General features: G+C 38.6%; 54 protein-coding genes (2 of these 54 only partly in view). 41 read left to right on the forward strand and 13 right to left on the reverse strand.

Features of this window, described 5'->3' with window-relative positions; genetic code table 11:
- From BKM32_RS07490 to dnaG, 8 genes are all read left to right on the forward strand, one after another.
- Positions 1–1,058 carry the 3' portion of a 3-phosphoshikimate 1-carboxyvinyltransferase gene (locus BKM32_RS07490; RefSeq protein WP_076663269.1) on the forward strand. Its footprint begins 166 nt before the window's first position, so the window shows 1,058 of its 1,224 coding nt (coding positions 167–1,224); its start codon lies beyond the left edge, outside the window; its stop codon occupies positions 1,056–1,058.
- Between the two features lie 70 nt (positions 1,059–1,128).
- Positions 1,129–2,178 carry a tRNA preQ1(34) S-adenosylmethionine ribosyltransferase-isomerase QueA gene (gene queA / locus BKM32_RS07495; RefSeq protein ID WP_053978452.1) on the forward strand — a complete coding sequence of 350 codons (1,050 nt, stop codon included), beginning with the start codon at positions 1,129–1,131 and terminating at the stop codon, positions 2,176–2,178.
- A 143-nt stretch (positions 2,179–2,321) separates the two neighbouring features.
- A complete protein-coding gene (gene rlmN / locus BKM32_RS07500; RefSeq protein ID WP_076663270.1) occupies positions 2,322–3,362 on the forward strand; it encodes a 23S rRNA (adenine(2503)-C(2))-methyltransferase RlmN in 1,041 nt (346 codons plus the stop codon).
- 87 nt (positions 3,363–3,449) lie between these two features.
- Positions 3,450–4,427 (forward strand): polyprenyl synthetase family protein, encoded by a 978-nt coding sequence (locus tag BKM32_RS07505; protein WP_076663271.1) that lies wholly within the window; start codon positions 3,450–3,452, stop codon positions 4,425–4,427.
- Between the two features lie 74 nt (positions 4,428–4,501).
- The gene (locus BKM32_RS07510; RefSeq protein ID WP_076663272.1) at positions 4,502–5,065 is read left to right on the forward strand and encodes an RNA polymerase sigma factor; all 564 of its coding nucleotides are present in this window, start codon (positions 4,502–4,504) and stop codon (positions 5,063–5,065) included.
- Positions 5,052–5,852, forward strand: coding sequence for a hypothetical protein (locus BKM32_RS07515; RefSeq protein WP_076663273.1), 801 nt, complete (start codon positions 5,052–5,054; stop codon positions 5,850–5,852). The genes BKM32_RS07510 and BKM32_RS07515 overlap by 14 nt, the downstream gene beginning before the upstream one ends.
- 91 nt (positions 5,853–5,943) lie before the next feature.
- Positions 5,944–7,038 carry a hypothetical protein gene (locus BKM32_RS07520; protein ID WP_076663274.1) on the forward strand — a complete coding sequence of 365 codons (1,095 nt, stop codon included), beginning with the start codon at positions 5,944–5,946 and terminating at the stop codon, positions 7,036–7,038.
- Between the two features lie 98 nt (positions 7,039–7,136).
- Positions 7,137–9,098: a DNA primase gene (gene dnaG / locus BKM32_RS07525; protein ID WP_076663324.1), complete on the forward strand. Its 1,962-nt coding sequence runs from the start codon at positions 7,137–7,139 to the stop codon at positions 9,096–9,098.
- On the opposite strand, the gene BKM32_RS07530 is transcribed toward dnaG, so the two are convergent.
- Positions 9,095–9,730 carry a response regulator transcription factor gene (locus tag BKM32_RS07530; protein WP_053978445.1) on the reverse strand — a complete coding sequence of 212 codons (636 nt, stop codon included), beginning with the start codon at positions 9,728–9,730 and terminating at the stop codon, positions 9,095–9,097. The two genes, dnaG and BKM32_RS07530, sit on opposite strands and share 4 nt — an antisense overlap.
- A 149-nt stretch (positions 9,731–9,879) precedes the next feature.
- A complete protein-coding gene (gene nadE, locus BKM32_RS07535) occupies positions 9,880–10,668 on the reverse strand; it encodes an NAD(+) synthase (RefSeq protein WP_076663275.1) in 789 nt (262 codons plus the stop codon).
- 91 nt (positions 10,669–10,759) lie between these two features.
- On the opposite strand from nadE, the gene gldB reads away from it, so the two are divergent.
- From gldB to BKM32_RS07635, 20 genes are all read left to right on the forward strand, one after another.
- Positions 10,760–11,719 (forward strand): gliding motility lipoprotein GldB, encoded by a 960-nt coding sequence (gene gldB / locus BKM32_RS07540; protein WP_076663276.1) that lies wholly within the window; start codon positions 10,760–10,762, stop codon positions 11,717–11,719.
- Complete coding sequence (gene gldC / locus BKM32_RS07545; RefSeq protein ID WP_053978442.1) at positions 11,719–12,057, forward strand: gliding motility protein GldC; 339 nt, start codon at positions 11,719–11,721, stop codon at positions 12,055–12,057. The genes gldB and gldC overlap by 1 nt, the downstream gene beginning before the upstream one ends.
- Before the next feature lie 158 nt (positions 12,058–12,215).
- Complete coding sequence (locus BKM32_RS07550; protein ID WP_076663277.1) at positions 12,216–12,836, forward strand: DUF4230 domain-containing protein; 621 nt, start codon at positions 12,216–12,218, stop codon at positions 12,834–12,836.
- A 33-nt stretch (positions 12,837–12,869) separates the two neighbouring features.
- The gene (locus tag BKM32_RS07555; RefSeq protein WP_076663278.1) at positions 12,870–13,442 is read left to right on the forward strand and encodes a TetR/AcrR family transcriptional regulator; all 573 of its coding nucleotides are present in this window, start codon (positions 12,870–12,872) and stop codon (positions 13,440–13,442) included.
- Positions 13,443–13,602: 160 nt separating this feature from the next.
- Complete coding sequence (gene paaE / locus BKM32_RS07560; RefSeq protein WP_076663279.1) at positions 13,603–14,676, forward strand: 1,2-phenylacetyl-CoA epoxidase subunit PaaE; 1,074 nt, start codon at positions 13,603–13,605, stop codon at positions 14,674–14,676.
- A gap of 74 nt (positions 14,677–14,750) precedes the next feature.
- The gene (paaA, locus tag BKM32_RS07565; protein ID WP_053978438.1) at positions 14,751–15,707 is read left to right on the forward strand and encodes a 1,2-phenylacetyl-CoA epoxidase subunit PaaA; all 957 of its coding nucleotides are present in this window, start codon (positions 14,751–14,753) and stop codon (positions 15,705–15,707) included.
- Between the two features lie 10 nt (positions 15,708–15,717).
- Positions 15,718–16,005 carry a 1,2-phenylacetyl-CoA epoxidase subunit PaaB gene (gene paaB / locus BKM32_RS07570; protein ID WP_053978437.1) on the forward strand — a complete coding sequence of 96 codons (288 nt, stop codon included), beginning with the start codon at positions 15,718–15,720 and terminating at the stop codon, positions 16,003–16,005.
- Between the two features lie 121 nt (positions 16,006–16,126).
- Positions 16,127–16,879, forward strand: a complete 753-nt coding sequence (gene paaC / locus BKM32_RS07575; RefSeq protein WP_076663280.1) for a 1,2-phenylacetyl-CoA epoxidase subunit PaaC — start codon at positions 16,127–16,129, stop codon at positions 16,877–16,879.
- A 63-nt stretch (positions 16,880–16,942) separates the two neighbouring features.
- On the forward strand, positions 16,943–17,443 hold the full coding sequence (gene paaD / locus BKM32_RS07580; protein ID WP_076663281.1) for a 1,2-phenylacetyl-CoA epoxidase subunit PaaD: 501 nt from the start codon (positions 16,943–16,945) through the stop codon (positions 17,441–17,443).
- 9 nt (positions 17,444–17,452) lie between these two features.
- Positions 17,453–17,839, forward strand: coding sequence for a VOC family protein (locus BKM32_RS07585; RefSeq protein WP_076663282.1), 387 nt, complete (start codon positions 17,453–17,455; stop codon positions 17,837–17,839).
- A gap of 2 nt (positions 17,840–17,841) precedes the next feature.
- Positions 17,842–18,621, forward strand: a complete 780-nt coding sequence (locus BKM32_RS07590; protein WP_171971850.1) for an enoyl-CoA hydratase-related protein — start codon at positions 17,842–17,844, stop codon at positions 18,619–18,621.
- The gene (locus BKM32_RS07595) at positions 18,622–19,776 is read left to right on the forward strand and encodes a 3-hydroxyacyl-CoA dehydrogenase NAD-binding domain-containing protein (protein WP_076663284.1); all 1,155 of its coding nucleotides are present in this window, start codon (positions 18,622–18,624) and stop codon (positions 19,774–19,776) included.
- The gene (locus tag BKM32_RS07600; RefSeq protein WP_053978431.1) at positions 19,776–20,180 is read left to right on the forward strand and encodes a PaaI family thioesterase; all 405 of its coding nucleotides are present in this window, start codon (positions 19,776–19,778) and stop codon (positions 20,178–20,180) included. Before BKM32_RS07595 ends, BKM32_RS07600 begins: the two co-directional genes overlap by 1 nt.
- A 155-nt stretch (positions 20,181–20,335) precedes the next feature.
- Positions 20,336–21,541 carry a 3-oxoadipyl-CoA thiolase gene (gene pcaF / locus BKM32_RS07605; protein WP_076663285.1) on the forward strand — a complete coding sequence of 402 codons (1,206 nt, stop codon included), beginning with the start codon at positions 20,336–20,338 and terminating at the stop codon, positions 21,539–21,541.
- A gap of 1 nt (position 21,542) precedes the next feature.
- Positions 21,543–24,044 carry a phenylacetic acid degradation bifunctional protein PaaZ gene (paaZ, locus tag BKM32_RS07610; protein ID WP_076663286.1) on the forward strand — a complete coding sequence of 834 codons (2,502 nt, stop codon included), beginning with the start codon at positions 21,543–21,545 and terminating at the stop codon, positions 24,042–24,044.
- Between the two features lie 18 nt (positions 24,045–24,062).
- Positions 24,063–24,818, forward strand: a complete 756-nt coding sequence (locus BKM32_RS07615; RefSeq protein ID WP_076663287.1) for an enoyl-CoA hydratase/isomerase family protein — start codon at positions 24,063–24,065, stop codon at positions 24,816–24,818.
- Positions 24,819–24,821: 3 nt separating this feature from the next.
- Positions 24,822–25,418: a transferase hexapeptide repeat family protein gene (locus BKM32_RS07620; protein WP_076663288.1), complete on the forward strand. Its 597-nt coding sequence runs from the start codon at positions 24,822–24,824 to the stop codon at positions 25,416–25,418.
- 63 nt (positions 25,419–25,481) lie between these two features.
- A complete protein-coding gene (locus tag BKM32_RS07625; protein WP_253187433.1) occupies positions 25,482–26,765 on the forward strand; it encodes a 2-oxo acid dehydrogenase subunit E2 in 1,284 nt (427 codons plus the stop codon).
- A 3-nt stretch (positions 26,766–26,768) separates the two neighbouring features.
- Positions 26,769–27,836, forward strand: coding sequence for a branched-chain amino acid aminotransferase (locus tag BKM32_RS07630; protein WP_076663290.1), 1,068 nt, complete (start codon positions 26,769–26,771; stop codon positions 27,834–27,836).
- Positions 27,836–29,905, forward strand: a complete 2,070-nt coding sequence (locus tag BKM32_RS07635) for a thiamine pyrophosphate-dependent enzyme (protein ID WP_076663291.1) — start codon at positions 27,836–27,838, stop codon at positions 29,903–29,905. Before BKM32_RS07630 ends, BKM32_RS07635 begins: the two co-directional genes overlap by 1 nt.
- 35 nt (positions 29,906–29,940) lie before the next feature.
- On the opposite strand, the gene BKM32_RS07640 is transcribed toward BKM32_RS07635, so the two are convergent.
- The 3 genes from BKM32_RS07640 to BKM32_RS16465 all read right to left on the reverse strand — a co-directional run bounded on the left by BKM32_RS07640 (position 29,941) and on the right by BKM32_RS16465 (position 32,622).
- The gene (locus BKM32_RS07640; protein WP_076663292.1) at positions 29,941–31,593 is read right to left on the reverse strand and encodes a SulP family inorganic anion transporter; all 1,653 of its coding nucleotides are present in this window, start codon (positions 31,591–31,593) and stop codon (positions 29,941–29,943) included.
- Between the two features lie 159 nt (positions 31,594–31,752).
- On the reverse strand, positions 31,753–32,292 hold the full coding sequence (locus tag BKM32_RS07645; RefSeq protein ID WP_076663293.1) for a DUF4136 domain-containing protein: 540 nt from the start codon (positions 32,290–32,292) through the stop codon (positions 31,753–31,755).
- A gap of 165 nt (positions 32,293–32,457) precedes the next feature.
- Positions 32,458–32,622, reverse strand: coding sequence for a DUF5522 domain-containing protein (locus tag BKM32_RS16465; protein ID WP_168155238.1), 165 nt, complete (start codon positions 32,620–32,622; stop codon positions 32,458–32,460).
- Between the two features lie 48 nt (positions 32,623–32,670).
- On the opposite strand from BKM32_RS16465, the gene BKM32_RS07650 reads away from it, so the two are divergent.
- Genes BKM32_RS07650 through hemL form a run of 4 tightly spaced genes read left to right on the forward strand, consistent with a single transcriptional unit; the run spans position 32,671 to position 36,043 of the window.
- A complete protein-coding gene (locus tag BKM32_RS07650) occupies positions 32,671–33,009 on the forward strand; it encodes a hypothetical protein (protein WP_076663294.1) in 339 nt (112 codons plus the stop codon).
- Complete coding sequence (locus BKM32_RS07655; protein ID WP_083702128.1) at positions 32,999–33,913, forward strand: 1-aminocyclopropane-1-carboxylate deaminase/D-cysteine desulfhydrase; 915 nt, start codon at positions 32,999–33,001, stop codon at positions 33,911–33,913. Before BKM32_RS07650 ends, BKM32_RS07655 begins: the two co-directional genes overlap by 11 nt.
- Before the next feature lie 7 nt (positions 33,914–33,920).
- Complete coding sequence (locus BKM32_RS07660; protein ID WP_076663295.1) at positions 33,921–34,751, forward strand: glucosaminidase domain-containing protein; 831 nt, start codon at positions 33,921–33,923, stop codon at positions 34,749–34,751.
- A 2-nt stretch (positions 34,752–34,753) separates the two neighbouring features.
- Positions 34,754–36,043: a glutamate-1-semialdehyde 2,1-aminomutase gene (gene hemL, locus BKM32_RS07665; RefSeq protein ID WP_076663296.1), complete on the forward strand. Its 1,290-nt coding sequence runs from the start codon at positions 34,754–34,756 to the stop codon at positions 36,041–36,043.
- A gap of 62 nt (positions 36,044–36,105) precedes the next feature.
- Here the strand turns inward: hemL and BKM32_RS07670 are convergent, their stop codons facing one another.
- Both BKM32_RS07670 and BKM32_RS07675 read right to left on the reverse strand, forming a co-directional pair.
- Positions 36,106–36,432 carry a hypothetical protein gene (locus tag BKM32_RS07670; RefSeq protein WP_076663297.1) on the reverse strand — a complete coding sequence of 109 codons (327 nt, stop codon included), beginning with the start codon at positions 36,430–36,432 and terminating at the stop codon, positions 36,106–36,108.
- A gap of 127 nt (positions 36,433–36,559) precedes the next feature.
- The gene (locus BKM32_RS07675) at positions 36,560–37,012 is read right to left on the reverse strand and encodes a hypothetical protein (protein WP_076663298.1); all 453 of its coding nucleotides are present in this window, start codon (positions 37,010–37,012) and stop codon (positions 36,560–36,562) included.
- A 265-nt stretch (positions 37,013–37,277) separates the two neighbouring features.
- On the opposite strand from BKM32_RS07675, the gene BKM32_RS07680 reads away from it, so the two are divergent.
- Entirely contained in the window at positions 37,278–38,930 is a 1,653-nt protein-coding gene (locus BKM32_RS07680) for a Zn-dependent hydrolase (RefSeq protein ID WP_076663299.1), read from the forward strand.
- A 75-nt stretch (positions 38,931–39,005) separates the two neighbouring features.
- Here BKM32_RS07680 and BKM32_RS07685 read toward each other — a convergent pair whose 3' ends face one another.
- Positions 39,006–41,360 carry a zinc-dependent metalloprotease gene (locus BKM32_RS07685; protein WP_253187434.1) on the reverse strand — a complete coding sequence of 785 codons (2,355 nt, stop codon included), beginning with the start codon at positions 41,358–41,360 and terminating at the stop codon, positions 39,006–39,008.
- Here BKM32_RS07685 and BKM32_RS16630 point away from each other — a divergent pair.
- The gene (locus BKM32_RS16630; protein WP_256385856.1) at positions 41,359–41,490 is read left to right on the forward strand and encodes a hypothetical protein; all 132 of its coding nucleotides are present in this window, start codon (positions 41,359–41,361) and stop codon (positions 41,488–41,490) included. The two genes, BKM32_RS07685 and BKM32_RS16630, sit on opposite strands and share 2 nt — an antisense overlap.
- A gap of 307 nt (positions 41,491–41,797) precedes the next feature.
- On the opposite strand, the gene lysS is transcribed toward BKM32_RS16630, so the two are convergent.
- On the reverse strand, positions 41,798–43,489 hold the full coding sequence (lysS, locus tag BKM32_RS07690) for a lysine--tRNA ligase (RefSeq protein ID WP_076663301.1): 1,692 nt from the start codon (positions 43,487–43,489) through the stop codon (positions 41,798–41,800).
- Between the two features lie 176 nt (positions 43,490–43,665).
- On the opposite strand from lysS, the gene BKM32_RS07695 reads away from it, so the two are divergent.
- The 3 genes from BKM32_RS07695 to lipB all read left to right on the forward strand — a co-directional run bounded on the left by BKM32_RS07695 (position 43,666) and on the right by lipB (position 45,365).
- Positions 43,666–43,824, forward strand: a complete 159-nt coding sequence (locus BKM32_RS07695; protein ID WP_076663302.1) for a YqaE/Pmp3 family membrane protein — start codon at positions 43,666–43,668, stop codon at positions 43,822–43,824.
- Positions 43,825–43,902: 78 nt separating this feature from the next.
- Positions 43,903–44,646, forward strand: coding sequence for a hypothetical protein (locus BKM32_RS07700; RefSeq protein WP_076663303.1), 744 nt, complete (start codon positions 43,903–43,905; stop codon positions 44,644–44,646).
- A 2-nt stretch (positions 44,647–44,648) separates the two neighbouring features.
- Positions 44,649–45,365, forward strand: a complete 717-nt coding sequence (gene lipB / locus BKM32_RS07705; RefSeq protein ID WP_076663326.1) for a lipoyl(octanoyl) transferase LipB — start codon at positions 44,649–44,651, stop codon at positions 45,363–45,365.
- Between the two features lie 90 nt (positions 45,366–45,455).
- Here the strand turns inward: lipB and BKM32_RS07710 are convergent, their stop codons facing one another.
- The 4 genes from BKM32_RS07710 to BKM32_RS07725 form a co-directional block, all read right to left on the reverse strand.
- The gene (locus tag BKM32_RS07710; RefSeq protein ID WP_053978411.1) at positions 45,456–45,824 is read right to left on the reverse strand and encodes a hypothetical protein; all 369 of its coding nucleotides are present in this window, start codon (positions 45,822–45,824) and stop codon (positions 45,456–45,458) included.
- Positions 45,825–45,876: 52 nt separating this feature from the next.
- The gene (locus BKM32_RS07715) at positions 45,877–46,926 is read right to left on the reverse strand and encodes a nucleoid-associated protein (RefSeq protein ID WP_076663327.1); all 1,050 of its coding nucleotides are present in this window, start codon (positions 46,924–46,926) and stop codon (positions 45,877–45,879) included.
- A gap of 240 nt (positions 46,927–47,166) precedes the next feature.
- A complete protein-coding gene (locus tag BKM32_RS07720; protein WP_076663304.1) occupies positions 47,167–49,593 on the reverse strand; it encodes a DUF3352 domain-containing protein in 2,427 nt (808 codons plus the stop codon).
- A gap of 119 nt (positions 49,594–49,712) precedes the next feature.
- Positions 49,713–50,315, reverse strand: coding sequence for a ribonuclease HII (locus tag BKM32_RS07725; RefSeq protein ID WP_076663305.1), 603 nt, complete (start codon positions 50,313–50,315; stop codon positions 49,713–49,715).
- Between the two features lie 202 nt (positions 50,316–50,517).
- Here BKM32_RS07725 and BKM32_RS07730 point away from each other — a divergent pair, with 202 nt between their 5' ends.
- The 4 genes from BKM32_RS07730 to BKM32_RS07745 all read left to right on the forward strand — a co-directional run.
- A complete protein-coding gene (locus BKM32_RS07730; RefSeq protein WP_083702129.1) occupies positions 50,518–53,472 on the forward strand; it encodes a TonB-dependent receptor in 2,955 nt (984 codons plus the stop codon).
- Positions 53,473–53,483: 11 nt separating this feature from the next.
- On the forward strand, positions 53,484–54,887 hold the full coding sequence (locus tag BKM32_RS07735) for a RagB/SusD family nutrient uptake outer membrane protein (protein ID WP_076663307.1): 1,404 nt from the start codon (positions 53,484–53,486) through the stop codon (positions 54,885–54,887).
- A gap of 59 nt (positions 54,888–54,946) precedes the next feature.
- Positions 54,947–55,708: a hypothetical protein gene (locus tag BKM32_RS07740; RefSeq protein ID WP_123812083.1), complete on the forward strand. Its 762-nt coding sequence runs from the start codon at positions 54,947–54,949 to the stop codon at positions 55,706–55,708.
- 225 nt (positions 55,709–55,933) lie between these two features.
- Positions 55,934–57,671 carry the 5' portion of a S8 family serine peptidase gene (locus BKM32_RS07745; RefSeq protein WP_076663309.1) on the forward strand. It continues 158 nt past the right edge of the window, so 1,738 of the gene's 1,896 nt are visible here — the first part of the coding sequence; it begins with the start codon at positions 55,934–55,936; the stop codon falls past the right edge of the window.

Genomic DNA, 57,671 nt, shown 5'->3' on the forward strand with positions numbered 1-57,671 from the left:
TGGAATCTCATTCCAATCTCATCGATATCCATCATGCTGGTACAGCTATGCGCTTTCTTTCGGCCTATTTTGCCACTAAAGAAGGAAGTGACGTTGTGTTAACGGGGTCGGCAAGAATGAAGGAGCGGCCCATTCAGGTGTTGGTAGATGCTTTGAATATCTTAGGTGCTGATATTACTTATTTGGAAACAGAAGGTTGCCCTCCTTTAAAAATCAAAGGACAAAAGTTAACCAAATCCAAAGTGAATTTAAAGGCCAATGTGAGCAGTCAATATATTTCAGCCTTGTTACTTATAGCACCAAAATTGAAAAATGGTTTGGAGTTGACATTAGAAGGTACGATTACTTCGGTGCCTTACATCAAAATGACTTTGGATTTACTAAATCAAATTGGAGTTGATACCAAATTTGAAGGAAACCTTATTTCTGTCGCTCCTAAAAAAATACCATTAAAAACAACAAAGTTGACAGTAGAATCCGATTGGTCTTCGGCGTCATATTTTTATAGTATTGTTGCTTTGAGTGCCATTGGTACAGAAATCAAGTTGTCTTCCTATAAAGAACATTCGCTACAAGGGGATTCCGTACTCGCTGAGATTTATTCGCAATTTGGAGTGACTACTACTTATGACGAAAACCAGATTATTCTAAGAAAAGAATCTCAAAATCTTGAACCAAAGCAATTCAATCTAGTCAATGCGCCCGATATAGCACAAACTATTGCCGTAACCTGTTTAGGTTTGGGAATTGGGTGTGAGCTAACGGGACTTCACACCTTAAAAATTAAGGAAACCGATCGGTTGGTGGCACTTAAAAAAGAAATGGAGAAATTTGGGGCAGAGGTGCACATCACTAATGATTCCTTAAAATTGTTTCCAGTGTCAAATTTAAAATCAAATCCTACAGTGGCTACTTATAATGATCATAGAATGGCTATGGCTTTTGCGCCTTTAGCTCTTAAAACGGAGCTGCAGGTTGAAGATGCTATGGTGGTTTCAAAATCCTTTCCAACGTTTTGGGAGGACTTGGCGGCTATTGGATTTCAAATAAACCAATAATAATCTGCCATTTACTTGACAACCCCTATCTTGAGATTGTATATTTGCCACTTCCCATAAAATATAACAAATGAAATTATCAAATTTTAACTTTAAACTTCCAGACGAATTATTGGCAGACCGTCCTTCGGACATTAGAGACGAAGCGCGATTGATGGTTTTGAACAGAAAAGAGCAAACCATCGAGCACAAATTGTTTAAGGATGTTATTGATTACTTCGATGAAGGAGATGTAATGATCCTTAACAATACCAAAGTGTTCCCTGCAAGATTGTATGGAAATAAAGAAAAAACAGGAGCAAGAATTGAAGTATTCCTTTTAAGGGAATTGAATGAAGAGCAACGTCTTTGGGATGTTTTGGTAGATCCTGCAAGAAAAATAAGAATTGGTAACAAGCTGTATTTTGGTGATGACGAAACGTTAGTAGCAGAAGTTATTGATAACACCACTTCAAGAGGAAGAACTTTGCGTTTTCTTTATGATGGATCATATGCCGAATTTAGAAACAAGCTAACCGAATTGGGAGAAACACCACTTCCTAAATACATTAAAAGAGACGTGGAGCCTGAAGATGAAGAGCGTTACCAAACCATTTTTGCGAAAAATGAAGGTGCCGTGGCAGCTCCAACTGCCGGATTGCACTTCTCTAAGCACTTATTAAAGCGTTTGGAAATTAAAGGTATAGAATTGCCGGAAATTACACTTCACGTTGGTTTGGGAACTTTTAATCCAGTTGAGGTTGAAGATTTGTCTAAACACAAAATGGACAGTGAAGAGGTCATTATCGATAAGGCGGCCGTTGATGTAATCAACAAAGGTATTATGAACAAGAGACGCGTTTGTGCAGTTGGAACAACCTCTATGAGAGCTATTGAAAGTTCCGTGTCTTCCAATGGTACCTTGAATGAGTTCGCTGGATGGACCAATAAATTTATTTTCCCTCCATACGATTTCAGCATTGCCAACTGTATGATTACGAACTTCCACACGCCAAAATCTACCTTATTGATGATGGTGTCTGCCTTTGCTGGTCACGATTTCATCAAAAGAGCTTATGAAGAAGCGGTAAAAGAAGAATACAAGTTCTATACTTATGGAGATGCTATGTTGATTTTGTAATCAAAAAAGTAAATCCAAATAATATAATACGAATAAAGCCTTGTAATTTACAAGGCTTTATTTTTTGGGAAATCCTAAGAATTCTATAAAACTAAATCGAAAAATCGTAAATCGATATTCCTTTCACTATTTTTGCAGCATCTATGGAAGTAAAGAAGAAAGACATACGAGCACTCACCAAAGAACAATTGCGTGATTTTTTTGTGGAGCAGGGGGATAAGGCATTTAGAGGAAACCAGGTGTATGAATGGCTCTGGAATAAAGGCGCCCATACGTTTGAGGACATGACCAATATTGCCAAGGATACCCAAGCCATGCTTCATGAAAATTTTGTGATTAATCATGTGAAGGTCGACCAAATGCAACGTAGTTCGGATGGAACCATCAAAAATGCGGTAAGGTTGCATGACGGATTGGTTGTAGAATCGGTGTTAATTCCTACGGCAACCAGAACCACGGCCTGTGTGTCTTCGCAAGTAGGTTGTAGTTTGGATTGCAGGTTTTGTGCTACGGCAAGATTAAAGCGCATGCGTAACTTGAATCCTGATGAAATTTTCGATCAGGTGGTGGCCATTGATAATGAAAGCAAACTTTACTTTGATAGGCCTTTAAGCAATATTGTGTTTATGGGCATGGGAGAACCACTCATGAATTACAATAACGTGCTTAAGGCAATTGATAAAATCACTTCTCCTGAAGGATTAGGCATGTCTCCAAGGCGAATTACAGTTTCTACGTCAGGGGTACCCAAAATGATTAAAAAAATGGCCGATGATGAGGTAAAATTCAAATTGGCTGTATCGCTGCATTCTGCTATTGATGAAGTGCGCACTTCTATAATGCCCTTTAACGCTACATTTCCTTTAAAGGATTTACGCGAAGCCCTTGAGTATTGGTATGCCAAAACCAAAAATAGAATTACTTATGAGTATGTGGTTTGGGAAGGGATCAATGATGCCAAAAAAGATGCTGAGGCTTTGGTTCAGTTCTGTAAGTTTGCTCCAAGTAAGGTGAATCTAATTGAGTATAACCCTATCGACGATGGAGAGTTCCAACAGGCCAATCCAAAAGCAATTGATATGTATGTATCCCTATTGGAAGCCAATCATATTACTGTGACCGTGAGACGCTCCAGAGGTAAGGATATTGACGCGGCCTGTGGTCAATTGGCAAATAAGAGTTAAAGATTTTTCTTTCCAAAGAAACTTGAAATAGTATTTTACAAGCTTTTTTAGTAGGTTTGTCATTACCTAAATGACTAAATTTTTCTGTTGAAAATAGTAGAGCAAATAAAGCAGCCCATCGCTTACGAAATGGACCTTTTTGAACAAAAGTTTCAACTGTCCATGTCTTCTAAAGTGGCATTGCTCAATAGAATTACTACTTATATTGTTAACAGAAAAGGGAAGCAAATGCGCCCAATGTTCGTCTTCTTAGTGGCGAAAATGGTCAACAATGGCGAAATCAGTGAACGGACCTATCGGGGTGCTTCGGTTATTGAGTTGATCCATACGGCTACATTGGTTCATGATGATGTTGTGGACGATAGTAATAGACGTCGCGGTTTTTTCTCCGTCAATGCCCTTTGGAAAAACAAGATCGCTGTTTTGATTGGGGATTTTCTGTTATCTAAAGGTTTGTTGCTTTCCATTGATAATAATGATTTCGATTTGTTGAAAATCATTTCCGTAGCCGTTCGGGAGATGAGTGAAGGAGAGTTGTTGCAAATAGAAAAGGCCCGCCGATTGGACATTACGGAAGCCGTATATTATGAAATCATTCGTCAGAAAACGGCAACCTTAATCGCTGCCTGTTGTAGTTTGGGAGCTGCTTCGGTAAAACCAAATTCATCAGAGGTGGAAACCATGCGTAAATTTGGAGAGTTGATTGGGATGGCTTTTCAAATTAAGGACGATTTGTTTGATTATGGAGAAGATGCCATTGGTAAACCTACAGGTATCGATATCAAGGAACAAAAAATGACACTTCCGTTGATTCATGTACTTAATAAATGTGATAAGAAGGACAAAAAGTGGTTGATCAATTCCATAAAAAATCACAATAAGGACAAAAAACGTGTTAAGGAAGTCATTAATTTTGTTAAAGATAATGGCGGCCTGGATTATGCCATCGCTAAAATGAAAGAGTTTCAAAAAGTAGCACTTACTTTGTTGGAAACTTACCCCGAATCTGAATTCAAAAGTTCACTAAAACTTATGGTGAACTACGTAATTGACAGAAAAAAATAATTTTTTTCAACCTACAGGCAACCATTGGTTCAATAATTGCGTCTTTGTATATAAAGACCAACACCTTGTAGATTTTGAAAGTCATTCAACTGCATAAAAATACCAAAGAGCTTATCACAAAAGCGGCGAAGGACAATCGCGAGGCACAGCATGTGCTTTATGAAATTCATGCGCCAAAGATGTTGAGCGTATGCAGGTATTACATCAAGGATGTACAGGATGCGGAAGAAGTGATGTTGAATGGTTTTTTTAAAGCCTTCACCAACATTAAATCCTTTAAAAATGAAGGGAGTTTTGAAGGCTGGCTTCGGAGGATCATGGTGAGGGAAGCCATTTCTTTTCTTAGAAAACGAAAATCCTTGGAATTTCCTACAGAAGAGGAAAGCATGCCGCAAGAGCATGTATATAGTACAACTTCAGGACTTGAAGTAAATGACATTCAGCAGCTCATTGATGAACTTCCGGAAGGGTATAGAATGGTCTTTGTAATGTACGCTATTGAAGGGTATAAGCACCACGAAATAGCTGAGGAATTGGAGATTTCTGAAGGGACGTCAAAATCGCAGTTGTTTAAGGCGAGACAGATGCTTCAGGAAAAATTGAACAGATTAAATAACACAAGTTATGGCGCCAATTAAGTTTGAAAATGACATAAAGGAGACCTTGGAGAAACGTGCCATCCAGACGTCTCCAGCGTCTTGGGACAAGTTGTCCAGCCGTTTGGATGTAGAAACCACTAAACACAAACACAGAAACAAAAGATTTTGGTGGATGGGCATTGCCGCCAGTTTAGTTGGGATCTTTTTGGTAAGCAGTCTTTTCTTTAAAAAGGATAGTATAAATATAGATACCTCTGTGATTGTTGATGTTGAGGGAGATATCACACCCAAGTATAAGGGAGAAACAAAGGTTGTAGTAACAGAATCTGAAGTTAAGGAAGGTGTATCTGTTAATAATGAAGAAGAAGTTAATAGAGATTTAATCAAATCTGAAATATCAAAATCAGAAACTGTAGCAAAGGTTACTAACAGTGAGCTTCCTTCCGAAAAGAATAAATTGGAAAATTCTTTGCCTTTAAACGAATCGGCTATAGAACAAAATGTGGCAGTGCAAGACCATAAAGAAGTTTCTGAAAATTTGGAACCACTGGATTTAAAGGTTCAGGATGTCGTGACTCTAATTACCGAATTGGCAGCCCAAAATACAGAAGTAACCGATAGAGAAATAGACTCTTTGTTACAGATGGCGGAATTGGAAATACAACAAAGCATATTATATAATGAATCCACAAGAACCGTGGATGCCAATGCGCTCTTGGAGAGTGTGGAAATGGATTTAGAAGACTCCTTTAGAGATAAAGTTTTTAAAGCCCTAAAAGAAAGTTACGTTACCGTGAAAACTGCAGTCACCCAGCGTAATCAGTAAATAGTTCCGTGAGGAAATTCAAATTGAAATATGCTCAGGCCACGTATATGGAGATTACATAAATTAAACATCAATTAAAAAACAAACAGTTATGAATACCATTACAAAACATGTAGTGCTGCTAATCCTATGTCTAAGTTTAAGCAACGTTTATGCCCAGGATACCATTCCAAAAGCTAATAATAGCGTTAAGATAGAAGCTCTAAAAAAAGAAAAAATAGAAATTGAAAATCAGGAAAAGGAACTTTTGAAAGCCGAAGTCGAACGAATTAATCAACGTTTCGATAATGGTGAAATTACTCAGGAGGAAGCGGATCAACTCAAAAAGGAAGCAGCTCAAAAACACGCTTTAAATATAGAAAATCGTTTAGCAATCATTGACAATAAAATTGCTCTTTTGGAACGAAATGAAGAATTGTGGTCTTCAGAAGACAAGAGTACAACCTTTGTTTTTGAATTAGGTAAGGGGGAAGATGCGGATGAGTATGACAGAGGTGTGATTTATATTGGGGAAAGGGCAGATTATAAATTAAAGCCTACTGTTTATGATAAACGCACTACTGGTGATTTAGTTTTTGCCATAGGTTTTAACAACGCTATTATTGAAGGCGAGTCTTTTGGAGACTCACCCTATAAATTTGGTGGCTCTGGTTTTGTAGAATTGGGGTATGCATGGAAAACAAGAGTCTTTGAAAATTCTAATGCACTAAGGCTTAAATACGGGTTTTCATTTCAATGGAATAAATTAGATATCAAAGACAATATGTATTTTACGGAAACTAACGATATTGTAATGTTGTCGGAATTTCCTGAGGATGTAAGGAAATCGAAATTTAGAACAACCAATTTGGTGTTTCCAGTTCATTTTGAATTTGGGCCATCCAAAAAGATAGAAAGGGATACTTATTTCAGATATTCTACCTATAAAAAGTTTAAAATTGGGATTGGAGGCTACGCAGGTTTTAATTTGGAGTCCAAGCAAAAAGTGAAATATAGAGTAGACGGAGACCGTGAAAAGGATAAATATAAAGGGTATAACGTTAATGAGTTGGTCTATGGGGTGAGTGGTTACCTGTCTTTTGGTAGTATTGGGTTGTATGCTAAGTATGATTTATCGCCAATTTTTAAAGATCAACCAGTAGATCAAAACAATATTTCCTTGGGTATTAGGTTTGATATGGATTAAAAGAAATCGACATAATTGAAAGCTTCGGTCATGCTTTGACTGGAGCTTTTTTTGTATCCAATAATGTCCTAAATTTACCTTTTCAAAAATGTATTGATTTGATTTCAAAAGCCTCTATAGAACAAGTCTTTGAAACCGCTCGTGTAGAGGAGGTTATTGGAGATTTTGTGCAATTAAAAAAGTCTGGAACCAATTATAAAGGGTTGAGTCCGTTCAGTGATGAGCGCTCACCTAGTTTTATGGTCTCTCCCGTAAAGCAAATTTGGAAGGATTTTTCTAGTGGAAAAGGAGGGAATGCCGTCACTTTTTTAATGGAGCACGAGCATTTTACCTATCCTGAAGCCATTAAATATTTGGCGAAAAAATACAATATTGAAATTGAAGAAACCGAGCAAACCAATGAACAGAAACAGGAAGCCAACGAGCGTGAAAGTTTGTATTTGGTCAACGAGTTTGCCAAGGATTATTTCCAGAAAATTCTTTTTAAAAGCGATAAAGGTCAGGCCATTGGTTTAAGCTATTTTAAAGAGCGTGGTTTTACCAATGATACCATCAAGACCTTTCAATTGGGATACTCCCTAGATGAGTGGCAGGCCTTTACCGATGAGGCTTTGAAAAAAGGCTATCAGATCGATTATTTAGAGAAAACAGGGTTGACCATTGTTAAGGAAGACAAGCGTTTTGATCGTTTTAAAGGTAGAGTGATGTTTCCAATACAAAGTATGAGTGGTCGTGTTTTGGGTTTTGGAGGAAGGATTTTGGTGACCGATAAAAAGGCCGCCAAATACTTAAATTCCCCAGAGAGTGAGGTCTACCATAAAAGTAAAGTGCTCTATGGTATTTACCACGCCAAGCAAAGCATTGCAAAGGAAGATAATTGCTATTTGGTAGAAGGGTATACCGATGTGATTCAATTTCACCAAAGAGGAATTAAAAACGTGGTGGCTTCATCTGGAACCGCTTTAACTTCAGAGCAGATTAGACTGATCAACCGTCTCTCTAAAAACATTACGGTGCTCTTTGATGGTGATGCGGCAGGTATGAGAGCTTCTTTGAGAGGGATTGACTTAATCCTGGAGCAGGGCATGAACGTTAGGGTGTGTACTTTCCCGGAAGGAGAAGATCCGGATAGTTTTGCAAGGCAAAATACATTAGAGGAACTTAAGGAGTATTTGGATGCTAATGCTAAGGACTTTATCCAGTTTAAGGCTTCAGTTTTGGTGGAAGATGCCAATAATGATCCTATCAAAAAGGCAGAAACCATTAGAGATATTGTCAATAGTATTGCAAAGATTCCTGACAATATCAAAAGGGAGGTGTATATTCAAGAGTGTTCCCGAATAATGGACATTAGCGAAGATGTGCTATTTACTACCTTGGCCCAAATGGGTAAAAAGGAGGTTCAGGAGGCAAGTAAAAATGACCGTCCAGAGCAGCAAGCTTTTCAGGTAGTAAAAAGGGAAGAGCCCAAGCAGAAAATCGATTTGCAGTACGAATTGGAGCGAAAAATCATTGAAATTTTACTCCTATATGGTAGCGAAACTGAAGATTTTGATGATTTGGTGCTGAAAGAAGACGAAAAAACAGGCGACTTAAAACTGGAACCAGTTATTAATACTACTAAGGTATTTGATAAAATTTTCCTCGATTTACAGGAAGACGAAATGCAGTTTGCTAATCCTAATTTTCATAATATCTATAATTCTTTGATGGAAGAACTACATAGCGACAAGCCATTTTCCACAAGGGAATTTGTGAATAGGCTGGATCAGGATATGGCCAGTGAAGTTACCAGTATTCTTATGGAAGACGAGCGCTATACGCTTCACGATTGGGAGCGCAATTTGATTGTGCCTAAACAAAAGAGCGAATCGATAGCACAGTTGGTAAACCAAACTATTTTAAGCCTGCGTTGCTTTTTGATTGATAAAAAAGTAGCAGAATACAAAAACGACACCTTACGGGAAGATGTCGATAGAATGGCCATTATAGAGGACGTCAAAGACTACCTGGGTCTAAAAATGTTGTTATCTAGAAAACTTGGTAAAGTGGTGGGTTAACCGTTGGTTAATTCCAAATGTTTCGCTTGATGGATTAAATCTACAAGATTGGTAACGTGTAATTTTTTGAATAACCTTGCTTTATAGGTGCTCACAGTTTTTTCGTTGATATCCAATTCTTGAGCAATTTCCTTATTCTTCTTACCAGACGACAATAGTTTTAACACTTCAACTTCACGAGTGGATAGACGCTTGTACATCTTGCTCGGAGACTTTTTGGTGTCGTTATAGTTAAGGTGTTTGGCCATGTTACTACTTAAGTAAATACCGCCATTATAAACCTTTAAAATAGCTTCTTTGATAGTGTCCGTGTCTTCTGTTTTGGAAAGGTACCCAGAAGCTCCTGCTTTCAATACGCTAATGGCATAGATTTCTTCTGGGTGATGGCTAAAAAAGAGCACCTTTAAGTTTTGGTGTTCCTTCTTTATGGCTCTTAAGGCGGTAATCCCGTTCAATTCTGGTAGATCAATCTCTGAAACCACAACATCTACAGAATGTCGCCGGATGAATTCAAAAATTTCGATACCGCTACCTACACTGCCAATAACCTGTATTTCGGGGCTAGATTCAAATAGCAACTGTAACCCTGTTCTAACAATCGGATGGTTGTCAACGACTAATACTTTAATCATAATAGGAAAAAATTAAGTAATTAAGTTAATATGCTATTAATCAGAGATGAAACTCAGACAAGATTAAGAGGTATATGGGGTAGTTCTTTTTGTAAATGTAATGAAAAAAATAACAGGTTTAAAGATTTGTGTTCGAAAATTAATAAGAATTATCTTAAACTATCCGGAATAGTGCATACAGGTATAGGGTTCATCTTGTGTTGGTTAGCTTTGTTGAAGCGCATGAAGATTTCAAAAACCTCCTTTTCGCGGCCTTCAAAATCATTGGCTGTTTGTCCTTCGTCTTTCATCTTCATAGCCCATTCCAATTCAGGGTATGAAGCGCCTATTTGGTCTTCGTCTGTTCTGTCATCTCCCCATAGACCATCGGTTGGTGCAGCTTCAATAATTTCTTGGTTAACCCCTAAATATTTAGCGATTTCGTAGACTTCGGTTTTCAATAAATCGGCAATCGGGCTTAAATCAACGCCGCCATCTCCATATTTGGTGTAAAAGCCTACGCCAAAGTCTTCTACTTTGTTTCCTGTTCCCGCTACGAGCAATTTATCAAGGGCAGCAAAGTAGTACAGTGAAGTCATTCTTAACCTTGCTCTGGTATTGGCCAACGACATAAAACGATCTGCTTCATTGTCTACCTGAGGTAAAACAGCTACCAAACTATCAAAAACAGGAGTTAGATTCACTTGTGTCATGCTCACTTTATCAAATTTGGATTGCATCCATTTGATATGATTTAAGGCACGGCTTACTTGTGAAGGGGCTTGATGTATGGGCATTTCCAAGCATAGTAGTTCCAAGCCTGTCATGGCGCATAAGGTAGAGGTTACGGCTGAGTCAATTCCTCCGGAAACTCCTATTACAAAACCATTTACTTTAGCATTGGTTGCGTAGTCTTTTAGCCAATTTACGATGTGGTCAACAATTTTTTCTGTTTGCATTTTAGTTACGATTTAAATCTAAGAATAGTACCTTTGCAAACAAAAATAAACTAAACGGGTTAGGAATAAAAATAAACACAGTTTAAGTTTTATGAAGAAAATAATTTTACTTTTTACTGTTCTTGTCACTGCGTTATCATGTGATAAAACCTCAAAAACAGAACAGGAAATTTCAAAAATAGACATTCCTTTTAAGGTAGAGCGCTTTGATGAAGCCTTTGCTAAAGCTACCCCGGAAGATTTACCAAAACTAAAAGCTAGCTATCCGTTTTTGTTTTCAAAAAGAATTAGTGATTCTGTGTGGATCAACCGCATGCAGGACACTTTACAGGAACAGTTGTTTGAAGAAGTAGATAAAGTATACCACGATTTTGATGATGTGGAATTGGAAATCGAAAAACTATTTCAACACTTAAAATATTACGATAAAACTTTTGCTGCTCCAAGGGTGATTACCTTGACTTCGGATGTAGATTACCGAAACAAAACTATTGTAACCGATACCATTGCATTGATAGCTCTAGATACTTATTTGGGGGCAGACCATGAATTTTATTCTGGAATCCAAAAGTATATTGTTCAGAATATGACCAAATCACAAATTGTACCGGATTTGGCAACTAATTATGCTGAAAAATACAGCTTCCAATCGCAGCGTAAAACCTTGTTGGATGAAATGGTTTACTATGGGAAGTTGTTGTATTTTAAGGATAGGATGATTCCGTTTAAAACGGATGCCGAAAAAATTGGGTATTTACCGGAGCAATTGGCTTGGTCCCAGGAGAACGAAAGCTATATCTGGAGGTATTTTATCGACAAGGAAATGCTGTACAGCACCGATACAGGTTTGGCAGGCAGGTTTATTGCGCCTGCACCGTTTTCAAAATTTTATTTGGAATTGGATAGGGAATCCCCAGGACGATTGGGACAATTCATTGGCTGGCAAATTGTGCGTTCCTATATGGAGCACAACGACGTAGATTTTAAGGAGATGCTTCAAATGGAAGCGTCCGAAATTTTTAATAATTCAAAATATAAACCACGTAAATAATGGCAGAGAATATAAAATCAACAATTACATTAAATGTAGAATTGGACGAAAACCGCATTCCTGAAAACTTAAGCTGGACGGCGCAGGATGGCGGTATTGAAAATGAAGAGGCAAAGGCTATGTTATTGTCGGTTTGGGACAGTAAAGCACAGGAAACTTTGCGTATCGATTTATGGACCAAAGACATGCCAGTTGATGAAATGAAACTGTTTTTCCATCAAACCTTAGTGGCTATGAGCGACACTTTTCACCGTGCTACCCAAGATGAAAAGATGACGGCAACTATGAAGGATTTCTGCGATTATTTTGCAGAGAAGTTGGAGTTGAAAAAGAAATAATCACTTGATTTTTAGCTTAATAATTCGGTAACTTTTTAGTAACACATCTAGTTCGGGTTATTTTTATTTTTACAAGGCTATTAATCAATTATTTAAAAACATTAGTTAGGCTTTCACAGGAGAAAGCAACTAATGTTTTTTTTGTTTAAATTAGCCTTATGCGAAAAATCCTCTTAGGAATTTTAATAACCCTTGCGGCACTTTTTGTTTTCAAATATTGTGCTGATCAAAAGAAAGACGAAGCGGTGCTTTTGGAGAGTTCTGCATTGATTCAGGAGCAGATTCGGAAGGTTGGGAAATTGGTGGTAATCGAGGGACATTTCAGCGAAGTGTTCAACTATAAAAATTCCAAAGAGCTCTTCGGTTCTTACTTTACTTCAGATAAAAAGGCTTTGGTAGTGGTGAATGCCGAGGTGACCATTTCATATGATTTGAGCAAGATTGAATACGAAGTGGATGAAACCAACAAAATCCTGAGAATAAAAAGCATCCCCAAAGAAGAAATTAAGATCAGTCCAGATTTGGAATACTATGATGTGCAATCTGATTTTTTCAATCCGTTTGAAGCCAAAGACTACAACATCATCAATCAAAAAGTAAAGGCTTCCTTGGCTAAAAAGTTGGAAGCTTCACAAATGAAGGCCAATGCCAAAGATCGATTGATTAGCGAACTGTCCAAATTTTATATCCTGACCAATTCATTGGGTTGGACCTTGGAATACAACGAAACTCCTATTTATGTATTGGATGAGTTGCAACAAATAAACCTTCAAAATTAACAGCCTTCCCTAGGCAATCTAAACTTCTAAAAATTGAGTACTCCTGTAAATACCCGTAAAGACGAAATTATAAAAACCGCGGCCAAACTTTTTAAGGAAAAGGGCTATAGTGCTGTGACTATGCGGGATTTGGCTGGGACTATGGGGATCAAGGCGGCAAGCTTGTACAACCATATTAGTTCCAAGCAGGAAATCCTCAAGGATATTATTATTTCCTTGGCGGAGACCTTTACGGAAGGGATGAGAGAGATCAAGTCTGCTGAAATTTCCAGTATCGAAAAACTTCGGAAAATTGTCAAATTGCACGTAGATATCACGTCAAACAATACCTCCGGGATGGCATCCTTGAATAATGATTGGATGCATTTGGAGGAAAAGTTGGAGTATTATTTAACCTTACGCACAGATTATGAGGAGGAGTTTCGTGATATTTTAATTGAGGGCATCAATGCAGGGGAAATTGAAGATTCCAATGTCGATGTCATGTTGTTTTCCATGTTGTCCACATTACGTTCCCTTTATATCTGGATCCCGAAAAAGGAGGATTTAAACCCTGAAGAACTCTCCGAAAACTTGAGCAACGTACTTATTAACGGCATTGTTTAAAGTTGAATTTTATGCACTTGGCTGCAATTTTTTGGCAGCTAAATTTCGATATCTACAATTATAAAGCGTTAAGCTTTGGAAATTAACATTTGTATCTCGAAATATTTTGTAAATTTGCTATCAAACTAACAAGTGTTAGTTAAAATGCATCGAACAAAATATGGCAGAGTTTTATCGAATAAAAGTTTCAGATATATATAAGGAAACAAAGGATACCGTAGTGGTGTCTTTTGAGATTCCCGAAGATTTAAAAGAGGTATTCAAGTTTAAGCAAGGGCAACATTTAACTTTGCGAAAAGAAATAAATGGGCAGGACGTGCGAAGAAATTATTCGCTTTGCTCTAGTCCGTTGGACAATGAGTGGAAAGTGGCCATCAAGACCATTAGAGGAGGGCTGTTTTCCAACTATGCTTTTAACGAATTAAAGGCGGGCGATGAGTTAGAGGTGATGCCGCCACACGGAGAGTTCTTTGTGGAATGCGAGCCCGAAAGTTCCAAAAATTATATCGCCTTTGCTGCAGGTAGCGGAATTACTCCAATGCTATCCATTATCAAGACCCATTTGCACAAGGAACCGGAGAGTACATTCAAGTTGTTTTACTTGAATCGCACGGTGAAATCCATTATCTTTAAGGAAGAAATAGAGCAGCTTAAAAATGAGTTCTTTGGACGCTTTCAAGTGTTCTACTTTTTAACCAAAGAGCAACGCGATATTCCATTTTTAAATGGACGATTTGACCACGAAAAACTAGAGATTTTAACCAAGACCTTTATTGATATTCCAGATACGGCACATGCCTTTATCTGCGGACCCCAAGACATGATCTTTTTGATTCGAGATGAACTTCAGGCGGCAGGATTGCCTAAAGAGAACATTCATTATGAATTGTTTTTCTCTGGAAGTTCCGAAGAAGAAAATAAGCACATCGCTGAAGTTTTGGAAGAGAAAGTAGATGGTACAGAAGTGACCATTATCGATGGTGGAAAAGAATTCCATTTCATCATGGATGACGATTTCGACAACATTTTGGATGGTGCTTTGGCCGCAGGAGCCGATTTACCTTTTGCTTGTAAAGGTGGGGTTTGCTCTACTTGTAAATGTCAAGTGAAGGAAGGTTCGGTTAAAATGAAAATCAACTATGCTTTGGAAGAAAAAGAGGTAGCACAAAATTATGTGTTAAGTTGCCAAGCGGTACCGACGACAGACAAAGTGGTGGTTGACTTTGATGTGTAAGAATTCCTAAGGAAGAATTCTTTAAACTATTGAAACAATTAATTTAAACATACCTGTTTGGGCAGGCATAAATTATGAGTGAAGAACAAATTAAAAATTTAGAAGAACAATTCGAAGCACGTATTGCACGTGACGAGAAAATAGAGCCTAAAGATTGGATGCCGGAGAAATACCGCCAGACCCATATTAGGCAAATATCACAACACGCCCATTCAGAGATTGTGGGGATGTTGCCAGAAGGGAATTGGATTACTAGAGCGCCTTCGTTAAGAAGAAAAGTGGCGTTATTGGCCAAGGTCCAGGATGAGGCTGGCCATGGTTTGTATCTGTATTCAGCATGTGAAACTTTAGGGATTTCTCGTGACGAATTGTATGAGCAGTTACATTCCGGTAAGGCTAAATATTCCTCGATATTCAATTATCCAACCGTTACTTGGGCCGATATGGGAGCCATTGGTTGGTTGGTAGATGGCGCAGCCATTATCAATCAAGTGCCCTTGTGCAATACCTCATTTGGACCTTATGCCCGAGCTATGGTGAGAGTGTGTAAGGAAGAAAGTTTCCACCAGCGTCAAGGCTATGAAATCATGTTGAAACTTTGTCAAGGAGCTCCGGAACAAAAAGAAATGGCTCAGGATGCTTTAAACCGTTGGTGGTGGCCTAGTTTGATGATGTTTGGTCCTACCGATGCAGAATCAACCCATACTGAACAATCCATGAAATGGAAGTTGAAACGTAAAACCAATGACGAATTGCGTCAGCAGTTTATTGACCAAACGGTACCTCAGGCGGAAATTCTGGGTTTAACCATTCCAGATCCAGATTTAAAATGGAATGAAGAACGAGGAAGCTATGACTTTGGTGAAATCAATTGGGATGAGTTTTGGCAAGTGGTAAAAGGCCACGGACCAATGAACAAGGAGCGTATGAAAGCTCGTGTGGGAGCATGGGAACGCGGCGAATGGGTGCGTGATGCAGCCATGGCGCATGCCGAAAAGCAACAAGAAAGAAAAGAAAAACAAGCAGTTTAAAAATAATATTATGTCAACAAAAAACTGGCCTCTTTGGGAAGTCTTTGTAAGAAGTAAAAACGGATTGGAACACAGGCATTTTGGTAGCTTACATGCGGCCGATGCTGAAATGGCGTTGGAAAATGCACGTGATGTCTATACAAGAAGAAATGAAGGTGTGAGCATTTGGGTGGTAGAATCAAAGTATATCACTGCTTCAAACCCAGAACATAATGGTGAAATGTTCGAGCCGGCGCAGGATAAGGTGTATCGTCATCCTACCTTTTATGACTTGCCGGACGAAGTAAAACATATGTAATAGTTTCCTGAAAACAGGAAATTCGTAAGTAAAACAAATGTCACTTCGAGTAATTTGTACGATAGTAACAAATTGTATCGAGAAGTAATTAAACAGATTCCCATTTTCGTGGGAAAGAGATATGAAAGACAATTTATATAGATATATACTAGGCATTGCCGATAACTCTTTGATTTTGGGTCAAAGGTTGGGGGAACTGTGTGGGCACGGGCCAAATTTGGAAACCGATATTGCCTGTACCAATATGTCCTTGGATTTGTTGGGGCAAGTACGCAGTTATTATCAATATGCCGCAAAAATAAAAGGAGAAGGCGCTTCCGAAGATACCATTGCATTTCTTCGAAAGGAACGTGAATATTACAATGTACTCTTGGTGGAGCAGCCTAATACAGATTTTGGATACACTATGGCACGTCAGTTTTTATTTGATGTGTATCATTTGCTGTTCCTAACCGAATTGCAAAAAAGTAGCGATCTAACTTTATCGGCCATTGCTACAAAATCTATCAAGGAAGTAAGCTATCACCAACGTTTCTCTTCCGATTGGATCAAACGTTTGGGCGATGGAACTGAAGAAAGCAATACACGCATTCAAACCGCTATCAACGATCTTTGGACTTATACTGATGAGTTGTTTCATCTAACGGATGCAGATAAGGCTATGGTTGAAGAAGGCATTGGAGTGGATGTGACGACACTTAAGGACGCTTATTACAAGACGGTTTCTGAAGTGTTGGAAGAAGCAAGGATAGAAATTCCAGAATCCAAGTATTTCCAAAAAGGTGGAAAACAAGGAATTCACACAGAGCACATGGGCTATTTGTTGGCCGATATGCAATACATGCAACGCGCCTACCCAAATATGGAGTGGTAAAATTCCTGCGAAAGCAGGAATCTAAAATTAACTGTGGTTTCGAGAGAAATCGAGAGGTTTAAAATGGTAGAAGAAAAACAACATATAGACGAAATTCTTATCCCAATTCTGGAACAGGTGTCAGATCCTGAAATTCCAGTGTTGTCCATTATGGATATGGGAGTTGTACGTTCTGCCGTTATTGAAAATAACCTTGTCAAGGTAAAAATCACCCCAACCTATAGTGGTTGCCCTGCCATGGATGTTATTGGGGACGATATCAAAGCCGCATTAAAAAAGGCTGGTTATGAATCGGAAATAGAGTTGATTCTAGCCCCAGCTTGGACAACCGATTGGATCACACCCAGAGGAAGAAAGGCTTTGGAAGCGTATGGCATTGCAGCTCCTTTGGAAGCCGAAGCCGATAAAGATGTGCTTCTTCATGGCAAACGAATTGTGAAGTGTCCTCAATGTGGTTCAACCAATACACGGTTGGTAAGCCAATTTGGTTCTACGGCCTGTAAGGCCCAGTTTCAATGTGATGATTGTCATGAACCTTTCGATTATTTTAAATGCTTGAAATAATAAAATACAATGGAAAATAAACAATCACCAATGTTGGGTCTTCGTACGGTTGTATACATGGTGGAGGACCTTGAGAAAGCCAAAGCGTGGTATGCCAAGGCCTTCAATGCGCAGCCATATTACGATACCCCTTATTATGTGGGATTTAATATTGGAGGCTACGAATTGGGCTTGCATCCCAAAGAGAAGGTACAAGGCACCGATAATGGAACGGTGCAAACCTATTGGGGTGTTGAGGATATCCAAAAGGTGTATGATATCTTAGTTGAAATGGGAGCCACCAAGCATGAAGCACCCAATAATGTTGGAGGCGACATAGTTGTAGCGAGCGTGTATGATCCTTGGAAAAATATCATTGGAATTATTTATAATCCAGAATTTAAACTACCAAAATAGATATGAGTTCAATTGAATTGAAAATTGAAAATAATATAGCCTATATCACGCTTAACCGTCCAGAAGTATTCAATAGTTTCAATCGCGAAATGGCCTTGAAACTTCAAGAGACTCTGGATGCTTGTGAAACAAATGAAGAGGTAAGAGCCATTGTGTTGACAGGAAACGGAAAGGCATTTTGTGCGGGACAGGATTTAAAGGAAGTTACTTCACCAGAATTGAACCCTGGCTTCAAGAAAATATTGGAAGAACACTACAATCCAATCATTACCAGAATTCGACATATAGAAAAACCAATCATAGGAGCTGTAAATGGCGTAGCTGCTGGCGCAGGAGCCAATATTGCTTTGGCCTGCGATGTGGTAGTGGCCCATGAGCAGGTGAGCTTTATTCAGGCTTTTAGTTTGATTGGTTTGATTCCAGACAGTGCCGGGACATTCTTTTTGCCGCGATTGATTGGCTTCCAAAAAGCGTCTGCTTTGGCCATGTTGGGAGATAAAGTGTCTGCTGAAGAAGCCGAGCGCTTGGGGATGATTTATAAAGTATTGCCATTGGAAAGTTTTGAGGAAGAAGTATCTAAACTAGCCTTAAAAATGGCAAACATGCCAACCAAAGCATTGGGATTGATCAAGAAAAGTTTGAATCAATCCTTGACCAACAACTTGGAAGAGCAGTTGGCTTTGGAGTCAAAATATCAAATTGAAGCTGCAGGAACCGAGGATTATGCTGAAGGGGTTTCGGCATTTGTAGAGAAAAGAAAACCAACTTTTAAAGGAAAGTAAATGAACGTAGGAATCATAGGAAGCGGCACCATGGGGAGTGGCATTGCACAAGTGGCAGCCACCGCGGGATGTACCGTTAAATTATATGATACCAATGAAGCAGCTTTGGAAAAAGCAAGATTGTCATTGGAAAAAATATTAGCCAGATTGGTGGAAAAGGGGCGCATTGATACTCATGAAAAACTGAGGATTCAAAGCAATATTCAATATGTGGATACCCTAAAGGAATTAGCAGGTTCCAACCTTACCATTGAAGCCATTGTTGAGAATTTGGACATCAAGAAAAAGGTCTTTTCAGAATTGGAAAGCTATGTGAGTGATGACTGTATCATCGCTTCAAACACCTCTTCTTTATCCATTGCTTCCATTGCGGCATCGCTTCAAAAGCCGGAACGCTGCATTGGAATTCACTTTTTTAACCCAGCACCTTTGATGAAGTTGGTAGAGGTGATTCCTGCCGTGCAAACTTCCAAGGACGTTTTGGATTTGGCGGTAAAGACTATTTCCGATTGGAATAAAACTGTGGCGGTTGCTAAAGATACCCCTGGATTTATTGTGAATCGTGTGGCACGTCCATTTTATGGGGAAGCCTTGCGAATTTATGAAGAAGGGATTGCCGATTTTGCAACCATTGATTGGAGCTTAAAAACCATTGGAGGTTTCCGTATGGGACCTTTTGAGTTGATGGATTTCATAGGGAATGACGTGAATTATACCGTAACCGAAACAGTGTTTACATCCTTCTATTTCGACCCTAGATACAAACCATCTTTTACGCAAAAGCGTTTGAGCGAAGCAGGATATTTAGGCAGAAAAACCGGGAAGGGATATTACGATTATTCCGAAGGAGTTGAAATGCCTACTCCAACAGAGAACAAAGAATTAGCCCAACAAATTTTTGACCGTGTCTTGGTGATGTTGATTAATGAAGTAGCAGATGCTTTGTTCTTAAATATTGCGTCGGCTGAAGATATTGACAATGCCATGACCAAAGGGGTGAATTACCCCAAAGGGCTGTTGGCATGGGCAGATGAAAAAGGAATTGATTGGTGTGTAGCCAAGTTGGATGAGCTTTATAACGAGTATCATGAAGATCGTTACAGGTGCAGTCCGTTATTGCGTAAAATGAACAAAGAAAACAAAAGCTTTTTTTAATGCAGGGCGAACAAATACCGCACAAAATGTTGCACCAAGATCCGTTTAGTACTTGGTTGGGCATAGAAATTTTGGAATGCGAAATTGGTCGTTGCAAGGTAGGGATGACCGTTAGAAAGGAAATGCTCAACAGCATGGGCAAAGCACATGGAGGCATTAGTTATTCGCTTGCAGATACAGCCTTTGGTTTTGCAGCAAATACCCACGGTAGATTTTCGGTTTCCATTGAAACCAGTATCAATCATATCGAAGCCCTAAACGAGGGTGATTATTTGGTGGCGGAGTCCGTGATAGAAAAAGTAAATAACAAATTAGGCTTCAATATTGTTGAAGTAAAGCGAGGCGATGAACTGGTAGCACTGTTCAAAGGTGTGGTATATCGCACTCAAAAAGAATGGGAATGAATTCTTGCGAAGGCAGGAATCTCTTAATTCAAAAGAAATATCGAAACCTAAACAGAAAAGTATTGTTTAGGAATGCGTAAAAATATAATAGTAAATAGGATTCACACTTTCGTGAGAATTAAACTGAAAAGATACCCACTTTCGTGGGCATAAATATGAAAGAAGCATATATCATAGATGGAGTTCGTACTCCAATAGGAAGTTACAAAGGCACTTTGTCGGCTGTGAGAACGGACGATTTAGGGGCTTTGGTAATTGAAGAAATAGTTAAACGAAATCCAAACATTCCAAAAGAAGCTTACGATGATGTGATTTTGGGCTGTGCTAACCAAGCCGGGGAAGACAACCGCAACGTAGCAAGAATGTCTTTGTTGTTGGCTGGCTTGCCATATACCGTTCCAGGAGAAACGGTGAACCGTTTGTGCAGTTCAGGATTGTCGGCGATTATTCATGCCAATAGAGCGATAAAAGCTGGAGATGGCGACATTTTTATTGCAGGCGGTGTTGAAAATATGACACGTGGACCTTTGGTAGTTTCAAAGCCGTCTTCAGGTTTTGGAACAGATTCCAAAATGTATGATTCCAGTTTTGGATGGCGTTTTGTAAATCCAAAAATGCACGAGATGTATGGAACAGATGGTATGGGGAATACCGCTGAAAACTTGGTAGAGTTGCACGATATTTCACGTGAGGATCAAGATAAGTTTGCCAACTGGAGCCAAATGAAGGCGACCAAAGCCCAAGAAAATGGGAGATTGGCAAAAGAAATAATGACGGTTGAAATTCCACAACGCAAAAAGGACCCGATTCTGTTTGCAAAAGATGAATTTGTAAAACCAACAACCACTATGGAAGTGTTGGGGAAATTGCGTCCGGCCTTTAAAAAGGATGGAAGCGTCACAGCAGGGAACTCCTCTGGATTGAATGATGGAGCAGCAGCGACCATTATCGCGTCTTCAGAAGCGGTTGAAAAATATAACTTAAAACCATTGGCTAGAATTGTTAGTTCCGCGGTGGTTGGCGTTGAGCCTCGCATTATGGGGATTGGCCCTGTAGAGGCTTCCAATAAAGCTTTGGCAAAGGCAGGTTTGACCATGGACGATATGGATATTATTGAACTAAATGAAGCGTTTGCTGCTCAGGCCTTGGCATGTACACGTGCTTGGGGATTGGCGGACGACGACCCTAGATTGAACCCAAATGGAGGCTCAATTGCTATTGGTCATCCACTGGGAGTGACAGGCGCACGTATCGCTTATTCGGCAGCATTGGAATTACAGGAACAAAATAAGCGTTACGCTTTGGTGACCATGTGCATTGGTGTCGGGCAAGGTTACGCAGCAATTATTGAAAGAGTGTAATATGAAAAAAATACAACATTACGTTCAAGGTCAATGGACCGAAGGTAAAGAAGAAGGAATTCCGGTTTTAGATGCTATTACTGGGGAAGCTTTTACCAGTGTGGCCATTGAAGGTTTGGACATTCCAGAAATATTAAACTACGGAAGAACCAAGGGAGGGGAGATTCTTAGGGAAATGACGTTTCAGGAGCGTGGGAACATGCTTAAAAAGTTGGCCTTATATCTTACCAAACGCAAAGAGCAATTTTACGAATTAAGTTACCGTACAGGTGCTACTAGAATAGATAGTTGGATAGACATTGAAGGAGGTTTTGGAAATCTTTTTGCTAATGCCTCTTTAAGAAAATTGTTTCCTAATCAACCTTATCATGTTGAAGGGGACCCAATCGATTTATCTCGTGGAGGCCGTTTTATGGCACACCACATTATGGTTCCTAAAAAAGGGGTGGCGGTACATATCAATGCCTTTAATTTCCCGGTTTGGGGAATGTTGGAAAAGTGTGCGGTAAATTGGATGGCAGGGGTTCCTGCAGTCGTGTTGCCAGCCCCATCATCATCTTATTTGGCAGAGGCTGTAGCTAGAGAAATCATAGCCTCAGGAATTTTGCCAGAGGGAGCCTTACAAATTATTAATGGTACCGTAAAATCCATATTGGATACGGTAGAGTCTCAAGATGTGGTGACCTTTACAGGGTCTGCAGCAACAGGACGTTTGTTAAAAGCGCATCCTAGATTAATACAGGAGGCTGTGCCATTTACTATGGAAGCAGATTCTTTGAATGCTTCTATCCTTGGTGAAGATGCTGTGCCAGGGACTCCAGAATTTGATCTGTTCATAAAGGAAGTTCGAAATGAAATGACGGTGAAAGCAGGACAAAAGTGTACGGCTATCCGTCGTATCATTGTGCCTGAAGGTATTGTTGAGGATGTTCAGATTGCTTTAGGAAAAGCTTTGGATAAAGTTACCATAGGAGACCCGAGATTGAAAGAAGTGAGAATGGGATCTTTGGTAAGCAAACAACAAGTGGAAGCCGTGAAGAATTCCATTTCAGATATTGCCAAAGAAGCCGAAATGGTATATGGGAATTTAGATACATTGGATACCATAGGAGCCGATGCCCAGAAAGGAGCGTTTATTAGCCCTGTCTTGTTCCGTACGGATAATCCGTTGCAAAACACCGTGGTTCACGAACGTGAAGCTTTTGGTCCGGTAAGTACCATAATGCCATATAAAACTATGGACGAAGCGGTTACTTTGGCCCAAATGGGAAAAGGGTCTCTAGTGTCTTCCATAGCGACTAATGATGATAAGATTGCTAAGGAATATGTGATAAATGCAGCTTCGCATCATGGCCGAATTCTAGTGTTGAATCGTGAAAGTGCCAAACAAAGTACCGGTCACGGGTCTCCATTACCGTATTTGGTTCACGGTGGTCCAGGACGTGCCGGAGGTGGCGAAGAGATGGGAGGTATGCGAGGTATCAAACATTATCTGCAGCGTACTGCAATTCAGGGCTCACCAACTACTTTGACCGAAATAACTGGGATATATCAGCAAAAAGCGGCCTATAAGGAAGCAGAGCAGCATCCGTTTAAATACCATTGGGAAGACATCCAACCAGGAATGTCACTTAAAACCCATAAGCGAACCTTTACAGATACCGACATTATCAATTTTGCGAATTTGACTTGGGACCATTTTTATGCCCATACAGACATCACCTCGCTGGATGGTAGCATTTTTGAAAAACGCACGGCTCATGGGTATTTTATCATTTCCGCAGCAGCGGGATTGTTTGTATATCCAAACAAAGGCCCTGTGGCAGCAAACTACGGTTTGGAAGAATGTCGATTCCTGCGTCCATTGTACCATAACGATACGGTATACGTACGATTGACTTGTAAGCAAAAAGTAGATCGCGATGTGGCAGGAGCCGAACATCCTAGTGGGATTGTAAAATGGTTTGTAGAGGTATTTGATGCCAATAATGATGAAATGGTAGCTTTTGCAACTATTTTGACCATGGTTCAGAAGAAACAAGAAACTTTGGTGGAAATGACCGAAGCTAAAATTGCAGAATGTATCAACAAGCTTACCGAAGAGGATAAAGCAAAGTGGGGGAATCTTACACCTCAGTTAATGTTGGAGCATTTGGAATATACCTACAGAATTGCTTCTGGCGAAATTCAGGATTTTGAAATAGCTACGCCTGAAAAGATTTTGGAAAAAGTACATGCCACGCTATATAACTATGATAAAATGCCAAGTGGTTATGATTTTCCTTTGGCAGAAAGATCTCGAATTACTGAGTTAAAGCATGCCAGTTTAGAGGAGGCCAAAGAAAAATTGAAAGAAGCTCGTGAAGCCTATTTGGCCTATTTTAAAGAACATCCAGAAGCTAAAACCAAAAATGTTGTTTTTGGAGAGTTGAATAGATACGAGTGGTATTTATTGGAGAGAAAACATTTAAATCATCATTTCGAGCAATTCGGATTGATATAATTATAAAAGAAATTGAAGATGGAAAATAGTCCATACGTAAAGTTAAGCATAGAAAATCATGTCGGGTATGTGGAGTTTTTTCACCCAGAACATAATTCGTTGCCAGGAAATGTATTGGCCGATTTAGCCCAAACTATTACAGATGCAGGAAACAATGATGATGTTAAGGTCATCGTTCTTAAAAGTGGAGGCGATAGAACCTTTTGTGCAGGAGCTAGCTTTAAGGAATTGATCAATATCAATGACGATGCCACAGGAAAGGTATTCTTTTCAGGCTTTGCCAATGTGATCAATGCCATGCGCAAATGTCCGAAGTTTGTCATTGGACGTATTCAGGGCAAAACCGTTGGTGGTGGTGTTGGCCTGGCAGCGGCAACCGATTATTGTATGGCGACCAAATTCGCTGAAATCAAACTAAGCGAACTTAATATTGGGATTGGTCCTTTTGTTGTTGGTCCTGCCATAGAGCGTAAAATGGGCGTGAGTGCCATGTCGCAAATTGCTATGGATGCCAATAGTTTTTATTCTCCAGAATGGGCTACAGACAAAGGTCTGTTTACTCAGGTTTTTGATACCACTCAAGACATGGATGAAGCGATAAAAGCTATGGCTGAAAATTTGTGTACTTACAATCCAGAGGCCATGAAAGAAATGAAAACTATGTTCTGGCAAGGAACCGAGCATTGGGATGAATTGCTTTCGGAACGTGCTGCGATTAGTGGACGTTTGGTGTTGGGAGAGTTTACAAAGGAAATTTTGAAACGTTTTAAGTAAACCATGATTTACAGTTTTAAAGGATATACGCCAGTAGTACACGAAAGTAGTTTTGTGCACCCTTTGGCGGCCGTAACCGGAAACGTTATCATCGGGAAAAACTGCTATATAGGTCCTGGAGCTGCTATTCGTGGCGATTGGGGACAAATCATTTTGGAGGATGGTGTGAACGTTCAGGAAAACTGTACGGTGCACATGTTTCCTGGGAAATCAATTACACTTAAAGAAAGTGCCCATGTTGGTCATGGAGCCGTGATTCATGGTGCTAATTTGGGAAGAAATTGCTTGATTGGGATGAACAGTGTCATTATGGACGATGCCCAAATAGGGGATGAATGCATCGTTGGTGCTATGGCCTTTGTAAAGGCAGAAACCATCATTCCAAACCGAAGTCTTGTTGTTGGAAACCCAGCCAAAGTTGTCAAGGAAGTTTCCGATGACATGATTGCATGGAAGACTAAAGGGACGCAATTGTATCAGCAATTACCAGCAGATTGCCATGAGAGTCTGAAGGAGGTTGAACCTTTAAGGAAGATTCCGGAAAACATGAAAGTTCAGGAGGGTGCCTATGACACGCTTCGTGATTTTATGAAAAAGTAAGTTTAATAAACTAACAAACATTAGTTCATAAGAATGTCGAAATTCGAATTGAAAATGCCCAAAATGGGCGAAAGTATAACAGAGGGAACCATTATCAATTGGTTGGTGAATGAAGGGGATAGCTTTGAGGAAGGGGATATTCTTTTAGAAGTTGCTACAGATAAGGTTGACAATGAAGTGCCGGCAACGAGCTCGGGGACTTTGGTGAAAACCATGTTCCAAGCTAAAGATGTAGTGCCAGTCGGAGAGGTGATTGCTGTTTTGGAAGTTTCGGAAACGTTGAATTCTTCTGAAGATGGGAAGAATACATCTGATAAGACAAAGACCGTTACATCCAAAAAGGATACGAATTCTCAACCTAAAAAAGTAAAGAATATACAGCCATCAGTAATTGATACGGCTAGTTTTTCGGTAAATAATACCAATACATTTTTTTCGCCTTTGGTTGAAAAAATTGCAAGGGAACACCATATCAGTTTTGAGGAACTCTCCAGAATTCCTGCTACTGGGCATGAAGGCAGGTTACGTAAAAGCGATGTCTTCAATTATATCCAAGATGGCAGACCTTATAAGTTTGCGCAGCCTGTAGTTCAAGATCCAACAGCTTATCGCATTCCGAAGTTAAGTTTTGACAAAGGAAAAGGAAAGGTTGTTGAAATGGACCGTATGCGTCAAATGATTGCCGACCATATGGTGTATTCAAAGCATACGTCCCCACACGTGACTGCTTACGTGGAGGCCGATTTGACCAATATGGTACAATGGCGTAATGACAATAAAAAGGCTTTCGAGGAAAAGTACGGAGAGCGTTTGACCTTTACCCCTTTGTTTGTGGAAGCTGTTGCCAAGGCTGTTAAGGATTTTCCAAATATCAACGCTTCGGTGGATGGTAAAAACATCATTGTAAAGGAGGATATCAATATTGGGATGGCAACTGCTCTGCCTTCAGGAAATTTAATTGTTCCCGTAGTGAAAAATGCCAATACCAAGGATTTGAAAACGCTGGCTCAAAACGTCAATGAAATGGCAGGCAAGGCTAGAGATAATAAGCTGGGTGGTGACGATATTAAGGGAAGCACCTTTACTATTTCCAATGTGGGAACCTTTGGAAGCGTTATGGGAACGCCAATTATTAACCAACCAGAAGTAGCCATTTTAGCTTTGGGGATTATTAAAAAACGTCCTGAAGTCATCGAAACCGAAAATGGCGATGAAATTGCTATTAGAAGCATGATGTACCTGTCCCTATCTTTTGACCACCGCGTGGTTGATGGCTATTTGGGAGGTAGTTTTGTGCGTCGGGTAGCCGATTATTTTGAACAGTTTGATACGAATAGAAAAATATAAGTCATGTCTTATAACATACATATAACAACAGTAGAAAAGTCGAAAGTAGATACTGTAGACTTTAACAATATCCCTTTGGGAACCACCTTTACCGATCATATGTTTATTTGTGATTATGAAAATGGGCAGTGGGTTAACCCAAGGATTGAGCCTTTGGCTCCCATAGCAACACACCCTGCTGCTATGGCTTTGCATTATGGACAGGCCATTTTTGAAGGAATGAAAGCAACAGTAGGCGCCGATGGTTGCCCAAGATTATTTCGTGCCGAAAAGAATGCCGCACGTTTAAATACCAGCGCCGATAGAATGGGAATGCCTCATTTTCCTGAAGATTTATTTGTTGAAGGTTTGAAGCAGTTGGTTGCTTTGGAACATAATTGGATTCCGCCAGCAGAAGGAAGTGCGTTGTATTTACGCCCTTTTATGTACGCCGATGAACCTTTTATTGGAATGCGTGCCGCAAATCATTACAAGTTCATTATTATGGCATCGCCGTCAGGTCCGTTTTTTAGCAAACGTATCAAGTTGTGGGCAGAGAAAAAGTACGTGAGAGCAGTTGAAGGAGGAACGGGAGAAGCCAAAGCCGCGGGTAATTATGCGGCGGCCATCAGACCAACAGAACTTGCGAAGGCCAAGGGTTACGATCAAGTTCTATGGTTGGATGCTGTGGAGCATAAATATATTCAGGAGGTGGGTACCATGAACATCTTCTTTAAAATAGAAGGGAAGTTTATCACACCAAAACGTGACGGTGCTATTTTGGATGGTATCACAAGAATGAGTGTGATGGATGTTTTAAAAGCCAAAGGTTATGAGGTTGTGGAGCGCCCAATAACCATAGATGAAATTAAGGAAGCTGCGAAATCAGGAATCTTAGAGGAAGCTTTTGGAACAGGAACGGCTGTAGGAATTGCCTATATCCAAGAGATTGGAATGGGAGATGAGATAATCCATGTTTCCGATGAAAGCCCTGTTGGTTTGGATGTGAACGATACCCTTAATGCGATCAAAACAGGAAAGATTGAAGATCCCTTTAATTGGATCATTAAAATTGAAAAGGAATTAGTTTAATGAAGAAGGACATTTTAGAAAGAGGATTTTTAAATTTATGTACGGCCAAAGCCATGGCCGAATTGTACGAAGCCAATTTTAAGGTCGTTTCCAAATATGTGCATGCCACTTCAAGAGGCCATGAGGCGGTGCAGACGGCTTTGGGGATGCAGTTATTGCCGCAGGATTATGCCTTTCCATATTACCGAGATGACGCCATGTTGCTTTCGTTTGGATTACAGCCTTACGATTTAATGCTACAGGTATTAGCCAAAAAGGACGATCCATTTTCTGGGGGAAGAACCTACTATTCGCACCCTAGTTTAAAGGATTTGGATAAGCCTAAAATCCCTCACCAGTCTTCGGCTACGGGCATGCAGGCCATTCCTGCAACAGGTGTTGCCATGGGGATGCAATATTTGGAAAAGCAAGGATTGAAAAACCCTGTTCTTGGGGATGTAGAATTGACAGATGACGCACCTATTTCTGTATGTAGTTTAGGAGATGCCTCGGTTACCGAAGGAGAAATTGCCGAAGCCTTTCAAATGGCCGCTTTAAAACAAATGCCAATTCTGTATTTGGTGCAGGACAATGGTTGGGATATTTCCGCCAATGAAGCGGAAACCCGTGCCCAAAGTGCTTTTGAATATGCCCAAGGGTTTAATGGATTGGAAGCTATTTCTATTGACGGCGCTAATTTTATTGAGAGTTACGAGGCTATTGAAAAGGTAATTGCTACCATTCGTAAGGAGCGCAGGCCTTTCTTGGTGCACGCCAAAGTACCGTTGTTGAATCACCACACATCAGGGGTGAGAATGGAGTGGTATCGCGATGATTTGGAAGAAGCCAAAACAAGAGATCCATACCCTGTGTTGAAGCAGCAATTGTTGGATCATGGATTTTCAGCTGAAGAAATTGAGCAAATAGATGCTGCTGCCAAAGCAAAGGTTGAAGCCGATTATGAAAGAGCTTTACAAGCCGAAGATCCGCAACCGGAAGACTTGTTTACAAACGATTTTGCTGCCACACCAATCACCGAAGAAAAAGGAGAGCGAACACCAAAAGGAGCCGAAAAGGTCGTGATGGTAGACTGTGCGTTGTTTGCAGTAGAAGAATTGATGAAACAGCACAAGGAGTGTTTGTTGTACGGACAGGATGTTGGAGGAAGATTGGGAGGAGTATTCCGTGAAGCCGCTACCTTGGCTCAAAAGTTTGGAGACGATCGTGTGTTCAATACGCCGATTCAGGAGGCCTTTATTGTAGGGTCCACGGTTGGCATGAGTGCTGTTGGTTTAAAGCCAATTGTTGAAGTTCAGTTTGCCGATTATATCTGGCCAGGATTGAATCAGCTGTTTACTGAGGTTAGTAGAAGCTGTTATCTATCCAATGGAAAATGGCCGGTAAGCATGATTTTACGTGTGCCTATTGGAGCTTATGGTAGTGGTGGACCTTACCACTCGTCTTCTGTGGAGAGTGTGGTGACCAATATCCGAGGGATTAAAATTGCCTATCCAAGTAATGGTGCCGATTTAAAAGGTTTGATGAAAGCCGCTTACCACGATCCGAATCCAGTGGTAATTTTTGAGCACAAAGGATTGTATTGGAGTAAGGTGAAAGGAACCCAAGGAGCTACTTCAGTGGAGCCTGCCGAGGATTATGTATTGCCATTCGGGCAAGCTTGGATACTTCAGGAAATATGGAAACAGGAGGAGGTTGAAACCTTAACAATTGTGTCCTATGGAATGGGAGTGCATTGGGCGATGAATGCTTCGGAGGAATTGGGCATGCAAGACCAAATAGAAGTGATCGATATACGTACGCTCTATCCTCTGGATGAAGAGACTATCATGAAATCGGTGAAGAAGACCGGTAAGTGTTTGGTGGTTACTGAGGAGCCTTCCAACAATAGTTTTGCTAGGGCTTTATCAGGGAAAATTCAGGAGGAATGTTTTAAATATTTGGATGGACCAGTGATGACCATAGGTAGTGAAAACATGCCAGCCATTCCATTGAATAGCACTTTAGAGCAGACAATGATTCCGTCTACAGAAAAAGTGAAAGAGAAAATTATTCAGTTATTGGAATATTAAAAATAAAAAAGCGACTCGATTGAGTCGCTTTTCTTTTATAGGTTGTATTCAGATAGTGGTTTAGTAAATTTCTCAGGATCGGCGGCTAGATAATATCTAGGATCGTCGATGTCTTCAATCACCACATCTTTAAATTTAGGATTGGCCTTATAAAGCAAGGTTTTACAATCTTCGCTTAAGTGTTTTAGCTTGATGGATTTCCCTTCGGCTTCATATTTGTTCACCAAATTGGTGATGGCTTCCAAAGCAGAGTGGTCGCTTACTCGAGATTCTACAAAATCAATTTCTACCTTCTCAGGGTCATTTTTTACATCAAACTTCTCGTTGAAATTTTGAATAGAACCAAAGAATAAAGGCCCCCAAATTTCATAGGTTTTGGTACCGTCCGGTTGCATGCGTTTGCGTGCTCTAATCATGGTGGCGTTTTTCCAGGCAAATACCAAAGCCGATAAAATAACCCCAATAAATACCGCAATTGCCAAATCAAAAATAACGGTTACAGCCGATACAATAATCAATACAGCGGCATCTGCTACAGGGATTTTTCTGATAATTCTAAAACTGGACCAAGCAAAGGTTTCAATAACCATCATAAACATGACACCTACCAATGCGGCAATTGGGACTTGCTCAATATATTGCGCGGTAAATAAGATGAAGGTCAACAAGGTTAAGGCCATCATAATTCCAGAAAGACGTCCTCTACCTCCAGCATTAATGTTAATCACCGTTTGGCCAATCATACCGCAACCGCCGGTACCTCCAAACAGACCGCTTACAATATTTCCTGCTCCTTGAGCTACACATTCACGGTTTCCGTTTCCTCTGGTTTCTGTAAGTTCATCCACCAAGTTCATGGTCATCAATGATTCAATAAGCCCCACAGATGCCGCTAAAAAAGCATATGGAAGAATGAATTTCAGAGTGTCTAAATTGTAAGGTAAATGTTGCCAAAGTTCAAGATTTGGAGTCGGGAATTCACCTTTTAGACCTTCACCTCCGCCTTCTACAATATAGGAGCCAACCGTGCTGACATCAAGGTTGAAGAACACTACAATACCGGTGGTAACAAGAATTGCGGTTAGGGCCGCTGGGATTTTGGAGGTCACTTTAGGCAGCAACCAAATAATGGCCATGGTAAGTCCAACAAGGCCAAGCATGGTGTAAAGTTCTACACCTTGCATAGGGATGTCGATATATTTTTTTAGGCCATCGGCGCCAATTTCCAATTGTTTGTGGGAGAACATACGGACTTGCGCCAAAAAAATTACGATGGCTAAACCGTTTACAAATCCCATCATTACGGGGTGCGGTATCAAGCGTACAAAACGCCCCAATTTAAACACACCAGCAGCTATTTGGATAATTCCCATTAAAATAACAGCCGCTAACAGGTAGAAATAGCCCATATTTTCAACAGGCGTATCAAATAACATTCCTTTGGCATGTCCTTCTGAAATAAGATGAACAAAAATAACGGCAACAGCTCCCGCCGCACCAGAGATCAATCCTGGTCTTCCACCAAAAATTGCGGTGATCAATCCAATTATGAAGGCACCGGACAATGCTACCAAGGGGTCTATCTGTGCTACGAAGGCAAAGGCAACCACTTCGGGAATCATCGCCAATGATACTGTAATACCAGCGAAAATGTCGTTTTTAGGGTTTTGGGTAAAGTTCTTGAACATCTTTAAACCGAGTTTCTTGATTTGTTTCTACTAAAAGTCGGCAAAGATAGGGTTTTATAAATGAAGACTAAAATAGCTTGGAGCATCCTGATTTATAAGCGATAAAAAAGGCGCTGATTTTTATAAATCAGCACCTTTAAGTTTTAGTGTGAGGTTATCTTACTTGATCATTTCCGGTGGGTATTTCTCCATGATTTTGGAAACGAACTCATTGATACGTTCTTCTTTCTTGTCCATATTTTTACTTAAGTAACCAGTGCCTTGTCCTTGCCAAACCAATTCTTTTTTGGCGTTATCGATAAGGTCTATGTATAAAACCCCCTCGGTATCTACAGAAACTGTATTGTAATTGTTCCAGTAGTAAGGACTCCAGCCCCAGCCATAACCATAAGGACCATAGCCATTGTTATAGACATTCACCTTTTCTCTAGATTTGGTGAAAATGCTTACCAGCATATCTGGATTTTCAGATTTTGTATAGCCTTTGGCCAAAAGTTCCGCTTCAATGGCTCTTAGGATACGTTTTTTGTCCAAATCACTAATTTCGGCCTTGTCAATCCCTGTTTTGAAAAAGGCAAAGGTTTTGTATTGCGTAAAATCTACCTTTTTATCGTAATCGGAAGCTACCTGTACAGAACTACAGGAAGTTGCTGTTAATACTACAATGGCCAGTGTGAGTGTAGTTAAAAATCTTTTCATCGTGTTTTCAATTTTAATTTGGTGTTTGGTTTGTTGAAAGTGCCAAAAATTAAGTTAGTCCATTTTTGGTTCAACATAAAAGCAATCAATAATCATACCAATATTTTTGACTCAAATATTGAAGGATTAGCTAATTGTAAAACTAAAATTACGAAATAAAAGGATTTATTTTTTAGTGGATCCCGTATTTTTATTGTAGCCATAGGGGCAGTGTCTACAGCCACTTTGGCAGCAGTAGCCACGTTTTAAATGGTATTGTTCTGTAAAGCAACGGTATCCTTCGGGGGTGAGGTAGTAATCTCCTTCTTCAATAGGAATTATTTTCTTCATGTGGCAAAGATAATGTAATTTGGAGTGATTTTTGAAAGGGTAAATTCTATGATTTTTGTTTCCAAATATTTAGTGCCGAAAGGCTATACAGGGATGACAATGTACCCTTTTGTGTTTTTGAAGGAGAAAGCATTGAAGTCCGATATAGTTTTGATCAACCATGAATACATTCATTTAAAACAGCAATTGGAATTGTTGATCCTACCTTTTTATGTGTGGTATTTTTTGGAGTATTTGTTCGGTTTGATGAAATACAGAAACCATAGAAGAGCCTACCGAAATATTTCTTTTGAACGCGAAGCTTTTTTGCAGGAAAGCAATATGGAATACTTAAAGACAAGACCTTTTTTCGCCTTTTTGAAGTACCTTTGCAAACATGAAATTTAAACTGGAAGATGCCGTCATTCAAGAGGTGCTATTGCCACCAGAATTCGGTTCTATTCAATTGTTTGTAAAGCGTGAAGATAGAATTCACGAGCATGTTTCAGGCAATAAATACCGTAAGCTTTTATATAATTTAAAAGCGGCCAAGGATGGGGGATTTGATACCTTGCTCACCTTTGGAGGCGCCTTTTCCAACCATATTGCCGCAGTTGCGGCTGCAGGACAAGCAGAAGGATTTAAAACCATAGGGGTAATCAGGGGAGAAGAGCTGACCTATAAAGTTGCCGATAACCCCACCTTAAAATTTGCCAAGGAATGTGGCATGCAATTTCAGTTTGTCACCAGGGAGGATTATCGATACAAAACTTCCCCTGAGTTTATTCAGCAATTAGAAACCAGATTTGGATCGTTCTATTTGGTTCCGGAAGGCGGTACCAATGGATTTGCGGTGAAAGGCTGCGAAGAAATTTTAAAGGACGTCCAAGATGATTTTGATTATATCTGTTGTGCCGTGGGCACAGGAGGCACTATTTCAGGGCTGGTCAATGGCAGTACTTCAGCCCAAAAGATTCTGGGATTTCCCGCCTTGAAAGGTGGTTTTTTGTCCAAGGATATTAGTAAGTTTGCAAGAAATACAAACTGGTCGTTGATTGAGGATTACCATTTTGGAGGATACGCCAAAATAAATGAAGATTTAATCAGTTTTATTAATCAGTTTAAGAAAGAATATCAAATTCCTTTAGATCCTGTTTACACGGGTAAAATGATGTATGGTATTTTGGATTTGATCAAAAAAGGGTATTTCCCAGAGCAATCCAAAATATTGGCCATCCATACGGGCGGTTTACAGGGCATTGCAGGAATGAACATTAATTTAAAGCGAAAGCAATTACCGATAATAGATTAAATAGCATATGAAGCGCATAGTTTTAGTAGCCTTGACAGGAATGTTTTTAGTAGGATGTGGGTCCAAAAGGACTGTGGTTACCAAAAAGAAAGATGTACCACGAAGAACCGTTTCTGTTCAGGTGGATGTGAAACCTGAAGAGCCTAAAAGTTCTCAAGAAACCAGTACCACGACTCCGGCGAAAACCTATGCCAGTGCTACCGAAGCTTACATAGCTAATTTTAATGCCATTGCTATGGAAGAAATGCGTAAGTATAAAATTCCGGCAAGTATCACTTTGGCACAAGGTATTTTGGAATCTGGTTCCGGTCAAGCACGATTGGCAGTTGAGGCCAATAACCATTTTGGTATCAAATGCCACGGATGGACGGGCCCGAAAATTTACCACGACGATGATGCTTCACAGGAATGTTTTAGAAAGTATACACATGCGGAATCTTCTTTTGAAGACCATTCGGCGTTTTTGACTTCGAGAAGCCGCTATGCCAAATTGTTCGATTACAAACAGGACGATTACAAATCTTGGGCAAGAGGATTGAGAGCTGCCGGTTATGCTACCGATAAAAAATATCCAGAGAAACTGATCAGTTTGATTGAACGGTACCAATTGTACAAATATGATGAACAAGTTCTGGGGAAAAGGGAAAGTTATACCCCTCCAACCAAAGATGTTGTAGCAAGCAATGATAATGTTACTACTCATGAAGTGGTAAAAGGAGATACCTTGTATTCAATTTCCAAGCGTTATAATACAACGGTGGAATCGATCAGGGAATTGAATGGTATGAGAGGGAACGATTTAAGTATTGGTCAAATGTTAATTATTAAAAATAACTAAAGATGTTATATCAACGAAGCAGTACACTGTTTAAATTGGCAGAGGAAGTGATTCCTGGTGGGGTGAATTCCCCAGTAAGGGCTTTTAAAGCGGTAGGAGGAACACCAATTTTTGCCAAATCGGCCAAAGGTGCTTATGTATATGATGAAGATGACAATCACTATATAGATTATATCAACTCTTGGGGACCTATGATTTTAGGTCATGCACACCCTCCCGTAGTTGAAGCGGTTATTGAAAAAGCTAAAAAAGGCACTTCTTTTGGGATGCCAACAGAGATAGAAACCACGATTGCTGAATTGGCAGTTTCTATGGTGCCTAATATTGATAAAATCCGTTTTGTGAATTCTGGAACCGAAGCTTGTATGAGTGCCGTGCGTTTGGCGAGAGGGTTTACAGGAAAAGATAAAATTATAAAGTTTGCAGGTTGCTATCACGGACATAGTGATTCATTCTTGATCCAAGCAGGAAGTGGTGCCGTAACTTTCGGGAGTCCTAACAGTCCAGGGGTAACGCAAGGAACGGCAAAAGATACTTTGCTGGCTAAATATAATGACATTGAGAATGTAAAAGCGCTTATTGAGGCCAATGCAGGGGAAATAGCCTGTATTATTTTGGAGCCTGTGGCTGGAAATATGGGCTGTGTGCCACCAAGAGATAATTTCCTCCAGAAGTTGAGAGCACTTTGTGATGAACATGGAATTCTGTTGATTTTTGATGAGGTCATGACTGGTTTTAGATTGGCCAAAGGAGGCGCTCAGGAACTCTTCAATGTAGATGCCGATATCGTATGTTTTGGGAAAGTAATTGGAGGTGGTTTGCCTGTAGGAGCTTTTGCTGCTAGAAACGAAATCATGAATTATTTGGCGCCGTTGGGAGCCGTTTATCAGGCAGGGACTTTGAGTGGAAACCCACTGGCAATGGCTGCTGGTTTGGCCATGCTATCGGAATTGAACGATATCCCAGAAATATTCACTAGACTAGAAGAAAAGACGGCCTATTTACATAAAGGAATAGCCGAAGTGTTGGAGCAACACGAAATCGTGCATACCATCAATAGAGTGGGGTCTATGATTTCGGTACATTTTGCGGAAGATGCTGTAGTGGATTTTGAATCCTCTGCTAAGGGAAATAACGATACGTTTAAGGCCTTTTTCCATGGAATGCTTAATGAAGGGGTGTATATCGCGCCTAGTGCCTTTGAAACATGGTTTATAAGTGATGCGCTTTCTTACGAAGATTTGGATGCCACTATAAAAGCGGTGGACAAAGTGGCCGCAACATTAAAATAAAGTATAAAAAAAAAGCGATTCAGTTAGAATCGCTTTTTTTATATGTATTTTTTATCTGAAAATTAATTGGACGAAAGGTTCTTGTATTGGAAATACTGGTCTTCGGTTAAAATGCTTTTCATGGATTGATCCAATTCTTTATCAAGTTTCACCTTAGACTCCCAATTAGCATTTAGGTCTTTACTGATAACTTGATATTTTGTTTCGTAAGCTTTGTAAGCTTCATATACTTCTTCAAGAGTATTCGTGTCGAATTTGATGACCTTTCTTAAGTTTTCAGCTTTTTCAGAAGCTACTTTATTAATTTCAATAGTGTTTTGAGCGGTTAAGTTTTCAGCTCCAAAAAATAGGGCTCCTACAAAGAGGCAAAGTGTAATTATTTTTTTCATAAGTAGGTGTTTAGGTTTTAAATTAAACTCTAAAGTAATAAATTTAAAAACGGAAGAATAAAAAAAGCATTGATTTTTACAACCAATGCTTTCTCCACTAACTAAAACTAACTAACCAACCAAAAATCTATCTATTTCTAGGGGATTTCCCTTTTTGTCCTTTCATTTGTTTTTGATACTGAGCCTTTGTTTCTTCCCATTTTTGGTATTGCTCCTCAGTCAAAATGTTTTTTACTTTTTTCTTATACGCAATTTGATGGTCCAATCTAGCATTCATTCTCGCGGCTATTTCATCACTGGTAGGCTTCTGGGTCATGTTTTGTCTAGCCTCCATTTGAGCCTTTCTATATGTGGCTTCTTCAAGGTTGATAACCTGTATTTGTTTTTGTTGGGCCTCTGTTAAATCTAGATTCAACGTCATTCTTTTGGTGTGTATTTCTGAAGCCTGCTCGGGCGTTAAATCTTGTAGCATTCCCATGCGGTCTCCTCTATTTCCTTTTTGAAAGTCTCTAGGGCCTTGTTGTGCGTTGGCCTGAAAAGCAATTAGTGCTATGGCCATCATTAAAATTATTTTTTTCATGGTATTTTGATTTTACGTTACTCTGCTTTTAAGACTTTTTATTTGAAAAATGGTTTAATAAAGGTTTGAATTTTAACTGGTTGTTAACATTTTTTGCTTTTTTGTTTGTAGGATTGCCCCAATAGAAATACTTGAGTTTATTTTTATAAGAAATATAAAGTAGGTTTTAGACAATGTTATTATCAATGAAGAGCCAATTGCCAATTATGTTGAAAACTAATGTGTAAATAGCTAACTTTGGCAGTAAATAAATTCTCTAAACTATATGAAAAACATTGTTGCAATGTTGGCACTAATGGTGTTGGCAACCTCATGTAAAAATGAAAAAACTAAAGAAGAGGTAGTCTCAGAAGAACCTCAGGAAACCTCTCAGGTAGACATGACCAAAAAGTTAAACAAATATGTTTCGGTTAAACTTACTTCCGATATTTCTAAGCTTACCGAAAACGGCCGTAAAATGTTGCCTATTTTAATTCAGGCGGCTGAAAAGATGAACGATTTGTTTTGGTATGAAGCATATGGAGACAAGGACGCTTTGCTGAATTCCATTTCCGACGCAGACACGAAAACTTTTACTATTATCAATTATGGACCGTGGGACCGCTTGGATGGTAACAAGCCATTTGTAGAAGGTGTTGGAGAGAAGCCTTTAGGTGCTAATTATTATCCTAAAGATATGACGGCAGAAGAGTTTAAAGCTGCTGAGATTGAAGATAAAAACAGTATTTACAATTTTGTACGTCGTGATGACAACGGAAAACTATATTCCATTCCTTACCACCAACAATTTGAAACGGAAGTTAAGGAAGTGGCCGCTTTATTAATGGAGGCTTCTACTTTGGCGGAAGATGATGGTTTGAAGGCTTATTTAGAGTTGAGAGCAAATGCCCTTTTAACGGATAACTACCAACCAAGTGATTTGGCTTGGATGGATATGAAATCAAATACTTTGGATATCGTGATTGGTCCAATCGAAACTTATGAAGATCAGATGTTTGGAAACAAGGCATCACACGAAGCTTATGTATTGATTAAAGATCAAGATTGGAGTGCTAAATTGGCACGTTTTGCAAGCTTTTTGCCAGAACTTCAAAAGAACTTGCCGGTGGAAGAAGCTTATAAAACAGAAACTCCTGGAACCGATAGCGACCTGAATGCTTATGATGTGGTATACTATGCTGGAGATTGTAATGCTGGTAGTAAAACCATTGCCATCAACTTACCCAATGATGAAGAAGTGCAATTGAAAAAAGGTACAAGACGTTTGCAGTTGAAAAATGCTATGCGTGCTAAATTTGATAAAATTTTGGTTCCTATTTCTGAAGTTTTAATTGATGAGAGTCAGCGCAACCATATTACTTTTGATGCCTTTTTTGCCAATACCATGTTTCATGAAGTGGCGCACGGTTTAGGTGTTAAAAACACGATTAACGGAAAAGGAACCGTTAGAGAGTCGCTTAAGGAATTGTCTAGTGCTTTGGAAGAAGGAAAGGCTGATGTTTTAGGCTTGTATATGGTTCAGCAATTACATGAAAAAGGTGAAATAGATGGGGATATGAAAGATTATATGACCACGTTTATGGCCAGTATTTTCCGTTCGGTGCGTTTTGGTGCATCCTCGGCCCATGGAAAGGCTAATATGATCCGTTTTAATTTCTTTAAGGAAAAAGGTGCTTTCTCTCGATCTGAAGATGGAACTTATAAAGTGAACTACGATAACATGATTGTGGCCATGAAAGATTTGTCAGGTTTGATTTTGAAACTTCAAGGTGACGGTGATTATGCTGGAGTAGAAGCATTGGTGGCTGAAAAGGCTGCTATTTCAAATGAGCTTCAAAGTGATTTGGATAGATTGAGTGCTTCCAATATTCCTGTGGACGTTATTTACGAGCAAGGAACAGAGGTTTTAGGATTGTAGCATACAATTTATATAAACACAAAAAAAGCTTCAGAGTTACTTCTGAAGCTTTTTTATTTTGAATATGTTCTTCGTTTACGATTTAGGATTCAAAATAGCATCGATACGCTCTAGGGCATCTTGCAAATGAATTCTGCTCAATTGGTCGTTGGTTCTGTTTAAACCAGATTTAATGGCACTTTCCAAAGACTTTAATTCAGCTCTAACAACCGCTCTAATATCCGATTGGCTTGTCGTTACTGCCGTCGATTTTTGATAGCCTCCAAAGGTTGGTGCTTTCTTTTGGCTGTCGGCCGTCATCAAATAGGCTAACCTATCAATGTGGGCACGTTGTAAGTTACGTCGGTAGGTTTCAATGGACTTTCCGCTTTTCAATTCGCTCCAAACACCATTTCTAAGGTCTTTCATCATATCGGTTAAAACGTAAGCCGAATTTCCATATAGCGTTTGTGTTTCAATTAAGCGTTGCATCCTTCCCAAACTTAAAATGTCGTCCAAGATATCAGATTGCAGTTTTCTGATACGCTCCACAGCTCCAGAATATTCTATTCTTCCAAAGATATCGGTGTCAATTAACCATTCAGGAGTTGTAAACAATTGCTCGTTTACAAATTTAAGGGCATTCTTTTGATGTTCTTTAGGAACTGGAATGTACACAGGGCCTTCTTGATCGGAAGTTTTGTAGTACTCATAAACACCTCCAATATTAACAGACACATGGCCCATGTAACGCTTAAACTGCGATACCACATGACCGTACATTTCATCCAAATCGGAATAATCCTCGCCTGGTTCTGAAGTCCATTTAATTAAGTTAGGAACAATTCTTTTTAAGTTTTTAATTCCATATTCACTAGCTAAAATTGCATCGTCTCCCAAATCTTCTCGTTGGGAACTTGGGTCCACGATGTCACCCACTTGTTGGTGGCCGAAACGGTATAAAGGATCGCCTGCGTGCTCTAAAATCCATTGGTCTAGAGTTGCTTTTTCTTCCTCGGCAGTTTTACCTAAGATTGGGCGGTATCCCCAAGAAATAGCATATTTGTCATAGATTCCAATATTCGGCATCAAGGCTACATCGCCATCTTCAGGTTGTGCTACATAATTGAAACGCGCATAGTCCATAATGGAAGGAGCAGTGCTGTATTTTTTTGTGAATTCTGGATCTCTCAGTTTTTCAACTGGATAGGCTACACTGCTGGCCCAGTTGTGAGGCAATCCTAAAGTGTGTCCAACTTCGTGAGAAGATACAAAACGGATCAAACGCCCCATGACTTCATCTTTAAACTCAGGTGATTGGGCGTCTGGATTGATGGCAGCTGTCTGTACAAAAAACCAACCTCTCAATAAGGACATCACGTTGTGGTACCAGTTAATGTCGCTTTCCAAAATTTCACCAGTTCTAGGATCGCTTACGTGTGGTCCGTTGGCATTTGGGATAGGTGAGGCCAAGTAACGCACTACGGAATAACGAACGTCCTCAGGGCTCCACTCTGGGTCTTCTTCAGGCGTGGGAGGATCTTTGGCTATGATGGCATTTTTAAAACCGGCGGCTTCAAAGGCTACTTGCCAATCTTCAATCCCTTGCTTGATGTACTTTCTCCATTTTTCTGGAGTGGCACGATCTATATAGTATACAATTTGTTTTTTAGGCTCCACTAATTCACTACGGTTGAATTTTTCGATGTCTTCATCTTTTACTTCCAATCTCCAACGATCCAAAAACTCCACATCTTTACTTCTTTGAGCTTCCAAACCGTAATCGGTTTGTGAGGAGGTAAACCAACCAACGCGCTCGTCGAAATAGCGACGTTTCATTGGGATTTCAGGTAACAAAATCATCGAATTGCTCAATTCGATAGAAATGGTTCCTGTACTTGAGTTGGAAGGAGGGTTTCCGGCGTTGTAGGTTTTTACATGTCTTACCTCCACGTTTTGAGGGTAACTTTTAACGCTTTCAATATAGGATTTGTCACTTTCCAATCTTGTGACTTTATAGCGTTTTCTAGTGCTTTCAGGAAGTCCGATGGCTTTTACATCTTTTTCAAAAAGATCGGTAACATCAATCACGGTTGAGGTAGAATCCTTACCGATCGTTTTTATCGGAAAGGTGTAAAGAACTGGTTCGAAATTGGAATTTACAACCGCTTCGTGTACCGGTAACGAATCTGCTGCTACCACGTTATAGGAAACCACGCGGAGCAATACTTTTTTGTCCTTTTTTTGCCAGCGTAACACCTGCTCATTTTGCTTGCCACCACCAAAGCCTAATCCGTTGGCTGTTTTTGCAATACGGGTTACCATAAGCATTTCGCGTTCGAAAAGGGAATCTGGAATTTCATAAAAATAGCTTTCGTCTATTTTATGGACAGTAAAAAGACCTTCGTCAGTTTTTGCACTGCTTGTAATTACTTTATCATAAGGTTTCATGTCTCCATTAGATTTCTCTGGAGACGATACTGGCCCAGCAGATACTGTGGCCTTAGATTTGCTAGCTTCTTTTGTGGAGGAACATGTCATGACCATGAAGGCCGACATCACTGGAAGTAGTTTAAGGTAAAAATTTCTCAAAATATAGCTGTTTTAAATTGATTGCGTGAAAATAAGGATAAGCGTATAAAGTGTTAAATACCAATTGGGTTTTAATATTTTTTTAACTAAGATAAATAACTGTTACTAATGTAATTAAAATGTGCTTTTCAGGTAGGGTTTATCAGAATTATCTTAATTTTTTATTTTATATATTGGAGTGGAACGCTAAAGCCTGATTGGTTTCAGGGAGATGAGCCCTGACTTATGGGTATAAAAAAAGAACCGCATTGGGGAACGGTTCTTTTTCGTGGACATTTTGATGTTGAAACCGGATGTTAGCTTACGGCTTCTACAAATAGTCCTTCTTCAGTTTTGTTTACTTTGGCCACGCCATGTTTGGTAAGACCTTTAATAGTTTTGTCCCATTTTTTATTGCTTAATCCAGACTTCACTTTTAAGGTGTTTAAGTCTATAGGAGATTCTGTTTTTAAAAGTTCGAACAGGGCTTTTTCCTCCTCGTTCATTTCTGGGCCTTTTCTTTCCGGTTTCATTTGCGGGAAGAACAGTACTTCTTGGATGGATTGGTTGTTGGTCAAGAACATGATCAAACGGTCCATTCCTATTCCCATTCCAGATGTAGGAGGCATTCCGTATTCCAAAGCTCTTAGGAAGTCGAAGTCGATAAACTGCGTTGCTTCGTCGTCTCCTTTTTCGGCCAATTTCAATTGGTGTTCGAAACGTTCTCTTTGGTCGATAGGGTCGTTCAACTCTGAATAGGCATTGGCAATTTCCTTACCACATACCATCAATTCAAAACGCTCTGTCAACTCAGGATTTTCTCTATGCTCTTTGCACAATGGGCTCATCTCTTTTGGGTAGTCTGTAATGAAGGTTGGCTGGATGTAGTTACCTTCACATTTCTCTCCAAAAATCTCGTCAATCAATTTTCCTTTACCCATGGTATCATCTACTTCAATACCCATGCCTTTAGCGGCAGCTCGTATTTCATCTTCAGATTTTCCTGTGATGTCAAAGCCTGTAAATTCCTTGATGGAGTCGGCCATGGTTACGCGTTTGTACGGTGCCTTGAAGTTTATTTTGTGTTCTCCAAAAGTAGCTTCTGTAGTACCGTTAACTGCCATAGCACAGTGCTCCAACAACTGTTCACAGAAATCCATCATCCAGTTATAATCTTTATAGGCTACATAAATTTCCATAGCCGTAAATTCTGGGTTGTGGGTTCTGTCCATTCCTTCGTTACGGAAGTTTTTGGAGAATTCATATACCCCATCAAAACCACCAACAATCAGACGTTTCAGGTAAAGCTCGTTGGCAATTCGCATGTACAATGGAATGTCCAAAGAATTGTGGTGCGTGATAAACGGTCTTGCTGCTGCACCACCCGGAATAGGTTGCAATACAGGAGTTTCTACTTCAAAATAACCAGAGTCGTTAAAAAACTGACGCATGGCATTGAAGAGTTTGGTACGTTTAACAAACACTTCCTTCACTTGTGGGTTTACCACCAAATCGGCGTAACGTTGTCTGTAACGTTGTTCCGGATCTGTAAAGGCATCGTATACTACACCGTCCTTTTCTTTAGGAAGAGGTAGTGGTTTTAAGGACTTGCTCAATACGGTAAAGTCTTTTACCATTATGGTTTTTTCGCCTACTTGTGTAAGGAACAATTCGCCTTCAATTCCTATGAAATCTCCAAAATCCAATAGTTTTTTGAAGACTTCGTTGTATTTGGTTTTGTCTTCACCTGGACAGATTTCGTCTCTGTTGAAGTACACTTGTATTTTTCCTTCAGAATCCTGAAGCTGTGCAAAGGATGCTTTTCCTTGAACTCTCATGGACATTAATCGACCAGCTACCACCACTTTTTTGCCTTCTTCAAAATTCTCCTTCACCTGTTTAGACGTGTGGTCTACAGGGTAGAGGTTGGCAGGATAGGGATTGATTCCCAATTCACGAAGTTTGGTTAATTTCTCTCTTCTTACGAGTTCTTGTTCTGAAAGTTGCATGCTAATAAATTTTGAACTGCAAAATTACATTATTTGCCAAAATTAGCATACAACTTTCAGTTTGAATTTTTGGATAGAAAAATTTAGCGAAATATTAAGAAATAAAAGGAAAAGGACGTGTAACGAATGTGTAGTCTTGCAAGACAGATAGGGTGTAATAATTATAATTTTTTTAAATGAGTATTTGGAGAGTTTTGATATCCATAATTTGCCCACCTTTGGCTGTTTTGGATAAAGGCTGTGGTTCTGTTTTAATCGTGTTTTTATTGTGGTTGTGCGGTTGGGTCCCTGGAGTGATTGCCGCCTTGGTAATTGTTAACAATCCAAAAAGGTAGGAGTAGATTGTAGGGCTTTGATGTAAAGGTTTGTGCCTTTTATAATGTATCTTTGTAGGGCAATCTAAACTTTTACCAATGAACAAAATTATTTGGGTCCTTTTGGGGATTCTATTGACTACTGCAACGAGTTGCGAATTTTCCGAGAACATCTATATCTACGAAAATGGTTCTGGAAAAATGGAATTTACCTTTGATGCTTCTGAAATGATGAAAATGACAGGGGATGAATTGGCCAAAGAAAGCGAGGAAAAAGTAGATTCTACCTTTACGTTTAAAGAGCTTTTGGAAGAGAGGAAGGACAGCATTCCCAAATTGTCCAAGGAACAGCAAGAGGTGTTGAAGGGTTTGGAAAACTATTCTATGCACATGCTTATGGATCCCTCTTCAAAAACCATGAAGTTCGATCTGTTTACCAATTTTAAGGATGTAGACGAATTACAGGACATGTTTGCAGCCATGACCAAAATGCAGGCAATGGGAGACGAAAAGGGAGCTGGTGGAAACAATAAGTTTTCTTCTTTAGAACAAGGAACTTCGGAATTGAAATACAGTTATAATGGTAGAAAATTTACTAGGAAATCCAAGATTATCAATCAAGAATTGCATCAACAAATGGTGGATAGCTTGAGTGAAATGGCCATGGTGTATGAGTCTTCAACCTATAAGTTGAACTATCATTTTCCACGTCCCATCAAATCTGTTTCCAATGAAGCGGCCTTGTTTAGCGACGACCGAAAAACTGTAACGGTAGAGTTTGGATTTATGGAATATCTAAAGAACCCAGAAGCGTTGAATCTAGAAGTGATATTAGAGAAATGAGTTTGAACAAAGTAGTACAAATACAGGATTTAGGATTAAAGGATTATAATGACACTTGGGATTATCAAGAGTCACTTTTTAAAAGTATTCTCGATTTAAAAATTAAAAATAGGCGGGAGGCAAGCAATGAGCCTACTCCCAATTATTTATTGTTAGTAGAGCATCCGCATGTGTATACTTTGGGGAAAAGTGGTGACTTGGCCAATCTTTTGTTAAATGAGGATCAGTTAAGGGCTAAAGGAGCTACATTTTATAAAATCAATAGAGGAGGCGATATTACCTACCATGGACCAGGACAAATTGTAGGATACCCTATTTTGGATTTGGACAATTTCTTTACAGATATCCATAAGTATCTTAGATTCCTTGAAGAAATGGTAATCCTTACCTTAGATGAGTATGGCTTAAAGGCAGAACGAAGCGAAGGCGAAACAGGTGTTTGGTTGGATGTAGGAACTCCGTTTGCCAGAAAAATTTGTGCTATGGGAGTAAGGGCTAGCCGTTGGGTGACAATGCATGGATTTGCTTTGAATGTGAATGTAGATTTGGGGTATTTTGATAATATCATCCCTTGCGGTATCAAAGGGAAAGCAGTAACCTCATTAAATGTTGAATTAGGCCTTAAAGAAGTCGATGAAAATGAAGTCAAGGAAAAGCTTCTGAAACATTTTCAACAGCTTTTTGAGGCGGAATTGAGTACGATGCCCTTTACGTTGTAAATCTTAATGATATATTTTTAAAATAGAAAACCCCAAAGTCCTTAAGAGTCCTTTGGGGTTTTTTATAGATAAGGGGCCTAAATTATAAGCTTATTTAATTACGCTCAATTCTCCAGAAGCCAAAGCATCTTGTAAATTGGCCGATACTTCTTTGTATTGGTTGAAGAATTTTTTGCCATCTTGTCTTTTCAGTACCACAATGGTGTTTCCGTTTTTATCTGCCTTAATTTCAGATACTACTACGGGAACGTTATCTACACTATTGTAAGAGGCAACTCCACCACGTTTGACAACGAGATTAAGTTTTGGAAAATCAATATCTTTAAAAGTTTGACTTTCGGGAGTGTTGATGGTTAAAACATCTCCTATTACTACTGAATCTTGAATGTTAGACGTTGCGCTAAAACTGTTAAAATTTAAAAATAACGCAAAAATTAAGGTGTAAACTGCATTTTTCATAATTATAGTATTAAAATCGGGTGCAAATTTACAGAATATTTAGAGATTTAAATCAGAATTCTTTGTTAAAAAATACCTTGTAATAGTGCATTTTTTTGGCTTCGTCATAACCGCGTTCTAAATAATCCTCAGAGGCATCGGGCGCATCAATATCCAGTTTAATTTGGATGTTGGTATCTAGTTTGATTTCGCTTTTAATTTTTTGCTTTTGCTTTTTAAGGACCACTTCGGAAATGTCGAATTGGTTGCGGATTACGATGTTGTGATCGGTTTCGTAGTCCTTTTTAAAGTCGTCAAACAAAGTTCTGTGTTTTTCTTCTTCAAAGACTTCTTCCTTAAAATTTTCAACATTTACAATTTCACGTTCCTTAAAGAAATCTACTGTTTTGGCCAAGAAATTACTGTGTTCCTGTCCTCCAAAATTAGGCTGTACCACTTCCTTTGAAAATTCGCGGCACATCTCGATGTAGTTTTTGGTGTGTTCATTGGAATCATCAGGGTATTTTACATTTAAAAAACTCTTAATCCAATATTGGGTGTCATAGTTGTTATGGTCTACACTCAACACAATTTTACCTTCGGCGTCTGCAGCGTTCAGGATCAAACAACCTTTGTCTACTTTTTTAGTTTGAATCCCGGACTGAACATAAATGTCGTAGCTGCCATTTTCCATATAGGTCTGGAAAAAATTGGTTTTGTTTTCAATTTTGAAAATCCCCACGGCGTCTGTTGTATAGTCTTCGTACTGAATGTCGTGAAATATGCAAACAATGACATCTCCAGTTTTTATTTGTGCCGAATTGGATTGCTCAAACAAATGGTTGACTACATGCTTTGAAACGTCAATAAAATCTGTGTCGTCTGCCAAAAGTTGTGATGCGTAACTGTTTATTTCATTTAATTCTATATTGGAATGGTGATTGAAACGATAGGTCTCTGCAATAGATCCAAAAGGGCGAAGTAAATAGGGGAGCAGTAGTTCGTAGCTAACTTCATCAAAGTCTAAAAGGTTTTCTGAAAAAGCATTTTTGGTGCTGTTGAATTTGTTGCCCACCTTGTGGATGATGCATTTTGATATAGAAGCTTTTGTGCGTTTGATCATGATTTGGAACTCTGAATTTTCAAGCTGCAATACTACTAAAAATTGAAGAGATTAGATCATAAAAAACGCCAAAGAAAACTTTGGCGTTTAATCCGAGGGACTATAATTCGGCTGTCTTGGCGTATAAGATTATACTTTTGGTGTTTGTATAACTAATTGTAATAAAGTGAAATATACAAAATTTTGGCCGTGATTGCAAATAGAACTTTTACTTGTCTTATAATATAATCCTTAATGTCTTTAGTTTATTTTGTAGATAATCAAACTGTTAGCGTCTCCTTTGGTGACTATTTCAACATTTTTGTCCTTGTCGATGCTGTCTAAATCTATTGCTGAATTTCCATAAATTGGAAAGTTAGGGATGGATTTTCCTTGGCTGTCAAACAGATATACTTTTTTGGATTGCAAATCGGTTACGGAGACATAAATCTTGTCATTTACATAAAAGATTTTGGGAGCCGTATATTCGCCGTAATCCAATTCAATAGGATGTGATTTGATGTTCAGTTTGTTCTCGGAAAGTGTCACAAAGGTTTTGCTGGTGGCGTCAATTTTGTGGGATTCATTCAGGTTTAAATTGGAGCTGTTTATTTTCCCACTTTGATTTACTTGTAGCAGAGCTCCGTTTGAAGTTGTTGTGGTAAATTTATCTTCGTATAAGTAAATGTCGTTGTCTGAAAAATTGATGGCATCGTTCACTTTAATTCTGGTTTTTCCAACGCGGTCCAGAATTTTAAGCGTAGTTCCTTCAGCAAACACAATGTAGTCTTTTCTTCCTATTCTAAAGTGTTGCGGCTGTGTGTATATGGTGTGCTTGGCTTTGTTGAATGTAAAGCCATTAACAGTTTTTCCTTTTTGGTCGTACATCAAAACCTCTTTGCCTTGAGTCACCATCAATCTATAGTTTTTCTTTTTGTCGTAATCAAAAACCGATAGAGGTTGGGTTATTTTGTCCTTGAAATTTAAAGGGAACGGTGATACGTCTTTACCGTTTCGGGCAATGACATATACGTGATTTGGTGTGGCAAATGCCAATTGCAGACGCCCATTTTTGTACATGTCTATCTGTTCTATGTTGCCTAGAATCTTTCCTTGAAGTTGTTTTTTCCAATAAATTTTCCCTTCGTTGGAAATGAGGTATAGATTGTTTTTGACGTCCTGTACCACAATGTCTTTTTGTTTGGTAATGTGGTTGGTGACAAATTGTGGTGTGGTTAAAAGATCGTTGTCTAAGGTAATGGTGAACTCCTCTGAAATGTCGTTGGAGCTTTGTTTGGCTTTGTGCTTTTTTATAACAGCATTTAAGTGGGCAAAATCCGTGTCATAAATAAATTGTAGGGCAGAGGCTTTATAGTTGTCTGCATCTATAGCTAAATCTTCGGAAAAGTTTTGTTTTAAAACTGAAAGCAATGCTTTGTTGTTACCATATAATAGTAAGGATGATTCATCGCTTAGTTGTGTTGTAAGGTTTTGGTAATAACTTTCAGAGGAAAGGGTATGGTCGTTTTGGTAATTGGCAATAAACTCTTTTAGTAATTCGATGCTGTCGCTAAACACAAAATAGTCATCCAAATTGATGAAGTTGCTTGCTGTGTCAAAAGTAATAAGAGGGTAAAATTCTTTTTTGAATACATCCGGTTGCCCAAATGTGTAAATGGAAATGTTTCTATAGGTTTCTACTAAGGTATTTTCTTTTAAATGTTCCAAAGTGGAAGTTGGGTCTATAGAGTTTAAGAATATTGCTTTAGAGTCATTTTCGTCAATAGCACCAACTTCATTGATGTTTTCAAAAAGAGGATTTTGTATTGTTATGGAATCTCTTTTAGAAAACAGCTCTAGTTGTTTGTGAAAAGTTTTATAGTTATTGAAGGTGAAACTCAAAAAAGCCTCTGTTCCAGGAGGGCAAACGTGGCTTATTTTGTTTTCTTGGGGAATAGTGTTTTTAAATATGTTGATCAAACTTTTGGTAGAATCCAGAGCTTTGGTGATTCCGTTTAAGTTAACGTCGTCTTGGGAGATGGTTAGGTCTACCATGAGGTAGTCTGAGAGTTTCACTTTAGACAATTCTTCCAATTGAAAAATAGAGGGGAATTGCTTGTTGGATGTGAAAATAGCAGAAACCGTTTTGTCGTTTGATGAAGCGTTTAACGCTTTTTGAAATTCTAAATCGGTGATTGGTTTTGGGGTAGCCAATTCAACGGTTTCTTTAGAATTGGAAGCAAACAATATGCTATCAATAATGGTGCTGTAAAATATCTGATCTTCTACCGTGGTTTTATGGATGGTTCTGTATTTGGTTTTGAGAATCTCGTCTTTATGTTTTGTAAGAGAATCGAATTTTATTAAGGTAGGGGTATTTTTGGTGATTAACGTAACATTCAAACTGTCCTTAGGGTTGGAGCTGAAACAAATTAATACAGGGTTGTCTGTGTTGAGGTGTTTTAAAAATTCAAGGTGTTTGAAAGAGCTCTTGGTATTTTTGTTTTCTGAAAGTGCTTCAATTAAATCATTGTTTTTAAAATTGCTTCTCAGGTTGCCAAGATTTGATGTTTTTAGAACAACATTGGTATTTTCTGGAATTAGGTGGCTTAATTTTGTCTGCTTGGTATAGTTTGAATCGCAGCTAAAAAAAAGCAGGATCATGAGACTTGCAAAAACGTATTTCATTAAGAGGGGTTTTGAGAAAAATGGACTTTTCAAGGCAAATATACTGAAACAGAATCAAAAAAAATGATTCACCGTTTTAGGTGTATACCATTATATATAGGTAAGGTGAATTTTTTCAGTTATAGTTCAAATTTTAATTGTTCAGGCAGTAGCCTAAAAGATTTTCGGTGGTATTTGGTAATGCCATATTTTCTAATAGCTTCTCTGTGTTCTTTGGTGGGATAACCTTTGTTTTTTTTCCAATTGTACATTGGAAATTCTTCGTGGATTTTATTCATATAAGCGTCGCGCTCTGTTTTGGCAATAATAGAAGCAGCTGCGATACTTAGATATTTGCCATCTCCTTTGACAATAGTTTCAAAAGGAATATACTTAAAAGGTTTGAATCTGTTGCCATCCACTATGATGAATTCTGGTTGAGTATGCAATTGCTCAATTGCTTTGTGCATCGCCAATATGGAAGCGTTCAGAATATTGATGCTGTCTATCTCGTCGGGCCAAATATGGGAAAAGGCAAATGCTTCAGCCTTTTCTTCTATCACAGGTTTAAGAAGCAGTCGTTTGTGCTCTGTAAGAGTTTTTGAATCATTTATCAAATCGTTTTTTAAGTTAGAAGGTAAAATAACGGCAGCGGCTGTTACAGGTCCTGCCAAACAACCACGGCCAGCTTCATCGGTTCCACATTCTATTGAGAATTTTGAAAAGTTAGATTTAAGAGTCAAAATGTTAAAATTTTAATGATATTATATTTTGTTCTGAATAAATGTAATTATAATTTAAATTTTTATGAATAATTATTTTAATAGGACCAGTGTTTATGCTGGTTTTGAGAGTGTTGAGTGTTAACATTATTTTAATAAAATAACTTGTTTATTTAATATTTAATTATGATGTTTGCGCAAGACTAACTCAAATAATTGTTTTATGAAATTAAAGTTAACATGGTTAATGACGCTATTTATGGCGTTAGTGATGCAGTTTTCTTTCGCGCAAGAAAAAACGGTCACTGGAACAGTTATATCAGAAGCAGATGGCTTGCCATTGCCTGGTGTAAATGTAATTGTAAAAGGAACTACTAGAGGTGTTCAAACTGACTTTGATGGTAATTATACTATTACCGCAAATGTAGGGGAAACTTTGGTATTTTCATTTGTTAGTATGAAAGCTGTTGAAATTGTAGTAGGCACAAGTAATTCTATAAATGTTTCAATGCAGGAAGATATTGCTGCTTTGGAAGAAGTGGTAGTAGTAGGGTATTCTTCCCAAGACAAAACTAAAGTGTCTGGGGCGGTTTCTGTTGTAAATGCAGAGGCTATTGAACAAGTACCGTTAGCTTCTTTTGATCAAATTCTACAAGGTCAGGCGCCAGGGGTTCAGATTTCTGCTGGTTCTGGTCAACCAGGAGCATCTGCTAGAGTAAGAATTAGAGGTAATGGGTCTATCAATGGAAGTAATGATCCTTTGTATATTATAGATGGGATTCAAGTTTCTGCTGGGGATTTTGCTGCTATCAACCCTAATGATTTTGAAAACATTTCTATTCTTAAAGATGCTAGTGCAACTGCACCTTATGGTTCTCGAGGAGCTAATGGGGTAATCGTAGTTACTACTAAAAAAGGAGCTTTCGGTGAAAAGACACGTTTTACATATAGAACTCAATATGGGGTTTCTCATGTGGGGAACTCTCGTTTTGATTTAATGAATTCTTCTCAATTACTTAACTTTCAAAAGTTAGTGGGGAGAGGTACGGGAGCAAGCTTGTCTGATGCAGAAATCGCAGAATTATCTCAAACCAATACTAATTGGGAAGATTATTTCTTTAGAACAGGTCAAACTGTAAGTCATGAATTAGCGATGACTGGAGGTTCTGAAAAATCTCGTTTTTATAGCAGTATTAGTTATTTTGATCAGGAAGGTATTGCTGATAGATCAAATCTTAAGCGTTTTACTTTACGTAACAACTATGAAGTACGACCTAATGATAAAACTAAGATTGGTTTGAATACATTAGTTGCTTATGCCATTTCAGATTTAATTGACTCAGAAAGCTCAATTACATTGCAAAACCCTTATGCAGCTGTATACTTGGCTTCTCCTTACTATACTCCTTACAAAGAAGATGGAAGTTATAATACAAGTAATGGTAACGTAGGTGCTAATGCCTTGGAGAATCTTCATGTAAACGGGAGAGAGAATAAGCAGATAAGATTTGTAGGTTCTGGTTTTGCAGAAAGAGAATTGTTTAAGAATATTAGTGCGCGTACAGATTTGGGGGTTGATTATAGTCAAGATAATACTTTTAGATTTGCTGACCCTTCAACTTATTATGGTAGTATTACTGAGCCTGGATTTGCAGGATTCTATACAGAGGCTAATAGTTATTATGCAAATATTACATCTACAACAAGATTGATGTATGAAAATACTTTTGCAAACAAGCACAATTTTTCTGCAGGGGTATTTATGGAGTACGTAAAAACACATGCTAGATCTAGTAGTTTTACTGGTTATGGTATCAACCCTACATTGCCAGGAGTTCCAGCAGGTATTAGTGAAGGTACTCCTGAAAATGAGTTAATTCCTTCAGTAGGTGGTTCTGTAACTGAGCGTGGTTTATTTTCATATTTTGGTGTTGCAAATTATGATTATGATGGTCGTTTTGGTTTAGATGTTTCTTTAAGAAGAGATGCTTCTTCTAAATTTTCAGATGAGAATCAATGGGGGACATTTTATTCTGTTGCTGGTAGATGGAATATTTCTAATGAAGCCTTCTTGTCAGGTAATAGAACAATCAATAATTTAAAACTTAGAGCAAGTTATGGTACTTCAGGTAACCAAAACGCAGTAGCTGATTTTGCTTATGCTACTGAATATGGTCAAACTTCTTATAATGGAAATACAGGTATTGCTTTTGGAAGAATTGGAAATGAAGATTTGAAATGGGAAACTTCTAACCAATTTAACGTTGGTATTGATTATGATTTATTTGATTACAGATTGTCTGGTACAGTTGAGTACTATAATAATAAAACTACAGACTTATTTGTAACTTATAACTTGTCTCAAGCTTCTTCTGGAGTATCTAGTATCCAAGCTAATGCAGGTTCTATGAGAAATGCTGGTGTTGATGTAAGTTTAACTGGCGTTCTTGTTAGAACTAATGATTTTGAGTTTGAGGTAAATGGTAACTTCAACTATAACAAGAACGAAATCTTGGATTTAGGACAAGTTAGCCAATTTGAACAAGGAACTTCAATTATTAGAGAAGGTTTGCCTTTAGGATCTCATTATATTGTTAAATGGGCAGGAGTTAACCCAGCAAATGGTGAGCCATTATATTATGATATTGATGGAAATGTAACCAATGTATATAGTGAAGCTAACTCAGTAGCTGACTTTGGAAGTTATAACCCAGTTTGGACTGGTGGTTTTGGTGCTAAATTGAAGTACAAAGCATTTGAAGTATCTACTTTGTTTAGTTTTGCTGCTGATTATTATAGATTTAACAACCAAACATTCTTCCAAGAAAACCCTAACTTTGCTCAATATAACTTGTCAACAATCATGTTAGATATGTGGCAACAACCTGGAGATATTACAGAAGTACAAAGTTACTTGTATAATAGAGAATTCTCTTCTAAGGATATTGAAGACGCTTCATTTACAAAGTGGAGAAATTTAACGGTAGCTTATAATTTACCACAAAGATATATTGATAGCATTGGATATATCACTGGATTAAGAGTATACGCTCAAGGTCAAAACTTATATACTTGGACTAAGTTTACTGGTTTCGATCCAGAGGATAGTAACAATATTGCACAGTATGAGTATCCAACACCAAGAATTTTTACAGTTGGATTGGATCTTAAATTTTAAAAAAAAATAATATGAAAAAAATATCAAAATATCTATTGTTGGCTCTACTCCTTGGCTTTGCTTATTCTTGTGAGAATGCATACAATGTAGATCCAGATGATGAAATTTTAGAGGAAAATTCTTTCACGAATGTTGACGATTTAGAAAGAGGTGTATACGGCGTTTATGCTGGTATATCTGGTTCTAATATCATTGGTTGGTCATCACGTTTTTCAGATGACTGTAGAATTGGAGAAACCAATAGAGGACAAGGAATTCAGGTACACAGATGGTCTATCAACCCAGGGACTGATGAAGTTGGAAGTTTGTGGGGAAATATGTACAACGTTATTGCAAGAACGAACAGGTTATTGGAGGCAATTGATAAAATTTCTCCATTAAATGAAGAGGAAGAAGCGGCAATGCAAAGAATTAAAGCTGAATGTTTGGCTATTAGAGCAATGCAACATTTTGATTTGATGAGATTGTATGCACAAGATTACGAATCAGCGTCTTTAGCTGTGCCAATCATTGATGGTGTTTATGTTTTTGAGCAATTCCCGAGAAATACCGTAGGCGAGGTGTTTGGTTTTGTAAAAACTGACTTAGCAGAAGCCTATAATTTGTTGAGTGCATCTTATACAGATAATACAAGATTTACTAAAACTGGTATTGCCGCTTTAAGAGCAAGAGTTGCGTTATATGAAAAGGATTATGCTTCAGCCATTAGCTTTGCTACTCAAGTAATCAATGCATCCCCTTTGGCTACATCTTCTGAGTTTCAAGGAGTTTTTACAGATCAAGTGGAAACTGAAGTTGTTTTTAAATTAGCTAGAACTACTGGTGATGGTTCTGTAGGAACTTTGTTTACAGATACTAACGGAGATGTGTTTTTTAACTTATCCTATGGCTTGTACTATCATATGGCTCAAAATGGTTTCACGAATGATATTAGAACTTATGTGAATATTGATGTTGCTAATTTTGATGAAAATAACCTTATGGTTGGAAAATATCTAGGTTCAGATGCTAATTTTGGTCTTAACGATATTAAAGTTTTCAGAACTGGTGAGCAATATTTAATTAGAGCAGAGGCTTATGCTAGAACTGGATCTTTAGATTTAGCTGCGGCAGATGTGCAAACTTTAAGAAATGCTCGTGTAGTACCTGGAGGGGAAGCAGTAACTGTATCTTATAATAATGTAAGTAACGCAGTTAATGACATTTTAGGAGAAAGACGTTTTGAATTGGCATTCGAAGGGCATAGATCTTTTGATTTAAGAAGATATGGATTGGGTGTAAACAGAAATGCTGACGATTGTTCTCAAGCTGCTGACCCTTGTGCATTAGATGCTACTGATTACAGAATGGCATTGCCTATTCCGTCAGCGGAAATTTTTGCCAATGATGTTATTCAACAAAACAATCAATATTAATTTTTAAGAATAAAAAAATGAAAAAGTATTTATTTATACTGTCTATATTTTCGCTTTTCTTGACTTCGTGTGAGGAGCAAGAGGCGGAAGTATATAATGGTAACAGTTTATTATATTTTACCGAAAGTACTTCCAGTAAGTTTTTTGTTGAAGATGCTGCTGAATCAAGTACTCAGATAGGTGTTGGGGTTACAAAAGCTTCTTCTTCAGATAGAACATTTACAGTGGCTGTGAATGAAGGTTTAACTACTGCAACACCTGATCAATATGAGTTTAAGTCATATACATTTACTATTCCTGCAAATGAATATCTTGGCTATATTGAAGTTTATGGAAATTTTGATGCCATCTCAACAGATGGGTCAACATTGGCGATAGATTTAGTTGATATGCAGGAAGGTGAAGTTGCTGGTTTTGACAATACCTATCTTTTAAGCTTAAATCAATATTGTTTGATTGATATCCCTGGAACATCATTTAATGGCTCTGCTTATATTGGTACATCGTTGGTTAATAACTTTGAAGGAGAGTTAGTGCCAACAGGCGGATTGAATGAGTATGCTGTTGATAATGCTTGGGGAGAGTTTGTAGCTGCGGCCACAGGGTCTGATGATTACTTAGGGCAGTATTATTATCCTGTTGTTATCCAAATAGGTTGTGATTTTAGTGTGGATGTAACGCCTACAACTACGAATGCAGTTGCTGGTGATGAAGATAGTACTGGTGAGTATAATCAAGCTACAGGAACTATTTATCTAAGTTTGACACAAGGCTTATTCACCCAGCCTTTTAATGTAGAGGTTGAATTAGCTCTTTATTAAAATCAAGATACAGATAATGAAAAGCCAGAAAGTTGATAGATTTTCTGGCTTTTTTTATGTTTAAAATTAAGTTTATAAAATTTACTATAGGATGTAATTAACGGTTTAGTAACATTTATTGTTAAAAGATTTGGAAACAAAAATGGAAGCGTTAAAAAGGCTTCCTTTTTTGTTTTATCTGATCTATAAGGTTATATTTGGCCGGTTTAAAAAAACACCTACAAAATGAAAAAAATTACATTGATTGCTCTAATCTTAGCACAAGTTAGTGTGATGGCACAAGATGCAAAGAGTATAGAGAAATATCTAAAGCAAGAGGATAAGGTAAAATTAATCGAATTATCGGAAAAAATTAAAATGGATTCTGATAGATCTTTAAGGGAAGCTAGGAAAAAGTATACTGATACTATATCCGTTAATGGCAAACGTGCTACTTTAAAAGGTTTACGTATTGATGGAAGTCCTATTTATATTACTAGTTTCAATGCTGGCGCCGCTACTACAGTTAAAGCAGATGAATTATACGAAGGAGGTTCACTTGGTTTAGATCTTTCAGGTAATGGACTAACCTTAGGCTTGTGGGAAGGGGATGCTGTAAGAAAAACTCATCAGGAATTAACAGGTAGAATTAATCAACAAGATTTTCTACTATTTACACAAGCTAATGATAAATCAAACCATGCAACTCATGTGGCGGGTACTATGATTGCTTCTGGTGTAAAAGCGAATGCTAAAGGAATGGCTTACGAAGCTGATATTGTAGCATATGATTGGTATGATGATTTATCTGAAATGGCAAGTGAAGCTGCTTCTGGAATGATTTTATCAAATCACTCTTATGGAACATCAGTTTTCAATGACGATGGAGAATTAAGTGTTCCTGTATATTGGTTTGGTAAATATGATAATAACTCTAGGCAGATGGATGATTTACTTTATAATGCTCCTCATTATCTACCGGTTATTGCGGCAGGAAACGATAGATTGTCAAGTACAAAAGCAACTAATAAAGGAGGATATGATATGTTATGTGGTCATACCATGTCTAAAAATGCCTTACTTGTTGGGGCTGTTAATCAGGTTAACAATTATACAAGTTCTCTTAGTGTTTCTATGAGTGACTTTAGCAATTGGGGACCGACTGATGATGGTAGAATTAAACCAGATATAGTAGCAAAGGGAGTTGGAGTAGAGTCCTCTTTTGGAACTAGTGATAATGCTTATGTAGTTTATCAAGGTACTTCTATGGCTACCCCAAGTGTTACAGGAACATTGGCTTTGCTGCAGGAGCATTATCATAACTTGAACGATAACTATATGTTAGCTGCTACAGCTAAAGGTTTGGCTATTCACACAGCTAATGAGGCAGGATTTGGAAATGGACCAGATTACAGATTTGGTTGGGGACTATTAAATGCGGAAGCTGCTGCAAATGCTATTACAAATGAAGGAACATCTTCAATAATATCTGAAACGTCAATTACTAATGGTGAAACTTTTTCTACAAATGTAACTGCCATAGGAGGGGGGGCTTTAGTTGTAACTGTTTGCTGGACGGATCCAAAGGGGACTGTTTATAGCGGTACTCAAGCTCAGATGTTAGATAATCCTATTGCAATGTTGATAAATGATTTGGATGTTAGAGTAACTAAAGGATCAGAAGTTAATTATCCTTGGAAATTAAATGTGGCATCTCCTGGAAATGCTGCCACTAAAGCTGATAATAGTGTAGATAATGTAGAAAAAGTGGAAGTTTCAAATGCAAGTGGAGAGTATACTATCACAGTTTCTCATAAAGGAACCTTGCAAGGAGGTTTACAAAATTTTTCTTTAATCGTAACAGGAATAGATGCTACTTTGGGGGTTGAGGATAACGAAATTCAAAATGTCGCTGTTTGGCCAAACCCAGCTAAAGATGTTATCAATTTAAAATTAACTTCTGTAGAAAACAATTCTAAAGTTA

The organism is Mangrovimonas sp. DI 80, from assembly GCF_001975575.1.
GTDB lineage: Bacteria > Bacteroidota > Bacteroidia > Flavobacteriales > Flavobacteriaceae > Mangrovimonas_A > Mangrovimonas_A xylaniphaga.

What these genes read in the sequence shown, in the direction of transcription:
- BKM32_RS07585 (WP_076663282.1), top strand. Translation starts at nt 17,453, where the DNA reads ATGGAAAATAAACAATCACCAATGTTGGGTCTTCGTACGGTTGTATAC.
- rlmN (WP_076663270.1), top strand. Translation starts at nt 2,322, where the DNA reads ATGGAAGTAAAGAAGAAAGACATACGAGCACTCACCAAAGAACAATTG.
- BKM32_RS07730 (WP_083702129.1), top strand. Translation starts at nt 50,518, where the DNA reads ATGAAATTAAAGTTAACATGGTTAATGACGCTATTTATGGCGTTAGTG.
- BKM32_RS07520 (WP_076663274.1), top strand. Translation starts at nt 5,944, where the DNA reads ATGAATACCATTACAAAACATGTAGTGCTGCTAATCCTATGTCTAAGT.
- paaB (WP_053978437.1), top strand. Translation starts at nt 15,718, where the DNA reads ATGTCAACAAAAAACTGGCCTCTTTGGGAAGTCTTTGTAAGAAGTAAA.
- BKM32_RS07620 (WP_076663288.1), top strand. Translation starts at nt 24,822, where the DNA reads ATGATTTACAGTTTTAAAGGATATACGCCAGTAGTACACGAAAGTAGT.
- BKM32_RS07645 (WP_076663293.1), bottom strand. Translation starts at nt 32,292, where the DNA reads ATGAAAAGATTTTTAACTACACTCACACTGGCCATTGTAGTATTAACA.
- nadE (WP_076663275.1), bottom strand. Translation starts at nt 10,668, where the DNA reads ATGCAAACAGAAAAAATTGTTGACCACATCGTAAATTGGCTAAAAGAC.
- BKM32_RS07700 (WP_076663303.1), top strand. Translation starts at nt 43,903, where the DNA reads ATGAACAAAATTATTTGGGTCCTTTTGGGGATTCTATTGACTACTGCA.
- BKM32_RS07630 (WP_076663290.1), top strand. Translation starts at nt 26,769, where the DNA reads ATGTCTTATAACATACATATAACAACAGTAGAAAAGTCGAAAGTAGAT.
- BKM32_RS07650 (WP_076663294.1), top strand. Translation starts at nt 32,671, where the DNA reads ATGATTTTTGTTTCCAAATATTTAGTGCCGAAAGGCTATACAGGGATG.
- BKM32_RS16465 (WP_168155238.1), bottom strand. Translation starts at nt 32,622, where the DNA reads ATGAAGAAAATAATTCCTATTGAAGAAGGAGATTACTACCTCACCCCC.
- BKM32_RS07595 (WP_076663284.1), top strand. Translation starts at nt 18,622, where the DNA reads ATGAACGTAGGAATCATAGGAAGCGGCACCATGGGGAGTGGCATTGCA.
- BKM32_RS07515 (WP_076663273.1), top strand. Translation starts at nt 5,052, where the DNA reads ATGGCGCCAATTAAGTTTGAAAATGACATAAAGGAGACCTTGGAGAAA.
- gldB (WP_076663276.1), top strand. Translation starts at nt 10,760, where the DNA reads ATGAAGAAAATAATTTTACTTTTTACTGTTCTTGTCACTGCGTTATCA.
- BKM32_RS07675 (WP_076663298.1), bottom strand. Translation starts at nt 37,012, where the DNA reads ATGAAAAAAATAATTTTAATGATGGCCATAGCACTAATTGCTTTTCAG.
- paaE (WP_076663279.1), top strand. Translation starts at nt 13,603, where the DNA reads ATGGCAGAGTTTTATCGAATAAAAGTTTCAGATATATATAAGGAAACA.
- BKM32_RS07635 (WP_076663291.1), top strand. Translation starts at nt 27,836, where the DNA reads ATGAAGAAGGACATTTTAGAAAGAGGATTTTTAAATTTATGTACGGCC.
- queA (WP_053978452.1), top strand. Translation starts at nt 1,129, where the DNA reads ATGAAATTATCAAATTTTAACTTTAAACTTCCAGACGAATTATTGGCA.
- BKM32_RS07600 (WP_053978431.1), top strand. Translation starts at nt 19,776, where the DNA reads ATGCAGGGCGAACAAATACCGCACAAAATGTTGCACCAAGATCCGTTT.
- BKM32_RS07735 (WP_076663307.1), top strand. Translation starts at nt 53,484, where the DNA reads ATGAAAAAAATATCAAAATATCTATTGTTGGCTCTACTCCTTGGCTTT.
- BKM32_RS07550 (WP_076663277.1), top strand. Translation starts at nt 12,216, where the DNA reads ATGCGAAAAATCCTCTTAGGAATTTTAATAACCCTTGCGGCACTTTTT.
- BKM32_RS07685 (WP_253187434.1), bottom strand. Translation starts at nt 41,360, where the DNA reads ATGAAACCTTATGATAAAGTAATTACAAGCAGTGCAAAAACTGACGAA.
- BKM32_RS07530 (WP_053978445.1), bottom strand. Translation starts at nt 9,730, where the DNA reads ATGATTAAAGTATTAGTCGTTGACAACCATCCGATTGTTAGAACAGGG.
- BKM32_RS07590 (WP_171971850.1), top strand. Translation starts at nt 17,842, where the DNA reads ATGAGTTCAATTGAATTGAAAATTGAAAATAATATAGCCTATATCACG.
- paaZ (WP_076663286.1), top strand. Translation starts at nt 21,543, where the DNA reads ATGAAAAAAATACAACATTACGTTCAAGGTCAATGGACCGAAGGTAAA.
- BKM32_RS07680 (WP_076663299.1), top strand. Translation starts at nt 37,278, where the DNA reads ATGAAAAACATTGTTGCAATGTTGGCACTAATGGTGTTGGCAACCTCA.
- BKM32_RS07615 (WP_076663287.1), top strand. Translation starts at nt 24,063, where the DNA reads ATGGAAAATAGTCCATACGTAAAGTTAAGCATAGAAAATCATGTCGGG.
- hemL (WP_076663296.1), top strand. Translation starts at nt 34,754, where the DNA reads ATGTTATATCAACGAAGCAGTACACTGTTTAAATTGGCAGAGGAAGTG.
- gldC (WP_053978442.1), top strand. Translation starts at nt 11,719, where the DNA reads ATGGCAGAGAATATAAAATCAACAATTACATTAAATGTAGAATTGGAC.
- BKM32_RS16630 (WP_256385856.1), top strand. Translation starts at nt 41,359, where the DNA reads ATGTCTCCATTAGATTTCTCTGGAGACGATACTGGCCCAGCAGATACT.
- BKM32_RS07655 (WP_083702128.1), top strand. Translation starts at nt 32,999, where the DNA reads ATGAAATTTAAACTGGAAGATGCCGTCATTCAAGAGGTGCTATTGCCA.
- paaA (WP_053978438.1), top strand. Translation starts at nt 14,751, where the DNA reads ATGAGTGAAGAACAAATTAAAAATTTAGAAGAACAATTCGAAGCACGT.
- BKM32_RS07660 (WP_076663295.1), top strand. Translation starts at nt 33,921, where the DNA reads ATGAAGCGCATAGTTTTAGTAGCCTTGACAGGAATGTTTTTAGTAGGA.
- paaC (WP_076663280.1), top strand. Translation starts at nt 16,127, where the DNA reads ATGAAAGACAATTTATATAGATATATACTAGGCATTGCCGATAACTCT.
- BKM32_RS07710 (WP_053978411.1), bottom strand. Translation starts at nt 45,824, where the DNA reads ATGAAAAATGCAGTTTACACCTTAATTTTTGCGTTATTTTTAAATTTT.
- BKM32_RS07640 (WP_076663292.1), bottom strand. Translation starts at nt 31,593, where the DNA reads ATGTTCAAGAACTTTACCCAAAACCCTAAAAACGACATTTTCGCTGGT.
- BKM32_RS07720 (WP_076663304.1), bottom strand. Translation starts at nt 49,593, where the DNA reads ATGAAATACGTTTTTGCAAGTCTCATGATCCTGCTTTTTTTTAGCTGC.
- paaD (WP_076663281.1), top strand. Translation starts at nt 16,943, where the DNA reads ATGGTAGAAGAAAAACAACATATAGACGAAATTCTTATCCCAATTCTG.
- BKM32_RS07670 (WP_076663297.1), bottom strand. Translation starts at nt 36,432, where the DNA reads ATGAAAAAAATAATTACACTTTGCCTCTTTGTAGGAGCCCTATTTTTT.
- pcaF (WP_076663285.1), top strand. Translation starts at nt 20,336, where the DNA reads ATGAAAGAAGCATATATCATAGATGGAGTTCGTACTCCAATAGGAAGT.
- BKM32_RS07625 (WP_253187433.1), top strand. Translation starts at nt 25,482, where the DNA reads ATGGGCGAAAGTATAACAGAGGGAACCATTATCAATTGGTTGGTGAAT.
- lysS (WP_076663301.1), bottom strand. Translation starts at nt 43,489, where the DNA reads ATGCAACTTTCAGAACAAGAACTCGTAAGAAGAGAGAAATTAACCAAA.
- BKM32_RS07715 (WP_076663327.1), bottom strand. Translation starts at nt 46,926, where the DNA reads ATGATCAAACGCACAAAAGCTTCTATATCAAAATGCATCATCCACAAG.
- BKM32_RS07695 (WP_076663302.1), top strand. Translation starts at nt 43,666, where the DNA reads ATGAGTATTTGGAGAGTTTTGATATCCATAATTTGCCCACCTTTGGCT.